Here is a 56,795-nt window from a genome sequence, read left to right on the forward strand (position 1 = left end):
TCTCGATGGAAAAATCCCCGCCTAACGGGTCACTTCTCGGCGGAAATCAACACCCCACTTTCAGTGGATGTCGGTATCGGTGGTTGCTGGCCCCCGCAACCAATATTACCAAAAACCCGTCGCGCGAGCGGCGGGGTTTTGCGTTCCAGACCCCCCAAAGCCGCTCCCCGGCAACCCCGCCAAAATCGCGCAGAGCCAAACAACGAGCTGGCGGCGAGGTTCGCCGCCACCTTTGGAAAGACGCCGCTACACGAGGGTGATGGCGTCGTATCCCAGTGCGTCATTGATGTCCTCGATCGATGTGAACGTGCCTCCACCGGAAACACCGTCGATCTGGATCGAGCCGAAACCGAAGTCCAGAACGACGCTGGGCCCGGAATCATCGACGGACACCGCAACTGTTGCCGGGTCGACGACATCGATCTCAATGGTGTCCTCGTCCGCCGCATTGAGGTCGGCGGTCTCGTCATCGCCGAACGGATTGTCCGCGCCATCTCCGAAATGGAAAGCGTCGGTGCCCGCGCCGCCCGTCAACAGATCGTCGCCAGCGTCGCCGTAGAGATTGTCGGCTCCGTTCCCGCCGTCGATCTCGTCGTTGTCCTCGCCGCCGTGGAGTTCGTCGCTGCCGGCGCCCCCGCTGATCTGATCGTCGCCGGCATCGCCCGAGAGGTTGTCGTTCCCGGCCCCGCCAGCGAGGACGTCGTTGCCTTCACCACCGCTGCCGGTGTCGTTTCCGGCTCCTCCAGCCAGCTCATCGTCGCCGCCCTCGCCATTCAGCGTGTCCGCTCCGGCGCCACCGCTCAGCGTATCGTCGCCATCGCCGCCGCTGAGGGTATCCACCCCGTTCCCGCCGTCGAGAGTATCGGCACCGGCGCCGCCCCTCATGATATCGCCGCCGTCGCCGCCGTTCATCACGTCGTCACCGGCGTCGCCATCCATGGTGTCATTGCCGGCATCGCCGTTCATGGTGTCGTTGCCGGCATTGCCGTGCATGGCGTCGTTGCCGTCACCACCATTCAGCGTGTCGTTGCCGATGCCGCCGTTCATGACATCGTCACCGGCGTTGCCATTCAAGGTGTCGTTGCCGGCGCCGCCGTCCATCGTGTCGGCCCCGGCGCCGCCATTCAGCGTGTCGCTGCCTGCCGCGCCGCTCAGCACATCGTCGCCATCGCCGCCATTGACGGTGTCGTCGCCGGCGCCGCCATTCATGGTGTCGTTGCCCGCATCGCCGGAAAGCGTGTCGTTGCCGGCATTGCCGTTGATGACATCGTCGCCGTCGCCGCCGCCGACCGTGTCGTTGCCGGCGCCGCCGGACAAGTCATCGTTGCCGGCTCCGCCGAGGATGTTGTCGTCGCCCGCGCCGCCATCGACGGTGTCGTTGCCGGCATCACCGGCCAGGGTATCGTTGCCGGCGTTGCCGTTGATGACGTCGTCGCCATCGCCTCCACCGATGGTGTCGTTGCCCGCATTCCCATCCAGCGTGTCGGTGCCGTCACCGCCGAGAATATTGTCGTCGCCTGCTCCGCCACTGACCACATCGTTGCCGCCATCGGCATCGATCGTGTCATTGCCGGCGAAGCCGTTGATGATGTCGTCACCGCTGGTATCGGGCGGGGGGATGATATCGTCGCCGGGTGTACCATTGATGATTGCCATGGCCATTCTCCCTGCTGCAGATGCCTTCGCATGGCGCACGCCCGTCCATGCGCAGCACTGCGCAGGGTATCGATCGCTGCGGCTCAAGAAGTTTGCGAAGGTGGCGGAAGCTAGGGAGATGTGGAGGGGTAACGCAATCCCCATTTGGAGACAAAAGCCGTCGACGCCAATGCTATTCATGCGTTGCCCGAGGCGTTCATCTTGCTTCAAGCTCAACGATCAAAGCATTACCCGCTATATTCTTTACGAATATCAAGGCCGAGGCACCTGTGAGGCGAGCCCGACTATATCCGGTTCCGCCATCGCGAAGACTTGCGGGAGGGCACCGCGCCAAGCCGTTTCTGTCACCAAATGGGGATTATGCCGGAGGGCAAGCTTCCCTAGCGTCCTTTCTTTGGCTTTCGGGCTGTGACCCGTAGCGGCGAAACGAGGCCGGTCAAAGCCGGTGCTGGCGGCAATCCAAGAAGGGGCGTGCTGGATCAAGGGAGGCGAGATCATGGCTGCGGTGACGCGGGCGCTTAAGCATTTCCCGTTGACGACACGGCTGGGCAACAGGGGTTCTCCGCCCTGGGCCGGAGGCCGGGGGGCTCGGGTGAAATCGCGACATGGCGCGATCTGAGGCCTGCTCCCGCTCCACTGCGCCGGAGCATGATCCGCCCGTCAATCGGCCTGGCCGAACCGGCACCATCCTCCCGCACGACCGCGCCACGCTTCTTTCCGCCCGAGGACACATGTCCGACGCGCCTGCTAGCCGCACGACTTCCGGGTTCCGAACCAGGGTCACCGCCGACACCGCCATCCTGAGAGGCAGCAGGCTTCTGATGGCGATCCCGGGTTGGCGCGCCATGCTATGGGTCGTCGTCTTCAGCGTCGCGATCAATCTCCTCCTGCTGATCCTGCCGTTCTACTCGATCCAGGTCTTCGACCGGGTGCTGACGAGCGGCAGCATCGAAACGCTCATCGGGCTGACGGGCCTTGCCGTCATGGCGCTGGGCTTCAGCGCATGCTTCGATATCCTGCGCGACCGCCTGCTCGGCCGCTTTGCCATCAGCTTCGAGCGATTGCTCGCGCCCCTCGTGCTCAAGGCTTCGATCGCGGACGCGGCGAGGCGGAACGAGGCCGGGACGCACGACATGGTCCGGGTCCGCGAACTCAGGAACATCCTGTCGAGCGGGACGGCCTCGACCTTGATCGACGCGCCCTTCCTGCCGATCTTCGTCGTCGTGCTCTACCTGATTCATCCCTGGTACGGCACGATCGCGCTGCTCGGCTCGCTGCTCCTGCTTGCCCTTGCCTTCATCAGCGGGCGCGTGGCACGCGCCGAGCTGGCGCAGGCCACGGGCACCGCCTTGCGGGCGCAGCACGCGCTCGACGGCATCGTCGGTCACGCCAGCCTCGTCCGGGCGATGGGATGGACGCATGGCGCGATCCGCGAGTTCCTTCGGCTCAACGATGCGGCGCTGGTCCCTGTCGTCAAGGCAAACGAACGCGTCGCGCTGGTCGCCTCCATCGCCCGCGCGATCCGGATCGTGCTTCAGGTCGCGGCGATCGGAACCGGCGCATGGCTCGTCCTGCAGAACGAGGTTCTGAGCGGCAGCATGATGGCGAGTTCCATCCTCATCAGCCGCACGTTGGCGCCCATGGAGCAACTCGTCGCCGGATTGCGTACGCTGACCTCTGGGCGCGATGCCTGGGGCCATGTCCGCCGCGCCGCCGCTTCCGCCTTGATCAGCCAGGGCCGAACGCTCCTGCCGCCTCCCCTGGGCGCGCTCGATATCAGTGCCGTTGGCTTTCGCAACCCGAAGGCGCGGCGGGCGGTCCTGGCCGGCATCAACTTCCGCTGCGCGCCGGCGAGCGTCATCGTCGTCATCGGGCCGACCGGTGCGGGCAAGTCGACGCTCCTGCGGATGATCGCGGCGCTGGAAAGGCCGACCACGGGCACGATCCGCCTGGACGGCGCCTCGCTCGAGCACTGGGATCCGGACCAGCTCGGACATTATATCGGCTACCTGCCCCAGGATGTCGAATTGCTTGGCGGCACGGTCGCGGAGGCCATCGCCGGCTTCGACGAAACGGCAACCGACGCGGATGTGATCGACGCCGCCAAGCAGGCCAACGCCCACCAGATGATCCTGGCCTTGCCGGACGGCTACGAGACCGAGATCGGCCGCGACGGCAACAAGCTCTCGGGCGGGCAGCGCCAGCGCATCGGGCTGGCCCGCGCGCTCTTCGGCAAGCGCAGGCTGATCCTGCTGGACGAGCCCAACTCCAATCTCGACCCGGATGGCGAGGAAGCCTTGTGCGCCGCGATCCGGGAAGCGAAGGCGCGGGGTGCGACGCTTGTCATCGTCACGCATCGCCCACGGCTCTTCACCGTAGCCGACCTGATCCTGTTCCTGCGGGACGGCGTCCAGGTCGCGTTCGGACCTCCTTGCGACGTGCTCCCGCAAACCATGGCCGGCGCCACGCCGATGCGGCCCTCACGTCCCGCCCCGGGCGAGAGGACCAGATCCGACATCATTGACGGGAGGCGCTGATGTCCGTCGTCGATCTTCCTTCCGCGCCGGCCCGGCGAAGCGTCGTCCAGGATGTCAGGCCGGCCCAGCTCATTCGGGCCATGGCCACCGATCTGCAGGAGGTGCCGGAGCGTCCCCGGTCGGATACGGCCAGGCTCGTCCGCTGGGGCGCCGTGCTGGCCATCGTGCTCTTCGGCATCTGCGGCCTCTGGGCCGCCACGGTGCCGCTGGCGAGCGCAGTGATCGCGCCCGGCGTAGTCAAGGTTCTGTCGCAACATCGGGCGGTGCAGCATCTCGAGGGAGGAATCGTCAAAGCGATTCTCGTCCACGAGGGCGAGCAGGCGGAGCGCGGCCAGCTCTTGGCTCGGCTTGACACGACGCAGATCGAAGCCAATCTTGGCGTCCTCGAGACCAAGCTTTTCGCCGATCTTGCGACGGTGGCGCGCTTGGAGGCCGAGCAGGCCGGCGCTGCCGAGATTGCCTTCCCCGACGAGCTCAAGAACAACACGACAAGCAGGGAGGCGCGGTCTGCCATGGCGACCCAGCTTGCCGAATTCGCGGCGAGAGCCACGTCGCTCCAGGGCGAGCGCAAGCTCATCGATCAGCAGATCTTGCAGCTCGAGGATGCGATCCGCGGGCTTCAGAGCAGTTCGAGCGGCCTGGCGCGGCAGCTCTCCTATCTCCAGGAGGAGATCAAGGATTCGGAGTACCTGCTGGCAAAGGGGTTGGCGCGGAAGCCGAAGGTTCTTGCTCTCAAGCGCGCGGAGGCGGATGTCGAAGCCCAGATCGCGACGAATGCGGCCTCGCTGGCTCAGTCGAAAGGCAAGATCGCCGAGCTGGAGGACAGGCGCCGGCAAACCACCTATGCCTGGCTGGAGGATATCGCCAAGCAGAGCCACGCGGCCCGGGAGCGGATCGCCGATGCCCGGCACCGGATCGTGGCATCGCAGGACATGCTCCGCCGGAGCGAGATCCGGGCCCCCGAGGCGGGGATGGTCGTAGGCCTCAACACGCGCAGCCTGAACGCGGTCCTCAATCCGCGCGAAACCCTGCTCGACATCGTTCCGATGCAGGACCGCCTGATCGTCGAAGGCGAGGTGAAGCCGAGCGACCGCAATGAGGTCAGGCTCGGGCAACCGGCTCGCGTGAGGGTTCTCGCCTTCAACTCCCGGCGGACGCCCATGTTCACCGGAGCCGTCACGATGGTCACGGCCGATGCGCTCATAGACCAGCGCTCCGGCAAGCCGTTCTACAAGGCCGAAGTCGACCTGCGGCAAACGCCGGAGCTCGCCCCCTATTTCGCATCGCTGCAGCCGGGGATGCCGGTCGAGATTTTCGTGGAAACCGGCCGGAGGACCTTCGCGGAATATCTGCTGGAACCGTTGTTGCTGCGTGTGCAGCGCGCCTTCAAGGAGAGTTGAACGACACGGGGGGATCAATGCGACAGGGGAGCTCTCGATGTTGCGAGACGATTCCATTGCGCCGGCGCAGCCGGGCAGAGCGGCGATACTTCTCGCTCTCGAAGCCTTCGGACGCGCCATGCTCGGGTTGCTCGAATGCCGACGATGCCTTGTCCTGGCCTTGTCGCGGCCGAGCGGATTCACAGCCGCCGCCGTCCGTGTCGGTTTCGACGACGATGTGCAGCCATCCGCGGATGTGATCACGCGCCTGGTGCAAAGGCCGGATTGGGAAGGCCGCGGTCTTTTTCTCGCCGATGCATCCGACGCGCTTATCCCGAAATTGCTCGGGCGCAAGTCGGGCGAGGCTGTGCATGCTCTGGTGGGGCGTCTGCCCGCCGGCAATGGGAGCGACCTGGTTTTCGTCGCGGGTTGGCGGGCAGGCGAGCTTTCGGCCACGGAGAGGGTCTGCGTCTCCCGCGCGGCGAGCGTGATCTGGGCAACGACCCAGGGTTTCACGCAGCGTCGGCGCGAGAACCTCAGCCTGGACACTCTCCTGCAGGAACTGGCCTTCCCGGCATTTGCCGTCGACCATCAACTGCGCGTCCTCGAAACCAACGATGCCGGCCGGCAGATGTTGCTGGCGAAGAGCCCCGTTCGCCTCGACCATGGCGCGCTCGCTGGCCCGAATTTGCTCGTCAACAACCTGCTGCGCCATGCGCTGCGCGACACGATGGCCTCCCGTTCCGGTCGGGGCTGGACGAACACGATCATCCCGCTATCGACCGACCACCGCGCGTTCGCCTTCGCATGGATCGGCGCCGCGCCGGTTGAGCGGGATATGGATCGGCTGCTTGTCGTCATCCCGCAGATCGATCCGGCGGCGGGAGCCAAGCGGATTGCGACGGCCTTCGGCCTGCCCTGGGCGGAGGAGAGGATCGTGATGCGCATCCTGGGGGGCGAGCCGCCGTGGAAGATTGGCCAGACCCTCGATCTGACGGAGGCGACCGTCAGGACCTATATCAAGCGCATCATGCTCAAGCTGGGGATCAACCGTCAGATCGAGTTCTTCCTGCTCTATATCCTGACATTGTCGCCTTTCGCGGAGGGCGCGCGCGACCCGATTTTCCCTGGCGAGATCCATTCTGCCGCTTCATCCGCGAAACCGGATCGATGTCTGCATGGGGAAGCCTCATTGCCTCGTCGATCCCCATGAGGAGGGCGCGCTTGCCGCGCTGGCCACGGCTCATTGGAATCGCGTCTTCGCCGTCAACGTCACGGCGCAGATGCTGATGGCGCAGGCGGCCTTGCCGCTGATGCCGGCCGGGGCCAGCATCGTCAATCTCGCCTCGGTCGCGGCGTAGCTCGGCTTCGCCGCGTGCGCCGCCTATTGCGCCTCGAAATCGGCCGTGCTCGGGCTGACGCGCGCGCTCGCGATCGAGCTGGCGGGCAGGGTGCGGGTCAACTGCCTTTGCCCCGGCACCATCGACGCCCCGGATAGTCCGCCTCGCCGGGGACGGTGCTGATCGCGACGAGCGCATGGCTGCGGTGGCCGGGCGCCAGGCGACGGGCCGGCTCGGCACGCCCGACGAGATCGCTGCAGCGGTCGCCTTCCTGGCTTCCGAGGATGCAAGCTTCATCACCGGTGCGATCCTCACCGCCGATGGCGGCATGACGATTGCCCCGCGGTGATGCGATCGAGAGCCTCCAACAAAACCCGCGAGGGGTCTCTGTCGCGGTTACGGTCTCCGTTCCTGCGCGGCGAGGCATGCACTCGCTTGCAGCGCCATGATGCGTTCTTCGTTCGCCTTGATCACGAGGACTTCGAAGGTTCCGAGAAAACGCAGGCGCGCGACGATCGCATCGCGCACCGGCGCCGCGTGCTCGCCGATGCCGCCGGTAAAGACGAGCGCATCGATTCCCCCGATGGCAGCGGCCATGGATGCGGCGAGCTGCGCGGCCTTGAGCGCGAAATAGTCGAGGGCGAAACGCGCACGCGGGTCGTCGCTTTTCAGCAGGGTCTCGACATCGTTTGAGAGGCCCGACAGTCCGAGCAGACCCGAGCGCTCATAGAGCGCATCCGAGACCTCCTGCGCGGTCATGCCCAGGCTCTGGAACATGTAGAGCACGGCCCCGGCATCGAGCGCGCCGCAACGCGTCCCCATCGGCAGGCCATCGAGCGCTGTCATTCCCATCGTCGTGTCGACGCTGCGTCCGCCCCGGATGGCGCAGAGGCTCGCACCATTGCCGAGATGGGCCGCGACGACGCGGCCGGCATGGAGGTGCGGATGCTGCTCGGCGAGCACCATCTCCAGCCACTGATAGGACAGGCCGTGGAAGCCATAGCGGCGGATGCCCTTGTCGCGCAGTCCCTGTTCGAGCGCGAAGTTGTGGGTGAGCGCGTCGTGCCCGGCGTGGAAAGCCGTATCGAAGCAGGCGATGTTCGGCACGTCGCCCATCAGGCGTCGGGCAGCGGTCACCGCGGCCAGGTTATGGGGCTGGTGCAGCGGCGCCAGCGGCGAAAGTGCCTCCAGTGCCGCAAAGACTTCGGGGGTCACCACGACCGGAGCGACGAAGCGCTCACCGCCATGGACGATGCGATGGACGACGGCCCTCATCCGCCAGGCGTCGTCATGGCGATCGACGAAGGCGAGGACGGCTGCGAGCGCGGTGTCGTGATCGCAGGCAGGCGGCAGCGCGATACGCTCCCGGGTGCCGTCCGCGAGGCTCGCGTCCATGGCGGGTTCCGGCTCGCCGAGGCGCACGGCCTTGCCGCGCGCCAGGACGGAGAGATCGCCGAGGCGAAAGACCTGGAACTTGAGGCTGGACGAGCCGGCGTTGAGGACGAGGACAGTATCGATCACTTGATCCGCCCCGTGCGGCGCGCTTCCGCCAGAAGGACGGCCAGCGCACAGGAGAGCAGGCGCGCGCGCAGATTGTCGGCGCGGCTCGTCAGGATGATCGGCACGCGCGCGCCGAGCACGATTCCGGCGGCATCGGCGCCGCCCAGGAAGGTGAGCTGCTTCGCCAGCATGTTGCCGGCCTCGATATCGGGTACGAGCAGGATGTCGGCATGGCCGGCAACGGCCGAGACGATGCCCTTCTCTTTCGCCGCTGCGGCGCTGATCGCATTGTCGAAGGCAAGCGGCCCGTCGACGATGGCGCCGGTGATCTGGCTGCGGTCGGCCATCTTCGACAGCGCGGCGGCATCGAGCGTTGCCGCCATATGCGGATTGACGGTTTCGACGGCGGCCAGCACCGCGACCTTCGGCATCTCGTCGATGCCATTCAACGCGACATGCCAGAGATTGACGGCGTTCTGGACGATATCGGCCTTCGTCATGAGATCGGGCGCGATGTTGACCGCGGCGTCGGTGATGATGAAGGGCTTGGGGTAGCTCTCGATATGCATCACGAAGGCGTGCGAGATGCGCCGCTCGGTTCGCAATCCGGAATCGGCCCGGACGACCTCGCCCAGAAGCTCGTCGCTATGAAGCGAGCCCTTCATCAGCGCGTCGAGTTCGCCGGCGGCCGCCAGCGAGACGGCTTTCGCCGCCGCTTCGTGGCTGTGCTCGGTATCGACGATCTCCCAGGGCGAGATGTCGATCCCGGCCTCCCGCGCGGCGGCGCGAATGCGCGGGGCCGGGCCAATCAGCACAGGCGCGATCAGCTGCTCGCCGACGGCATCGGCCACCGCCTCGATCACATTGGCCTTGACGGGATGCACCACCCCGGTCCGCACCGCCGGAAGAGCCTCGCAACGGCCGAGCGCGAGCCGAAAATATTCGGAGGAGGTCAAGGTCGTCATGGCGCCTCTCTAGCTTTGCGCGGCGAGCCAGCGGGCGATGCCGGGCCAGGTCTCGGTGAGGGTCTTCCGGCCCATGAACAGGCCGATATGGCCGCCAGGCACCAGTTTCCTCTCGATCAGCTTCTTCGGCGTGCCGACGAGGTCCTCTGCCGCGAAGACCTGTTCGCTGGTGGTGATGTCGTCCGCCGCGCCGGCCAGCAGATAGAGCGGGCAGGTCACGTCCTTCAGGCTGAGGCGCCGGCCGAGACCGACGAATTCGCCCTTGGCGAAGCGGTTCTCCTTGAAGATCTGCTCGATGGCCTGGAGATAGTAGACGCCGGGAAGATCGAGCGGATTCTCGTACCAGGCGGCAAAGGTCTCGGTCCGGTCGAGATAATTCTGGTCGGCCAGGTTCTGGTAGAGCCGCACGAACTTGTCGACGTAGTGCTCTTCGGGATGCATGTTCTTCCAACCGGCCAGCATGAAGCGCCCCGGCATCAGGCCGCGCCCGAGCCGGACCATGTCGCGATAGCTCTTCAGCGGCATGGTCTTCGCCATGTGCTTGATCGGGCCGTCGCCGGCATCGGCGTCGATCGGCGAGCCGGCCAGGACCAGCGACCTGACCTTGTGTGGGAAGCGCGAGGCCAGCATCGCGCTCAGCCAGCCGCCCTGGCAGAGGCCGACGAGATGTACCTTGCCGCCGAGGTCGTCGATCGCGGCGTTGAGCTCCGCCAGATAGGTGTCGATGCTGAAATAGCGCATCTCCCGCGTGGCCGGCTTCCAGTCCGTGACGAGGGCATGCGCGATGCCGTTCGCCAGCAGCGTTTCGACGAGGCTCTGCCCCTTGTCGTAATCGGCGATGGTGGCGCCGTGCCCGGCATAGGGTGCGTCGACCAGGACGGGGATGCTGTCGGCGCCGGCCTTGCCGAACTCGCGCAGGCGCATGGTCGGCAGGTCGAGCCGCACCGTATTGGGCGTCGCCCAGCCTGGCGGCGGCGGGCGGGTGATCTTCACGGCCTCGGAGAGGAAATCGAGATTGCGCTCGGTCAGGCGCAGCGCGGCATCGACGGGCCAGAACCAGGGCAGGCTGAGTGCGACGGGGCGGTCAGCATCGGCCTTTGGGGTGGGGTTTGTCTTCTTGCGGGCGGTCATGTCGAGCGGAGCCTCCTCCCGTCAGGTCGGAACACTAGGAAGCCGACAGGGCGATGACAATCGACCGGGCCGCTTCCGCTCCCGCGGCAAAACCGCCCTCACGCGAAGATCACTTTCCGGAAGCGGGCCAGCGCGAAGGCGAAATAGGCCGCGCCGATCGCGATGATCTTGACGATCTCGGGCCAGACCACGTCGAGCCCCGCGCCGCGATAAAGCACGCCTTGCGAGAAGGCGACGAAATGCGGCGTCGGGCTGAAGACCCGCATGATCCATTGCAACCAGAGCGGCATGCTCTCCATCGGGGTCGTCGCGCCGGAGAGAAGCTGCGTCACCACGAAGACCGGGATCGCGAGCAGGCCGAACTGCCCCATCGTCGTCGCCAGCGTGCCGAGCAGGATGCCGAGCGCCGCGACGGAAAAGGCATAGATCGCCGTGCCGAACACGAAGAGCAGGAGCGAGCCGGCGATCGGCACGCCCAATGCCCATTCGACGATCAGGACGAGCGAGGCCACCGCCGCCACCAGGATCACCAGCGCGTTCGCCACCATCTTCGCCAGCATGATCTCGACCGGCGTGACCGGCATCACCAGGAGATGCTCGACCGTGCCCTGCTCGCGCTCGCGGATCAGGGCGGCGCCGGTCAGGATGATGGTCAGGAGCGTGACGTTGTTGAGCACCTGCATCACCGAGCTGAACCAGCCGGAATCGAGATTGGGGTTGAAGCGCGCCCGCACCACGAGATTGATTGGCAGCGTGGTCGTCGTCTCGCGCCCGGCCTGCCGGTTCGCAATCTCCTGCGCGATGATCTGCTGGATATAGACCGCACCGTTGCCGGCCTGGGTCATCGCGGTGGCGTCGATGTTGAGCTGCAACGTCGTGGGGCGCCCGGCCTGGAGGTCGGCCTGGAACTTGGGCGGGATCTCCAGCACGAAGACGAGGCGGCCGGCATTCATCTCGGCGTCGATCTCGTTGGCGGCGATGCGCTTCGAGACCTTGAACAAGGGCGGCCCGAAGGAGCCGAGCAAGGTGCGCGACAGTTCCGACTGATCCTCGTCGACGATGCCGATGGTGAGGTCGCGCGCCTCCAGCTTCACGCCGGTTGCAACCGTATAGACGGCGATGCTGAAGGTGTAGATGACGAGCACCAGCATGATCGGGTCGGCGCGAAGGCTGCGCAACTCCTTCACCACGAGGTGCAGGATGTTCTGGAGATGGATGATGAGAGCCGCCATCTCACGCTTCCTGCTTGCGCAGCGCCAGTTGCGCGACGACGAGGAAGAGCAGGAAGAAGAAGGCGAGCATCACGAGATTGGGCCAGAGCTCGGCCGCTCCCAAGCCTTTGGTGAAGACGCCGACGCTGACCGGCTGATACCAGGCCGGCGGCAGGCTCATGCCGATGAGGCGCCCGCCGCCCGAGAGCGAGGCGACCGGCACCATCAGGCCGGAGAAATTCACGGCCGGGATGATCGAGAGGATCGCGGTGGCGAATACGGCCGCGACCTGTGTGCGCGTGAAGCTGGAGATGAGCTGGCCGAAGCCTGTCGTCGCCGAGACATAGAGCAGCGTCGCCAGCACCAGCACCCAGGCCGAGCCCTTGATCGGGACCTGGAAGATGAACAGGGCGATCAGTGCCAGCATCGCGAAGCTGCCCATTGCGATGGCGATGTAAGGCAATTGCTTGCCGAACAGGAATTCGAAGCGGCTGATCGGCGTCGAGCGGAAATTGGCGATCGAGCCGGTCTCCTTCTCGCGGACCACGCCGATCGCCGACATGATCGCCGGGATCAGGATCAGCATCAGCATGATCACGCTCGGCACCATCGCATTGGCGCTCTTGAAGTCCTGATTGTAGCGGAAGCGCGTTTCGATCGTGAAAGGCGACGGCGCGTGGCTTGAGGCGGCCTGGGAGGCCATGAAACTCTGGGCATACTGGGTCGCAAGCCCGGTGACATAGCCGCGCGTCGTCTCGGCCCGAAACGGCATGGCGCCGTCGAGCCAGACCGAAAGCTCGGGTGTCCGGGCCGCCATCAGGTCGCGGCCGAATGAGGGCGGGATTTCGATGACGAGCTGTAGCTCGCCGCTTCTCAAGCGTTGATCCAGCTCCGCCGCGGAGCGGATCGGGGCCTGTTCGGAGAAATAGCGCGAGCTGGAGAAGGCCTCGACCAGTTGCCGGCTCTCCATCGAGTTGTCCTGGTCGTAAGCCGCGAATTTAAGGTTCTCGACGTCGAAGGAGATGCCGAAGCCGAAGGCCAGCATCAGCAGCACGGGTCCGAGGAAGGCGAAGCTCAAACGGATCGGGTCGCGCAGGAGCTCCATCGTCTCGCGGCGGGTGCAGGCCCAGAGCCGGCGCGGATCGAAACGGCGAGCCGGCGGCGCCGGTCGGGCCGCAGCAGCGGGCACCGCATCGGTCTCCACGGATGCGTCCTCGATGCCGGCAGCTTCCTTGAGATAGGCGATGAAGGCCTCTTCCAGCGTATCGACGCCGCGCTTCTCGGCCAGTTCCTGTGGCGTGCCGACCGCCAGCACCTTGCCGGCATGCATGAAGGAGATGCGGTCGCAGCGCTCCGCCTCGTTCATGAAATGGGTCGAGAGGAAGATGGTGACGCCGTCGTCGCGCGAGAGGTCGATCAGCGTGCGCCAGAAGGCGTCGCGGGCGATCGGATCGACGCCCGAGGTCGGTTCGTCGAGGATCAGCATGGCCGGCCGGTGCAGCACGGCAACGGCGAGCTGTAGGCGCTGGCGGAGGCCGAGCGGCAGGCTCTCGGGCCGCTCGTCGGCGACGTCCGCGAGGTCGAAGCGGGTCAGAAGTTCGGCGATCCGGCCGGGAATCTCGGCCGGGGGCAGATGATAGAGCTCAGCGTGCAGCAGAAGGTTCTGGCGGACCGTCAGCTCGCTGTAGAGCGAGAAGGCCTGCGACATGTAGCCGACATGGCGCCGCGTCTCCATGTCGTCGGCAGCGAGCGGCTGGCCGAAGAGTTTGGCGGTGCCTTCGCTCGCCGGCAGCAGGCCGGTCAGCATCTTCATCGTCGTCGACTTGCCGCAGCCGTTCGAGCCGAGGAAACCGAAGATCTCGCCGCGGCCGATGCGGAAGCTGACATGGTCGACGGCGATGAAATCGCCGAAACGCCGCGTCAGCCCCTCGGCCTCGATCGCGGGCGTGGCGTCGTCGCTCACGACGCGGGGCCTGAGCTCGACTTGCCTGTGCTGCGCGCGCTTGGCTTCCGGCAGCAGCGCCACGAAGGCGTCCTCCAGCGTCGATTGGCCCGCCTTTTCGCGCAGCTCGGCCGGCGTGCCGGTCGCGATCGCCTTGCCGTCATCCATCGCGACCAGCCAGTCGAAGCGCTCGGCCTCCTCCATATAGGCGGTGGCGACGATGACGCTCATGCCCGGTCGGCGGGCGCGGATCGTGTCGATCAGGTCCCAGAACTGGCCGCGCGAGAGCGGGTCGACGCCGGTGGTCGGCTCGTCGAGGATCAACAGGTCGGGGTCGTGGATCAGCGCGCAGCAGAGCGAGAGCTTCTGCTTCATGCCGCCGGAGAGCTTCGCCGCCGGCCGTCCCTCGAAGGGGTCGAGCCCCGTCGCCTTGAGAAGCTCGTCGATGCGGCTGCGGCGCTCGGCGGCATCCTGCCCGAACAGTCTTGCGTGGAAGTCGATGTTCTCGAAGACCGAGAGCGTCGGGTAGAGGTTCCGCCCCAGCCCTTGCGGCATATAGGCAATGCGCCCGCGCCGGGCCTCGCGTTCGGCCTTGATGCCGAGGTCGCCGCCGAGCGCTTGGACGCTGCCCTGCTGGATCATCCGCACGCCGGCGATCAGCGCGAGCAGCGTCGATTTGCCGACACCGTCCGGCCCGATCACCCCGATCATGCGGCCGGAGGGGATAGCGAGCGTCAGCGCGTCGAGGGCGGTCACCTTGCCGTAGCGATGCGTGACGCCTGCGAGACTGGCGGCAGGCCCGGCCTCCGTCATGGCAGTTTCACGGCAAGCGAGTCGGGCCATTTCGCGGAGGACGAGGTGCGGACGAAGCCGAGCCCGCGCACGCCGGTCTTCACCTGCCGATGGTATTTGGCGAGCAGATTCTGATCGACCTGGAGCTTGGCGCGAAAGACCAGCTTCTCGCGCTCCTCGGCGGTCTCGACGGCCTTGGGCGTGAACTGCGCATCGGCGGCGACGAAGCTCACCGTCGCAGGGATGACGTATTGCGGCACGGGGTCGAGGATGATGCGCGCCTCGTCGCCCAGCGCGAGCTGTCCTGCCTGCGCCGCCGGCAGGTAGATCGTCATGTAGACATCCGACAGGTCGAGGATCGTGACGACGCGGGTTCCGGCCGCGACCACCTCGCCGGTTCGCGCAAGCTGGTACTGGACCCGCCCGCTGCGCGGCGCGAGCAGAACGAGATCGACCAGGATCGCCTTGATCTGTTCGGCATCGGCCTCGGAGGCGTGGATCGCGAACTGGGCCTGGTCGCGCTGCGCCTGTGCGGCCCGCAACGCGGCATCGGCAGCATCGGCCTTGGCCGAGCGCTGGTCGTCGACCTGCTTGCTGAGATAGCCCTTCGCGACCAGTTCCTTGCCGCGCTCGGCATCTGTCCTGGCAAGAATCTGGTCGCTCTTGCGCTGAGCGATCAGGGCCTCAGCCTCGGCGAGCGCCTGGCGGGCTCGGAGAACTTGCGCCTGTGCGGACCGCAGTTGCGCTTCGTATTCGGGCGAGGAGATGCGGGCGACCACCTGCCCGGCGGTGACCTCGTCGCCTTCCTTGACGGAGACCTCGGCGAGGCGCCCGGCGTATTTCGAGGAGACATCGACCTGCGTGGCCTCGATGCGGCCATTGGTCTTGACGATACCGTCCGGCATCGTGTCGCCCCGCAGCCTTTCGATCAGGGCCTTGATCCGCGACTGCCCCTGTGCGGCTGGCGTCGACAGGAGAAGGGCAGCGAGAAGGGCTGCTGCAGCCGCACAAAAGGAACGCATCTCAGATCTCCGAAGAAGGCAGGCGATACACGATCGACCGTCCAACGTGCCGGACCGTCGTATGTCCGACGGAACGCGGCAACGGTGACCTATCTCTTTGTTATCGCATAAAAATTTTTCGAAAAGTAGATTCGACCTTTCGATCCGATGCCATAGCATGCGATGAACCGACGGCGAGGCCAAGCGGCCGCCTCGGCGCTGATGGTCGCACCCGGCGATATCGGGCACGACGCGGCCTTGAAGTGACGGTCTCGACGGCGCGGCTGGAGGACACCAACGACATCTTCGCCGGGTCGTCTTGATCGTTCTCGTCGCGAATTCGGTCTTTACTGCCGTTTCGCTCGACCCAAGCGAGCTGCGGCTGAAACTCCCAAAAGAGGCTGCGCAGTTGTTGCCGGGCATAAACCGGCATGACGCTATGTCCCGGCTAAAAGCTGCGCTCGAGGAAGATCTGTGCAGAGGTCTGCTGGCCTGTGAAAGCGATCGCCGCCGTACGGCCCGACAGGTTGGCGCGCTGGCTGGCGATGGAGAGCTCTGCCCCCAGCCTCAGGCCTTCGAGCGGCTTCCAGACCAGGTTGGCTGTCGCGCGATCGATGCCAACGGATGCGGACAGCCCGGATCCAGGCAGGGAGAGGCGATACCGGCTGACATAGATGTTGCTGCTCCAGTCGGATACCCAGTCCCAGCCGATGGATATGACGGCGGACCAGCCGCGTGTTGGTTCATCCGGCAGCAGACCGGGCAGTACCGTGCGGCGATCGAGCTGCGAGCCGATATAGACGGGTGCATCGATGGCTCCCGCGATCTGGCCGGATATCCGGATCTCGTGTTCCTGTATCTTGGGCGTCCAGGTCAGGCCGAGGAGACCGGCGCGGCCAAGGCGCGTGGAAGCCCCGGAAGCGCTTGGCATCTCGCGCAAGGCGGCCGCCGCTTGCACAGCAAGGGCATCGGTCTCGTACAGCAGCCGCACGACACCGTCGGGAAAACGCCGACTTGCCACCGGCAAGGAGCTTTGGCCCATGCGGGTATCCTCCAGCGAAACGCTCACCGTCGTCTCGTCTGAAAGGGCACCGGTGAAAGCCAGCATCCCGACGCTGCGGCTGGGTATCCGTCCGAGGAAGGCGAAATCATCGCCGGTCCAGTAATCGAAGCGTGAAGAGACGTATCCGAACTGCCAGGAGCCGAGCGTGATGCTGGCTTCGCTCAGCGTCGTCTCCTGGCTGCCATCGGCGGCGGCATCCGTCTGGAGCTCGAAGGCCGTCAACAGACTCGTGCCGTCGGCGAGTTGCTGGCTGCTCTCGATGCGGAAACTGGCGGAGAGCGGGAAGCTGGTCGCGGATGATGGAGCCAGGCGCGTTGCTTTTGTGGTCAGGCCCGTTCGATACCAGTCACGCTGCAGCCCGGCATTGACGGTGCCCGACACCCGCACACAGGTGGCGAGGCCGGGGAGGTTGAAGCCACCCGAAACGGCACCGTCGTCGGGCGCATCTGCCGAAGCATCGTCGTCGCCCTCGTCTTTCTCCTGCCCCGCCCGCGGAGATGGCGGCAGAAGGCGCGCCGGCTCGGCCTCAGGTAATCGGCAGGCACGCAAGAATTGCGGAGGCCGTGCCGCCGCATGCGCAAGATCGACCATGCCGGACAGGGTCAGCCCCGCAAGCAATGACACCAGGACGCCCGGGCGCTGTCCCGACCTTGATCTCCCGGCGCGGATGGCGGCTGCGGCGCGGCGATCCGATGCGGAGAAGGGCAGGACAGCCAGCCGATGGCTGGCCGTCTTCGGCACCCTCCACTTGCGATCGACGCTTTGCCCGTCCTGAACCATGTTTCGAACCTGATGCCGATTCCCAGGACACGGCAAGTAGCAGCTTGGACGGCTCCGTGTTGTGCTCCGCAAACGTACAGATTTCGAAGAAAATGCACGGAAACCGCGAGGGCCGCCATCCCGACATTTCGAGAAAGCGTGTGGAGGCTTCAAAAACACCGAGCCGGAAAATCGAATTCGCCTTTCGAGCGATCCGAATTTCGGAAAGGCTTCGGATCGATCCGAGAGGCCGATTCCACCTCCGGTTCGACGCGTCAGCGGGGCGCGGGAAACAGGAACGCGGCTCCCTTGATCGAGACGAAGACGCGATCGCCGATCTGTGGGGCTTCCAGGCTCGAAATCTGTGCGGTGAAGCGGATTTCCGTCTCCTCGTGTCCGGCCCGCAAGGCCACACCGCATTGCGCGCCTCGGAAGGTGACATCATCGACCCATGCTTCCAGTCCCGGTCCGGTGGCGGACAGGTGGAATTGCTCCGGCCGGAGCATGATCGTGCCGCCCCCGCGGCGGCCACCCGTTTCGGCCGCAAGCCGGCCCAGAGCGCAGGAGACGCCCACCGCCTCGATCTTGGCATCGAACAGGGCGGCATTGCCGAGGAACAACGCTGTCTCGGTGTCGGCTGGCCGCCAGTAGAGTTCATAGGGACGGCCCGCCTGCGCCAGCCGGCCCTCGCGCATCACTGCGAGCTGGTCGGCGAAGGACAAGGCCTCGCTCTGGTCATGGGTGACCAGGATCGTCGTGATGCCGGCCTTGGCGAGGACGCGAGCAACGGCTTGCCGAACGCTCTCGCGCAACCCGGTATCGAGTGCCGAGAACGGCTCGTCGAGCAGCATCAGGGCGGGCTTGCGGGCGAGCGCGCGGGCGAGCGCGACGCGCTGCTGCTGGCCGCCGGAGAGCTCATGCGGCCTGCGGCTCAGCATCGCGGCATCGAGCTCCACGAGCTCCATCAGCGCGCACAGGCGGGCCGCCCGGTCCGGCTCGTCGCGCGGGATGCCGAAGCCGAGATTGTCGGCGACGTCGAGATGCGGGAACAGCGCCCCGTCCTGCGTGACATAGCCGATCCGGCGTCGATGGGCGGCGGCGATGGCCGGGCCGTTGGCCAGGACCTGCCCGTCGAGCGTCACCGTTCCGGCATCGGGCGCCTCGAAGCCGGCGATGATGCGAAGGAGCGTGGTCTTGCCCGAACCGGATGGCCCGACGATGGCGACGCGGCTGCCTGCCTCCACCGACAGCGATACGCGATCCAGCGCCAGCGTCGCGCCGTAACGTTTCGAGACGTCCGAGATGACGAGCTGGGTCATGCGTTGAGGGATTTGCCTGCCTGGGCGTGCAACAGCGCGGTCATCGGCAGCGAGAGGAGGATCATGAGCACGGCATAAGGCGCCGCCTTCGCATAGTCGAGTTCGCTGGTCAGCGCCCAGAACTCGGTTGCCAGCGTGCGGGTGCCGTTGGGCGCAAGCAGCAGCGTCGCGGTCAGCTCGGTCGCCACGCCCATCGCGACCAGGGCCATTGCGGCAGCGACGCCGGGGGCCGCGAGCGGTAGCGTGACGGCGAGCAAGGTCCGGGCCGGGTTGCGGCCGAGCGAGGCGGCGGCGCGCTCCAGTTCGACGGGAACCTGTGCGATGCCGGCCCGCAGGCCGACCAGCGCGCGCGGCAGGAACATCAGGACATAGGCCAGAACCACCGTCGCCACGGTCTGGTAGAGCGGCATGGCGATCCGCACGGTCACCGTGACCAACGCCAGCGCCACCACGACGCCGGGCAGGGCGCCGGGATATGTGTGGCAGCTTTCCAGGAAACGCGTCGCGCGGTTGGGCGCACGCACCGAGAGCCAGGCCATCGGCAGCGCCGCTGCGACGGCGGCGAAGGCGCCGGCCGCAGCATAGCCGAGCGTCGTCGCCAGGGACGCCGCCAGCGCGCCCTGGCGCCAGATGGAAACTCCGTCGGCCATGAGCCAGCGCGACAGCATCAGCGCTGGCACGCCGAGGCCGAGCAGGGCAAGGACGATCGGCAGCGCCAGAGCTGGCCACCGCCAGAGGCCGAGCTGCCGGCGCGAAGCCGGACGCGGGGAGCCGGAGCCGATCCGGGCGTAGCGCGCACTGCCGCGCAGCAGCCATTCAAGGCCGATCAGCCCGACGCAGCTCAGCACCAGCACGCCGGCCAGCATGTTCGCTGCCGGGCCGTTATAGCTCGACTGGAACTGGTCGATGATCGCGGTGGTGAAGGTGTCGAAGCGGATCATGGCGTAGAGCCCGTATTCCGCGAGCAGGTGCAGGCCGACCAGCAGGCTGCCGCCGCAGATCGCGAGCCGCAATTGCGGCAGCACGACACGCAGGAATATCCGCGTCGGAGACTGCCCGAGCGAGGCGGCGGTGTGCTCGAGCTCAGGGTCGAGCCGGCGCATCTGGGCCGCGACGGGCAGGTAGAGGAATGGAAGGTAGGCGAGGACCGAGACCAGCGCTGCCGCCGGCAGCCCATGGAAGCGCGGGAAGAGGCTGCCCCAGGCATAGGACTGGACGAAGGCCGGCACGGCCAAGGGGGCGACCGCGAGCCAGGACAGGAATCTCGCAGCGGCCATGTCGCTGCGCTCGGTCAGCCAGGCGAGCGCGATCGCCAGCAGGATCGCCGGCGGCAGCGTGCAGAGCTCGAGCAGCAGCGTATTGACAAGCAATTCGCCGACGCGCGGCCTCCAGATCAGCGCGAGCGCCGTCTGCCAACCGGTCTCGACCGCGATCCAGAGGATGAAGCCGAGCGGCAGCAGGGCGCAGAGCGCGACGCTTCCCGCAAGCAACAGCATCGCCCGGCCGGCGAGGTTGCGACGCCGCCTGAGAGGCAAGGCCGGCAGGACCGGCATGTCGAGGGAAAGCGGTACGGTCATGGGGGCAGATGCGCGCGAGGGCATCTCGCACGCATGTCAGGTTGGTGCAACCGGATCAGAGCAGGCCGGCGGCCGTCATCAGCTCGGTGACCTTCTTGCTGCCGAGCTGCGAGGGCTCGACCTTCGGCGCGTCGAGCTTGGCGATCGGCTCCAGCTTCGGGTTCGAGGCTTCGCCATTGCCGATGGCGTATTCGAAGGAATCGCCCTCGCGCAGCACGGCCTGACCGTGCTTGCCGCTCATCCACTTCACGAAGGCTTCCGCCTCCTTCTTGTGCTTGCTCGATTCCAGCACGCCGGCGCCGGAGGTGCTGAGGAAGGCGCCGGGGTCCTGGCCGCGGAAATAGTGCAGCCCGACATTGCCGCTGTTCTCTCCGGTCTTCGCCTGGTCACCGAAATAGTAATAGTGATAGATCACCGCGCCTTCGACCTCGCCGGCATTGACCGCCTTCATGGCGACGCTGTTGCCGCGATAGGCGCTGGAATTCGCCTTCATCGCCTTGAGCCAGTCGGCCGTGGCGGGCTCGCCCTTCAGGACCAGCAGCGCGCCGACGATCGCCTGGAAATCGGCGCCCGAGGGCGAGGCCGCCCAGCGGCCCTTCCACTTGGCGTCGGCGAGATCGAGCATCGATTTCGGCAGGTCGGCGTCCTTCAGCTTGCGCTTGTCGTAGACGAAGACGGTGCTGCGCGCAGCGACGCCGGTCCAGCGCCCGCTGGCGGGGCGGAACTGGGCCGGCACCTGGTCGAGCACATCCTTGGGTAGCGTCTCGAACAGCCCGGCCTTCTCGACCAGCACCATGGCCGGCGAGTTCTCGGTGACGAAGACGTCGGCGGGGGAAGAGGCGCCTTCCTGGACGATCTGGTTGGCGAGCTCGGTATCCGACCCCTTGCGGATCGTCACCTTGATGCCGGTCTCCTTGGTGAAGCCGTCGGCCCAGGCCTGGGTCAGGCTGGCATGCTGGGCGTTATATACGGTGATGCCGTCCTGGGCCCGAACCGCGCCTGCCATGGCGAGCGTGACGGCGAGCACGCCGATCCGCAGTGCAAGGGACGAGTATGACGTCATGCGACCTTCTCCTGCCAATGCAGTTCAAAAGATGAGGCCGCGGTTAGATTCCCATGCGTCAAAGCTGTCAATTATTATCGTGTAGTTTATAATCATTTGAAACAATGCGGGGTGCGGGTCTCCGACTGCAAATCGCAGGATCTCTGTTCGGCATTACGGGCTTGATGATCTGACGCGTTGGAAGCGCGGTATCCGCTCAGGCCTCGCGGCGGGGAGGATCGCGCCGCAGTGCCAGGGCGACGCCGCTGATGGTCAGTGCGATCGCGAACACCTCCCGGAGTCCGAGCGTTTCGCCGAGCAGAGGCACGGCGGTCAGCGTCCCCACCACTGGGACGATCAGCATGCTGGTTGCAGCGACGGCGGTCGGCAGCCGCCTGAGCGCGCCGAACCAGGTGAGATAGCAAAGCGCCATCGGGCCGATGGCCATGTAGGCCAGTCCCAAAGCGCCCTGCGCCGACAGCGCGGCGATACGCGGCTGTTCAAGCGCGAGCCCCAAGATCACCATCGGCAGGCAGCCGAGGCCGACCTGCCAGGCCGCGACGGCCGGGCCCGGCATGGCGAGGGGCTTCCTCGCCTTGACCGTACCGAGCGCAAACAGCACGGCCGCCGCGAAGGCGAAGAGCACGCCGGGAAGCTTGGCCGCTGAGAAGTCGGGCCCGCCCATCAGGACGGCCATGCCGGTGAGGCTGAGGCCCAGGGCCACCAGGCTGCGCCGGGTTGGACGCGCGCCGAGCAGGGGCCAAGCCATTATCATGGCCCAGATCGGCATCGAATAGGCGATCAGGGCGCCTTCCGAGACTTTGAGCCAGTTCAACGCGAGCGCTGTGAAGCCCATCCAGGCGAAGACGTTGATCGCGGCCGCCACGATGAGAGGCACGCGGGCTTCCCGTGGTACGGCAAGGCTATTGCCGCGAGCTGCTGCCAGCAAGGCGAGGCAGAGCGTACCGAGCAGGCCGGCCGTCCCTCGCGCGAAGAGCGGCGGCCAGTCATGCAGGACGAATTTCAGCACCGTCCAGTTGAGGCCCCAGCCGAAGGCTGTGACCAGCAGCAGGGCCTTGCCGACCGTCTGACTGGCCGGCATGGAGGCGGAGCCTGTCACGGTCATGGCATGGCGCCTTAAACGCGATGCCCGGCCTTCAGGGCCTGGTCGAGATCGGCATAGAGGTCTTCGATATCCTCGATGCCGGTCGAGAGGCGTAGCAGGTCGGTCGGGCAGGGCGAGCCCGCGCCCTCGATCGAGGCGCGATGCTCGATCAGGCTCTCGACGCCGCCGAGCGAGGTGGCGCGCTTGTAGAGTTCGACATGAGCCGCTGTCGCGATCGCTGCGCCTTCGCCGCCGGTGACCTGCACCGAGAGCATGAAACCGAAACCATTCTCCATCTGCCGCGCCGCGATGTCGTGGCCGGGATGCTGCGGCAGGCCGGGATAGAGCACGCGGGCCACAAGCGGATGGGCCGAGAGCCGCTGCGCCAGTGCCATCGCGGAGGCCGCCTGCCGCTCCTGTCGCACGTGCAGCGTGCGCATGCCGCGCATCAGCAGATAGGCCTCGAACGGCCCGAGAATGCCGCCCTGGCCCTTGCGGACCGTCTTGACCCGGTTCCAGAATTCATCGTCCTCGCGGGCGCAGAGCGCGCCGGCGACGACATCGGAATGGCCGTTCAGCACCTTCGTCGCCGCATGCATGACGATATCGGCGCCGAGCGTCAGCGGGCGCGTATGGACAGGCGAGGCGCAGGTCGAGTCGACCGCGAGCTTGGCGCCGGCCTTGTGCGCGATCTCGGCTGCCGCGGCGATGTCGGTGATGGTCCAGAGCGGGTTTGAAGGCGTCTCGATCCAGACGAGCTTGGTCGCGCCCGGCTTTACGGCGGCCTTGAGCGCGGCGAGATCGTCGGTCTCGACGAAATCGACCTTGATGCCCCAGCGCGTCGCCTCGTTGAGCAGCCAGGCGCGCAGCGCCCAGTACATCACCTTGGAGGCGACGACATGGTCGCCGGGCGAGAGCGCCTGGAACACGGCGGTCGCCGCCGCCATGCCCGAGCCGAACAGCAGCGCGCTGGCCTTGGCTTCCTCCAGCATGGCGAGCACGGCCTGTGCCTCGTGCACGGTCTCGTTGTCCGGCCGGCCATAGATGAAGCCGGTCGAGTAGCCGTTATCCTCGTCGCGGATATAGGTCGTCGAGACATGGATCGGCGGCACGACGCCCCTGGTGGTCGGGTCGATCTTGCCCATGGCCTGCGCGGCAAGGCTTCTCTTGGTCCACTTCGTCGCAGTCATGACCCGTTTTCCAGTTTCGTCAGCGCCGACGGGGTCGGCTCCTGGATCAGATCATGCCGACAAGAGCTTGGCGATTGTCGCCCAATTTTGCTATCAGGTGACGAATTTAGTCGATCGTAGGGTATCAAGTGGCCAAAGCGGTCGATCTCGACAAGTTCGATTACGCCCTGCTGCGCGAGGTGCAGGCCGATAACCAGACGCCGGCGCGCGTGCTGGCCGAGCGCGTGGGCCTGTCCCAGAGTGCGGTATTGCGGCGGCTCAGGCGCTTGCGGGCGGAAAAGGTCATTACTGCCGATGTCTCGATCGTCAGTCCGGAAGTCATGGGTGTGCCCGTGACGGTGCATGTCACCGTCTCGATCATCCAGGGCTCGCGGACCTATGGCGATTTCGCCCGCAAGCTTCAGGCCCGGCCCGAGGTCAAACACGCCTCCTACGTTACCGGCGACGCGGATTTCGTGCTGCATCTGCAGGTCGAGAGCATGGCCGCCTATGCCGCCTTCACGCGCGAGGTCTTCCATGACGATCCCAATGTCGCGGAATACCATAGTTATATCGCCATGCGGGAAGTCGTCGGACCGGGGGCCGTGTAGCGCTCTGCGTGGAGGTCATGTGGACGCAGGCCTTCGCTGGAGCTATCGGCTCAGGTCTGTCGTGAAGCGGCGGGTGATGAAGAGCTTGGCCCTCGTTCCCTCCTTCCTCGTTGAGGATATCGTTCGATGAAAAGTGAAGAGGCCCCGAAGGTCGCTGCTGGCTTGCCCTCGAAAGCCTGGCTCAGGGAAACCCTCCTCCCGTCCTGGATCGGCCGCGCTGTCCGGCCCGGCCATGCCGGCTTCGTCGAGCTTTTCGATCCGGCCGATCCGGATCGCGAACCCGGTCCAGCGAGAACGACGCTGGTCACCGCCCGGCTGATCTATGTTTTCAGCCATGCCCATCTGCTCGGCCCGCAAGGGGATGCGCTCGCCGCAGCCCGCCACGGCTTCGCCTTCCTGCGCGATGTATGCCGGGAAGGCGGACAGGGGCGCTTCCTGCATTCCGTTCGCGAGGATGGCACGCCGGTCGATGCCCGCACCGATCTCTACGATCTCGCCTTCGTTCTCTTCGCCATGGCCTGGTATTACCGTGCAACGCAGGACGAGGCGGCGCTCGCGATCGCGAACGAGGTGATCGGCTTCATCGAAGGCGAGATGGCGCATCCGCAGGGCGGCTTTGCCGAGGACACGCTGGGCACGCTGCCGAGGCGGCAGAACCCGCATATGCACCTGCTCGAGGCATTCCATGCCCTGGCCGAAGCGACCGGCGAGCAACGCTGGCTCGACCATGCCGATGCGATTGTCGGGCTCGCGCGCGAGCATTTGGTCGATGCCGAAACCGGGACGCTCGGCGAGTATTTCAGTGATGACTGGCAACCGGCTCCCGGCGCGGCCGGCCAGGTTTGTGAGCCCGGCCATCATTTCGAATGGACCTGGCTGCTGCTGCATCACTGGCGCCTGACCGGTGACACTGAAGCGCGCGATCTGGCGGAAAGGCTCTACGGCTTCGCGGTCCGCCATGGCATCGACGATGGTTCGGCAGGCCCGCTCGCGGCCTTTGACATGGTCGACCGCTCCGGCAATGTCACGGCGCCGACCAAGCTGCTCTGGCCCCAGACCGAGGCGATCAAGGCCTTCCTCGCCCGGATCGAATTCCTGGATGACGCCAATGCGGCCGCGCGCCTCGACAGGCATCTTGCCAGCCTGTTCCGCTGGTTCGTCGCGCCCGAGACGGGACTCTGGTTCAACCAGCTCGCGAAGGACGGGACGCCCAGGCAGGCCGTCATCCCGGTGCGGGTGCTCTACCACCTCCTGCTCGCCCTCGCGGAATGGGAGCGCGTTCGCGGCTAGATCGGTTTTCGCTCGGACTGAACCAGCATCCGTCATTGCGAGCCCTCGGGTCTTGCCTTCGGCAAGCCCAAGGACAGGCTCCGCGAAGCAATCCAGGGGGGACGTAGAGCTATGCCGCCCCTGGATTGCTTCGTCGCTTCGCTCCTCGCAATGACGGTTCAGCCCGGTCGGAAACGGATCTAACCGGCCGCTTGCCGTCCGACATGGACGCAGGCCGCTTCGGTGCCGGTTTCGCCGGCCGCGAGCGGGAAGCGGTCATTGGCGCAGACCGCGATGCGCTCCGGGCAGCGCGTCACGAAGGGGCAGCCGACCGGCGGCGACAGCGGGCTCGGCAGATCGCCGCTCAGGATGATCTTTTCGCGATGGCGCTGCGCGCGCGGGTCGGGCAGCGGGATCGCGGACAGCAGCGCCTTCGTATAGGGGTGCTGCGGCCGCTCGAAGATCGCATCGACCGGACCCTGCTCGGCGACCGTGCCGAGATAGAGAACCATCGCCTCGTCGGCGATATGCCGGACGACCGAGAGATCATGCGAGATGAAGAGATAGGACAGGCCGAGATCGCGCTGCAATTCGAGCAGCAGGTTGAGCACCTGCGAGCGGATCGAGACGTCGAGCGCCGAGACCGGCTCGTCGAGCACGAGCAGGCGCGGTGACAGGGCGAGCGCCCGCGCGATGACGACGCGCTGGCGCTGCCCGCCCGAGAGCGCGCTCGGCAGGCGTTCGGCGAGCGCCGCGGGCAGGCCGACGCGATCCAGCAATTCGGCGACGCGCGCCTTGCGGTCGGCACGGCTGTGACCGGCGATGGCGAGCGGCTCAGCGATGCTGTCGGCGATGCTCATCTTGGGGTCGAGCGCCGAGGACGGGTCCTGGAAGACGATCTGGATATCCTGCGCCAGCGCGGCGCGCTCGCGCCCCTTGAGCACGGTGATGTCGCGCCCGTCGAAGCGGATCGTCCCGGATGTCGCCCGCTCCAGCCCGACCACGGCATAGGCCGTCGTCGACTTGCCGCAGCCGGATTCGCCGACCAGCGCCAGCGTCCGCCCGGCCCGGAGGTCGAGCGAGATGCCGTCGACCGCCTTGACGCCGCCGCCCGGCGTGCCGATGCCGCCGCGCAGCGGAAAATGCACCTTGAGGTCACGGACCTGCAGCAAAGGCTCGCTCATGCCATCGCCTCCAGCCGGTCGACATGCCAGCAGGCGGCGCTATGGGAAGCGCTGACTGCGACGGCGAGCGGAACCTGCTTGCAAGCCTCGTCGGCGAGTGGGCAGCGCGTCCGGAAGCGGCAGCCCTCCGGCCAGGCGCCGGCCGACGGCACCATGCCCTCGATCGTGCGCAACACCGTCTTTCTGGTGCCGTCGAGCTTCGGGATCGTGCCCAGCAGCAGGCGGGTATAGGGATGGCTCGGCGCGGCGAAGATCGCATCGACCGGGCCGCTCTCGACGATCCGGCCGCCATACATCACGCAGACATCGTCGGCGAGATCGGCGACCACGCCCATGTCGTGGGTGATCAGCACCACGGCGCTGCCGACCTCGTCGCGCAAACGGCGCATCAGGTCGAGGATCTGCGCCTGGATGGTGACGTCGAGCGCCGTCGTCGGCTCGTCGGCGATCAGGAGCGAGGGCCGGCAGATCAGCGCCGAGGCGATCATGATGCGCTGGCACATGCCGCCGGAAAGCTCGAACGGATATTGCCGGGCGCGCCTTGCCGGATCGGGAATGCCGACGCGTGCCATGATCGCGATGGCCTCCTTCCGGGCGGCGGCGCGCGACAGTCCCCGATGCAGCAGCAAGGCTTCTTCAACCTGCTCGCCGACCCGCATCAGCGGATTCAGCGAAGCCACCGGCTCCTGGAAGATGATCGCGGCATCGTTGCCGCGCACCTCCGACAGCTCCGCCTCGGAAAGCCCTGTCAGCTCGCGCCCGCCGAGCCGGATCGAGCCGCCGGAGATCCGCGCCGCGCCCGGCAGCAGGCCGAGCACGGAGAGCGCCGTCAGGCTCTTGCCGCAGCCGGATTCGCCAACGATCGCGAGGATGCGGCCCGTCTCGACGCCGAGTGAGACGCCGTCGACGATGCGGTTGCTCTCGATCTCGATGGCGAGGCCTTCGATCGCCAGCATCGGGTTGGTGCGCTCGCTCATACAGATGCCGCCGCGACCGCGGCCCAGGGGCTGGTCGGATGCGCCATGCCGAGGAAGCAGCCATCCGCCGCCCGCATCACGGCCGAAGGCACGGAGAAATTCACGGGGTAGAGCGTGTCCTCGACGATCTCGACCGGGAAGGCGCTTGCGATCCGTGCGGCGACATCCGGCTCGGCCCGCGCGTCGACCTTGATGCGCGGGGTCGAGGCCTCGATTCGGGGACGGTGGAAGACATCTTCGAGTGAGAGCCCGAAATCGGCGATGCCGGAGATCATCTGCAAGAGCGTCGGGAAGATCGTGCGGCCACCGGCGGCGCCGATCGCAAGCCATGGCTTGCCGTCGCGGCTCAGCACCAGCGGGCACATGTTCGCCAGTGGCTTCACGCCGGGAGCCATGCTGTTGGGCTGGCCGGGGCGCGGATCGAACCACATCATGCCGTTGTTCATGATGATGCCGGCCCGCGGCAGCGCCACGCGGGCGCCGAAGCGCGAGAGCAGCGTATTGGTCAGCGAGACCATGTTGCCGTCACGGTCGACGACGCTGACATGCGAGGTGCAGCCGGCCTGCGGCGTCGCGGCATGGCCCATGCTGTTGAGCCTCACCGCATAGGCCTCGCGGATCGCCGTGGCATAGGTCAGCGCCGCATCGGCCTGCGAACTGCTTTCGCCGAGGCCGCGCGCTTCGACGCGCCGTGCGGCATCGAAGAAGGTCGGGCCGCCGCTGAGCCCGGGGATAGCGGCGATGTCGAGATCGCGGTAGCGCCCGGTCAGGGCCGGCGACCACACCGCCTGATAGCCAGCGAGGTCGTCAGCGCGAATGGCCGAGCCGCCGGCTTCGAGATCACCGGCGATCAGGCGTGCGGCCTCGCCTTCGTAGAAATCGCGTGCGCCGGCTTTCGCCAGCCGCTTCAGCAGCGCGGCCTTCGCCGTCATCGGCTTGAAGCGGCGGGTATCGGCGCCGGCCTTGGGCGGCTGGCCGTTGTCCAGAAGGATTGCGGAAATCGCCGGATCGCGCGACAGCCCGGCGACCTCGACCGCGATGCAGAGCGCCGCATACCAGTCGATCTCCAGCCCGCGCTCGGCATGCTCGATCGCCGGCTGCAAGGCCTCATCCCAGGAGATCGTGCCATAGCGTTCCAGCGCCGCGGCGAAACCGGCGATGGCGCCGGGCACGCAGATCGCGCTGTAGCCCGCGATATTGCGCTCCCCGACCACGGCGGGCCAGGCGAACCAGTTGCCAGAACCGGCCTCGGTCAGCGGATAAACCGCGGGGTCGAGCCCGCGTGGCGAGCGCACATTGAAGTCGAGCGTGTCGAGCGCGCCGGTCTGGCCGTCGGCATGGATCAGGAAGCCGCCGCCGCCCACGCCCGAAAGCCAAGGCTCGACGATGCTCAGCACCAGCGCGGTGACGATGGCCGCATCCATCACGTTACCGCCCCGCGCGAGCACGGCAGCGCCGGCCTCCGCGGCATGGCGGTTCTGCGCAGCCACGAGGCCGTGCTGGGAACGGACGGCCGGGCGACGGATGCTGAAGGTCTGCATCAGGCTTTGGTCCTGAAACGTAATGGCGCGCTCGGCTGTGGCAGGCGCATCGGTACGCTGAAACGCTGCGCATTGGCGCTCGCGGCGTGGTGGGCAGCGAGTTCGCCGACGGTCGCGATCCAGACGCCGGGCGAGGCGGTCACCACGTCGAGCAGCTTCTCCAGCATGCGGACGCGCCCGGCCCGGCCGGAGATCCAGTCATGGACGGTCAGCATCATCATCCGCCCTTCGCGATGCAGCACCTCCCATTCGTCGAGCCAGGCATCGAGGATGCCGTTCTGGGCCGAGGGCGGGGCACGGTCCTGCGCGCTGCCGGTGAAGCGGAAATAGACGGCATCGTCGACGGCCCAGAGCACCGGGACCTGCGTCACGCCGTCGATCGTATAGGGATGGTCGAGGCCCATCAGCGAGGAATCGTAGAGCCCGCGCCGCTTCACCTCCTCCAGCATGAAGGGCGTCATCTCCCAGGCCGGCGAGCGGAAGCCCTTCGGCACGATTCCGGCCTGGCTCTTGAACAGCGCGAGAGACTCGTCCATCGCCCGGGCGAATTCCTCTGGCCCGGCCTCGGTTGCGAGTTCATGGAAATAGCCGTGCAGGCCGATCTCATGGCCGCGCTCGACGAAGGCTGGCAGCAGCTCCGGGTGGTTCTTGGCGATCAGCCCCGGCACGAACAGCGTCGCCTTGATGCCGTAGCGGTCGAGCAGGTCGAGCAGCCGCCAGATGCCGACGCGCGGGCCGAACAGCCGCTGTTCGATCTGTCCGAGCGCGACCGGCGCGCCTTCCGGCAGGCTCCACTGGTAGGGGCTTTCCGCATCGACATCGATGGTGAAGCAGAAGGCGCTCGACTTGCCCTGCGGCCATTCATAGGCGGGGCGGGAGGCGTTTGGGGCGGTCATGGGCTCAGCCTCCTCAGAGCGCCTGTTTTTTGTCCTGGTGGACGGCGAGCGAGCCGATCGAATTGCCGCCGTCGACCGTCAAGGTCGCGCCGGTGACATAGGCGGAGGCGTCGCTGGCGAGATAGAGCAGGGCGTTGCCGACATCGGCGCGCGAGGACGCCCGGCCAAGCGGGATCTGCGCGACGGTGTTCTGGATATGCGCGTCGGTCAGGGCGCTGACCGTGCTGCCGGTGGCGAAGCCCGGCTCCAGCGCGTTGGAGCGGATGCCGTATTCGGCGAGCTCGACGCCGAACCCCTTGGTCAGCCGGTCGAGCGCGGTCTTCGACATCGAGTAGACGCAGGCCGTGCGCCGCATCTTGCGCGAAGCGCCCGAGGAGATGTTGATGATCGAGCCCTTCACGCCCTTGCGCACCATCTGGGTCGCAAGCTCGCGGGTCAGGATGAAGGGCGCTCGTAGGTTGATCGCGAGGATGCGATCAAACTCGGCGGTCGGCGTGTCCAGCAGGAAAGCGCTCGGATAGATGCCGGCATTGTTGACGAGGATGTCGGCGGCGCCCCAGCGCTTGCCGATCTCGCTGGCGAGCGCCACGATCGAGGCCTCGTCGGTCAGGTCGGCGGGCATGACGAAGCTCTCGCCGGAAAGGCCCATCGCCTTGGCCTGGGCCTCCAGATCCCCGGCCCGTGCATCGGTCAGGCAGAGCGTGGCGCCGGCCTCGTGCAGCACTTCGGCGATCCAGCGGCCGATCACCCCGCAGGCGCCGGTGACGACGGCGCGCTTCCCCTTGATGTCCTCGAACATGGGCTTCTTCCTTCAGCGATGGCGGGGATCGAGGCGGTCGCGCACGGCGTCGCCGGTGAGATTAACGGCGAGCACCAGCACGAACAGGCAGATGCCGGGGAGGGTGGCGACCCACCAGGCGGTCGCGACATAGTTCCGGCCGGTCGAGAGCATCGCGCCCCAGCTCGCGGTCGGCGGCTGGACGCCGAGCCCAAGGAAGGACAGGCCAGCCTCGAACAGGATCATCAGCCCGAATTCGAGCGTCGCGACGACGCTGACGGCACCCACGATATTGGGCAGGACATGGCGGAAGAGGACGCGCGGCGCGCTCGCCCCCATCAGCGCCGAGAGCCGGACATAGGGCATGTTGGCGACGGAGAGCGTCTGGCTGTAGGCGATGCGGGCGTAGCGCGGCCAGCGCGTCAGCGCGAGCACCATGATGACATTGACGATGCCGGGGCCGAGCACCGCGACGGTGATGATCGCGAGCAGGATCGCCGGGATCGACAGGAAGACGTCGACGACGCGCATCACCGTGATCTCGACCCAGCCGCGTCGGTAACCGGCGATCATGCCGAGCGTCGTGCCGACAACGCCGGAGAGGATGACCGAGGCGAAGGCGACGATCAGCGAGATGCGCGCGCCATGTATCACGCGGCTGAGCAGGTCGCGGCCGAGCTCGTCGCTGCCGAGCCAGTAATGGAAGCTGCGCGAGACTGTGCCGGGCGGCTTCAACCGGCCGAGCAGGTTCTGCTGGTTCGGATCATAGGGCGCCAGCCAGGGCGCGAAGACCGCGACCAGCACAACGAACGCGATGATGCCGACCGGCCACCAGCGCCACAGCGCGCGGCGCTTGCTGCGCGGGATCGGGCTTGCCGTGGCGACGCTCACCGCGCGCCCTCCAGCACGATGCGCGGGTCAACCAGGCTGTAGAGCAGGTCCGACATGAGGTTGAGCAGCACAGTCACGAAGGCGCCGAGCAGCACCACGCCCTGCACGATCATGAAGTCGCGTGCCAGGATCGCCTGCACCGTCACTTGTCCCAGGCCGGGCCATGCGAAGACCGTCTCGACGATGACGGCGCCGGCCAACAGGTTCGAGATTTCGAGCGCGGCGACGGTGATGACCGGGATCGAGGCGTTGCGCGCGAGATGGTGGATGAGCAGCCGGCCGCTGCGGACGCCGCGCGAGCGGGCAGTGCGGACATAGTCCTTCGAGAGTTCGTCGAGCAGGGCCGAGCGGGTGATGCGTGCGAAGGTCGCCATGCTCAGCAGGCCGAGCGCGAAGGACGGCATGACGAGATGCCAGAGATCGCCGGTGGAGGAGGGCGGCAGCCAGCCGAGCAGCACCGAGAACACCAGGATCATCAGGATGCCGCTCCAGAAGGTCGGCATGCTCTGGGCGGCGAGGACGAAACCGGCGGCCGCCTTCGCCGCAGGCGAGTTGCGGAAGATCGCCAGCAGGATACCGATCGGCACGCCGATGCCGCAGGCGACGAGGAGCGCGCCGGCCGCCAGCATCAACGTATAGGGCAGGCGCGAAGCGATGATCGTGGTCACCGGCACGCGCTGCACCACCGACTGACCGAGATCGAAACGCGCGAGCTCGCCGAGGAAGTCGAGATACTGCACCGGGAGCGGCCGATCGAAGCCGAGCTGGTGGCGCAAGGCCGCGATATCGGCCTGCGTCGCCGTCTCCGGCACGAGCAGGTAGGTCGGGTCTCCCGTCAGGCGCTGGACGAAGAAGATCAGCGTCACCACCCCGAGGATGGTGACGAGCGCCTGGCCCAGCCGGCGGAGCAGGAAACCCGGCACCGCGGCTCAGTCCTTCCAGCTCATCCGGTTGATGAACATGCTTTCGTTCGGCGTCGGCTGGAAGGTCAGGTTCTTCGCCGCGCCATAGATCACCACGGCCTGGTAGAGCGGCACGACCGGCACGTCGCTGGCGACGATCTCATGCACTTGCTTGTAGGCGGCGAGACGCTTGTTCGTGTCGAGCGTCGCGCGCGCCTCCTCCAACAAGCTATCCATCTTCGGGTTGCGATAGGCCGACCAGCCGCTGCTCTTGTGCAACAGCGGGAAGAGCACGCCATCGGCATCCTGGCAGGCGCAGGACCAGCGGCCGAAGCTGAGCAGCGAGGTCGTCTCCGGCCCGGCCTGGGCGCGCTTCAGATAGGTTGCCATGTCCGACATCGCGATCTTCACGTTGAAGCCGGCTTCGGTCAGCATCTGCTGGATCGCCTGGACGATGCGCTGGTCGAAGACCGGCGCGGTCGAGAGATCGATCTCCGCCTTCGCGGCCGGGCCTGCCTCGGCGATCAGCGCCTTGGCTTTGGCGAGGTCGTGTTCCGGCGCCTTGATGCCGTCGACCCAACCGAAAATCGCCGGCGTCAGCAGTTCCGGCACCTGCTTGTCATAGCCGCCAAGCAGGCCGTCGATCATCGCCTGCTTGTCGAGCGCGTAGGCGGCCGCGAGCCGGAGCTTGGGATTGTCGAAGGGCGGCTTGGTCGTGTTGAGCCGGACATAGGCGACACGCTCGGTCAGGCCGATCAGCGCATGGGCCTTGGGCGAGGATTTGAGCTGACCGGCCTGGTCGGCATCGAGTGTAACCACAAGATCGCTCGCGCCTGCCTGCAGATTGGCGAGCCGCGTCGCTGCATCCGGGACGGCGCGGAAGGTCACCGCTGGGAATGGCGCCTTGGCGCCCCAATAGGCGTCGTTGCGCGCGAGCTGCACGTTCACGCCGCGCTGCCAGGACTCGAACTTATAGGGGCCGCTGCCGACGGGCTTGAGGTTGAAGGCATCTTTGCCGACCGCCTCGACCACGGCCTTGGGCACGATCGAGAGCTTGACGAGCTGGGCCAGCAGCGCCGGATAGGCCCCGGCGGTGACGAGCTTCACCTTGGTCGACGAGAGCGCGATCGCCTCCGTGATCTTGTCGAACTGGCCGAGCTGGGGGCTGGCGAATTTCGGGTCGGTGATGCGCTTGACGCTGTAGACGACGTCGTCGGCCGTCAGCTTCGAGCCATCATGGAAGGTGATATCGCTGCGCAGGTCGAATTCGATCTCGGTATCCGAGACCTGCTTCCAGGCGGTTGCGACCTGCGGGACGATCGCGCCCTTGTCGTCGCGGGTGACGAGATTGTCGAAGATGTTGCGGTAGACATAGTAGCTGTCGGGATTCCACTGCACCTGCGGATCGAGCGAGGACGGCTCGTTGACGAGGTCGACGACGAAACGATCCTTGGCGGCCAGCGCCGGCCCGGCCGCGAGGCCGAGCGCGGTGGCGACGAGGAAGGCGGCTGCGGCTTTCGAAACACGGCTCATCGCGATTTCTCCTCGGATACGGTGTGGGACGGCTTGCGGTCGTTCGTACTCTGGCGGCGTCGGCGGCTGCGTACGGAAACAGGTTCGTTCTGCGGAAGCAGGTGTGCGGTGGCGAGAAAGCCGTGCGCCACGGCATCGGTGAAGCGCGCTTGTTCCTGTTGAAGTGCGAGCCGTGCAGCCTCTCGGTCGTTGCGCAGGAGCGCATCGAGCAATGGACGCGGATCGGCTGCGGGCGGCGTCGCGCCGGCGAGTTCAAGCGAGCGCGTCAGGCGCTCGGTATGATCCCAGAGATCGCGCAGCCAGACCGCGATGAAACCACCGACCCGCAGGGCCAGGAGATCGAGCGCCTGCCGGCACAATTGCTGCGCCATGGTGCGTGCGGAAGGATCGTCGCGGTCGATGACGGCGTCAATCGCCCCCCGCAGGCTGCCGAGCAGCGCAGCGCTGTGTTCATCCAGCGGCCTCTCGACCAGAGCCGGCTCGATCCGTAGCCGCGCCTCGACGATCGCGCTGGCAAGCGCGCCGTCGACCGCGGCGACGCGCCAGCCTTGCCGTGCGTGCCGGGCGACGAAGCCCGCTGTCGCGAGTTCCGTCAGCGCGACGCGAACAGCGGCGCGCCCGAGGCCGAAGCGCTGCGCGAGATCACCCTCATGCGCGTAGGTGCCGGGAACGAGCTCGCAGCGGACAAGCGCCTGCCGCAGGCGCCGGCTCGCAAAGGCGATGTCGCTCTCTGCCGCTGGCGGTTTGGGTAGGGAGAAGGGTGACTGGTCGAGCATGAAGCCATGCTGGCTCAGTTTCTGACATCTGACAATCAATTTGTGAGATGTTAGAAATGCATGATCCGGCGCGCTTAAGCCCCGCCATGCATGGCGGGGCTATGGCTTTGATCCTGTTCGAATGATCGGCTGCCAGGTTGCGCTGCCGAAAGCCTATTGTTCGGCTGGAACGGTGCTCGCGGTGGGCGCGGTCTGCGCCAGGAAGAAGAAGGCCAGCGACGCACACCAGACGATCAGGCCGAACACCGTGGCGCCGGCCAGCACCAGCCCGAAACCGCCTTGCGCATGCAGCACGGCCAGCATCGGCACGACAAAGCCGCTGACGGTGAAGCCGAGAAAATAGCGCACGCTGAACGCCTTGGCGCGATGCTGCGCCGGTACGTAGCGGGCGACCATCGCATCGTTGACGACGACCTGCCCATAGATCGCGGCCATGGTCAGGACGAGGCCGAGCAGCAACGGCACGCCCGAGGTCGTCGCGGCGAGCGCGAGGCCCAGCGGCTGCAGGAGCGCGAGGCCGACGAACAGGGCGGGCAGCGTGTAGCGGTCGACCAGCCGGCCCATCAGCCATTGCGTCGCTGCCCCGAACACGAAGACGAGCGTTGCCAGCGAACCGGTGAGCGCCAGCGGCAGGTCGAGGCCGAGCCGCTCATCGATGATCTTCGGCAGCGCGATCGTGGTGATGTTGAAGGTCATGCCGCCGGCGATGATTGCCACGGCGAAGACGGCGAGCAGCACCATCGGCCGGCTGACCGGGATGAGCTCGGCCTTGCCGGAACGGTTCGCGGACGGGTTCCCGTCGCCGGGCACGAGCGCGAGGAAGGCGGCGCCGAGCACGAGGCAGACGAGGCCTGGCAGGATGAAGGCGGCGCGCCAGCCGAAATTCGCGGCGATGAGCGCGGTGACGCCGGCTGCGGAGGCTGCGCCGAGATTGCCCCAGACGGCGTTGACGCCGAGATCGCGGCCGAGCTGGCGGGCATGGCTGACCAGCATGGTCGAGCCGACCGGGTGATAGATCGCCGAGGCGACGCCGAGCACGAGCAGCCAGCCCGCGAAGGCGGCGGGCCGGTCCGCGCTGGCGACGCCGAGGCAGGACAACCCGTAGCCGATGAAAAACACGGCGAGCATGTTGCGCCGGCCGAACCGGTCGGAAAGCCAGCCCATCGGCAGGGAGCACAGCCCGAAAGCGACGAAGGCACCGGTGGCGAGGCCGATGAGCTCGGCATAGCTGAGATTGGTCTGCGCCGCGATCGCGATCACCGCCGTCGGATAGATCAGCAGCACGAAATGATCGAGCGCATGGGCCGCGTTGACGAAAAGAAGGGTGCGCTTGGACAGGGTCTCGGGGCTCATGGGCGATCTCGCAGAAGGGATGCCTCACTTTAGCTTGACCCGTTAAGCCTGTCGGGTCGTTATCTGACATGATCGGGCCAAAGGAGCGCGAGGATGCGCGGCGAGAGCGAAGCCTACCAGACGGTGCCGCGCGCCGTCGCCGTGATGCCGAGGAGCTATGAGGCCGGCGCGAGCACGGGCTGGCACAGTCATCCACGCGCGCAATTGCTTTATGCTACCGCCGGGCTGACGCTGGTGCGGGCGGAGGACGGCACCTGGGTTCTGCCGGCAAGGCATGCGCTCTGGATTCCGCCGCGTCTCTCCCATGAGGTCAGGATGCATGGCGCGGTCTCGATGTGCTCGGCCTATATCGCACCGGAGGCGGTCGGCGTCCTGCCTGTGGGATGTCGCGTGCTGGAGGTCTCAAGTCTGCTGGCTTCGGCGCTGGAGGCGCTGTCGGCCGAGCCGATGCTCTATGACGAGGCCGGGCGCGGCGGGCATCTCGCGGCGCTGATCCTCGACGAGATCGCACGGGCGCCCGAGACGGCGCTGACCCTGCCCTTGCCGCGCGACCCGCGCCTGCGGCGGATCTGCGATGCGCTGCTGAAGGACCCCGCGCTCGACATCGATCTCGACGGCTGGGCCGAGCGCGTCGGCGCGAGCCGGCGCACCCTGACGCGCGGCTTCCGGGCGGAGACCGGCTTGAGCTTCGGCGACTGGCGCTCGCGCCTGCGCGTGCTTCGCGCCCTGACGATGGCGAGCGATGGCGTTCCGCTGCAGCAGATCGCGAGGGCAGTCGGCTATCTCGACCAGCGTCCGCTGCGGATAGCCGCGCGGCGGCTGCTCGACCGGACGATTGCCGCCCCCTTCGATAGGGCGGCGGGGAAGCCTGCCGTAACGAGACGGTGACCCGCGGCTGTTTTGGCGCCGATGACAAGCCGGCGCGTGATCGTCGCCTCGGCCCGAGGTCAGGCCACGTTGTCGTCGCGGCGGGCGATCGTCTCGACGATCGCCACGGCGAGAGCCCGATCGCGCTGCGAACGAATCCGCCCGAATGCCGCATCGAGCTTGCCGGACTGGGGAGGTCTCTCGATTGTCGTCCCGTATTCCGCGCCAGCCTCGGCAAAGCCCGCATCCGGCGCGCTCAGGCCCTCGAAGAAGGCGGCCGGGCTCGTTCCGAGAAAGCGCGCGAGCATGAAAAGGGCCCCCGCGCTCAGGCGGTCCTTGCCCTTCTCGTAATTGCCCATCTGCTGGAACGAGACATCGAGAACGGCGCCAAGATCGGCCTGGCTCAGGCCGTGCTTCTTGCGGAGAACGCGCAGCCGGTCTCCGATATGGCGGTTGATCGCCTCAGCTTCCGTACGCATTCGCGCCTCCAGTCGCGTCGAACCGGAAAGCCAGTTTGCCTCCGCAGCCGTGAGCCCGTCCAGTTTATCCCGAAAATTATCCGAGAATGGCCCGGGTTGCATTGCGATAGAACAATGGATCTCGCCGGAATCGTCGCGCGTCCGCTGTCGCAGGAAATGAATCCGACGATAGCGGCGCGTGGCGCAAGCCGAGCCGGACAGGCCGCGGCGTTGGCCTGTCCGCTGGATGCCTTGCGTCGGGATTACGCAGCCTTGGCGAGAAAATCCTCGGCGTAGTGGCAGGCGACCTTGCGGCCGTCGATCTCGCGCTTTTCCGGGCGCTCGACACGGCAGCGGTCGGTCACGAAGGGGCAGCGCGTCGAGAAAACGCAGCCCTTCGGCGGGTTGAGCGGGGAGGGCAGCTCGCCGCGCAGGATGATGCGCTCGCGCTTGCCGGCATCGACGCGCGGCGTCGAGGCGAGCAGCGCCTGCGTATAGGGATGCAGCGGCCGCGCGTAGATGCGCTCCTTCGGGCCATGCTCGATGGCATTGCCGAGATACATCACCATCACGTCATGGGCGATGTGACGGACGACGCTGAGATCATGCGAGATGAAGAGATAGGCAAGCTTCAGCTCGTCCTGCAGATCGGCCAGCAGGTTGAGCACTTGCGCCTGGATCGAGATGTCGAGCGCCGAGACCGGCTCGTCCGCCACCACGACCTTGGGCGAGAGGATCAACGCGCGCGCGATCGCGATGCGCTGGCGCTGGCCGCCCGAGAACATGTGCGGGTAGCGCGCATAATGCTCGGGCCGCAGGCCGACCTTGGCCATCATCGCGCGCGCCTTCTCGGTGCGCTCGGCGGGGGAAAGGTCGGTGTTGATCTTGAGCGGCTCCTCCAGGATCGTCCCGATCTTCTTGCGCGGATTGAGCGAGCCATAGGGGTTCTGGAACACGAACTGCACCGTGCGGCGCAAGCGCCGGCGCTCGCTTGCCGGCGGCGAGACGGCATCGAGCCCGTCCAGCGTCAGCGCGCCCGAGGTCGGCGTCTCGATCAGCGTCGCCATGCGCGCCAAGGTCGACTTTCCGCAGCCGGACTCGCCGACGACGGCAAGCGTGCGCCCGGCTTCGACGGCAAAGGAGACCTTGTTCACCGCCTGCAATTGCGCCGGGGCGCGGAAGAAGCCCTGCTTGACCGGATAGATCTGCGTCAGCTCGCGCGCTTCGATCACGGGATTGTTCATCGCGCGGCCTCCTGTGCCTGGGCGGCTTCGTCGCGGGCGCGCTCGGCGTCGCGGTTCGCATCGCCGAGCGGATAGTGGCAGCGCACGCGCCCATCTGCCCAGTTCCGGAGCTCCGGCTGGACATTGCGGGAATGCTCGGTCGCATAGGCGCAGCGCGGGCTGAACAGGCAGCCCTTCGGCCGGTCGTTCAGGCCCGGCACCATGCCGGGGATGGTGGCAAGCCGCGTCGCATCCTCGCTACGCTCCGGCAGGGCGGCGAGCAGGGCGGCGGAATAGGGGTGCTGCGGGTTGGCGAAGAGCGCGTCGACCTTGCGCTCCTCCATGATCTGCCCGGCATACATCACCATGATGCGCTGCGCCGTCTCGGCAACCACGCCCATGTTGTGGGTGATCAGCACGAGCGCCATGTTGCGCTCGCGCTGCAACGTCATCAGCAGTTCGAGGATCTGCGCCTGGATGGTGACGTCGAGCGCCGTCGTCGGCTCGTCGGCGATCAGCAGGCGTGGATTGCAGGCAATCGCCATCGCGATCATCACGCGCTGGTTCATGCCGCCGGACATCTGATGCGGGAAGGCCTTGAGGCGGCTCTCCGGTGCCGGGATGCCGACCTGCTCCAGCAACTCGATCGAGCGGCGCTTTGCGGCCTTGCCGTCCATGCCCTCGTGCTTCCTGAGCGTCTCGGCGAGCTGGAAGCCGATGGTGAAGCATGGGTTCAGGCTGGTGCTCGGCTCCTGGAAGATCATCGCCACGTCCTTGCCGGTGAGCTGGCGGCGCTCGCGGGCGGACATGGTGAGGAGATCGCGGCCGTCGAAGCGCAGCTTGTCGGCGCGGACGCGGCCGGGATAGCCGACGAGGCCCATCAGCGCGAGCATGGTCACGCTCTTGCCGGAGCCGGATTCACCGACCACGCCGAGCACCTCGCCCTCGTCGAGGGTGAGGTCGATGCGGTCGACGGCGCGGAGCGTTCCCTGGGAGGTCGGGAATTCGACGCTGAGGTTTTCGATTTCGAGAAGGGGCATGGGATCAGCGCTTCAGCTTGGGGTCGAGCGCATCGCGCAGGCCGTCACCGAGAAGGTTGAAGGCGAGCACGGTGATGAGGATGGCGAGGCCGGGGAAGGTGACGACCCACCAGGCGCGCAGCACGAATTCGCGCGCGTCGGCGAGCATCGTGCCCCATTCCGGTGTCGGCGGCTGGGCGCCTAAGCCCAGGAAGCCCAGCGCGGCGGCATCGAGGATCGCCGTGGAGACGCCGAGCGTCGCCTGCACGATCAAGGGCGCTGCGCAGTTCGGCAGGATCTCGGAGAACATCAGCCGCACCGTCTGGGCGCCGCTGACCTGCGCGGCGACGACATAGTCCTTGCTCGCCTCGGCGATGACGGCGGCGCGGGTGATGCGGACATAGTGTGGCAGCACGACGATGGCGACCGCCAGCATCGCGTTCATCAGGCCGGGGCCGAGGATCGCGACGATGACGATGGCGAGCAGCAGGCTCGGCATCGTCATCAGGATGTCCATCAGGCGCATGATCGCGATATCGGCGAGGCCCTTGAAATAGCCGGCGATGAGGCCCAGCACGATCCCGACGACGATGGCGAGCGCGACGACAGCGATGCCGATGACGAGCGAGAGCCGCGCGCCATGGAGCAGGCGGGAGAGGATGTCGCGGCCGATCGCATCGGTGCCGAGCGGATAGGAGAGCGAGCCGCCTTCCTGCCAGAACGGCGGCTTCAGGAAGACTGCGTTGTTGGTCAGGTTCGGATCATGCGGCGCGATCCACGGCGCGAACAGCGCGCAGAGCAGCACCAGAACGATGACGACGAGGCCGGCGACGGCGCCGCGATTGGCGCTGAAATAGGTCCAGAATTCGCGCAGCGGATGCGGCGGCGCGACGCTGGGCGCGGCAGCCGGGATTTTGAGGGTTTCGGTGCTCATGCGGTCAGGCTCCGATGGGAGCGAAAGGGGAATGGCGGTTCATCGGGCGTGCCTGATGCGCGGGTTGATCAGGCCGTAGAGGAGGTCGACGAAGAGGTTGACGCTCATCACCACGACGCCGAGCAGCAGCGTCCCCCCTTGGAGCACGGGATAGTCGCGCCGGCTGATCGCCTCGATCAGCCATTTGCCGACGCCGGGCCAGGAGAAGATCGTCTCGGTCAGGATCGCGCCGGTGAAGAGCGCGCCGACCTGCAGGCCGATGACGGTGACGATCGGGATCAGAGCGTTGCGCAGCGCGTGCAAGGCGACGACCCGGATCGGCGCCATGCCCTTGGCGCGGGCCGTGCGGATATAGTCCTCGCCGAGCACCTCGAGCATCGCCGAGCGGGTCATGCGGGCGATGACCGCGAGCGGCACCGTGCCGAGCACGATCGCCGGCAGGACGAGATGCGCCAGCGCCGACCAGAAGGCGTCGATATCGCCGGCGAGCAGGCTGTCGACAGTCAGGAAGCCGGTCACCGGTTCGATGAAATATTGCACAGCGATGCGGCCCGAGACCGGCGTGATGCCGAGCTGGACCGAGAACAGCAGGATCAGCAGCAGGCCCCACCAGAAGATCGGCATCGAATAGCCGGTCAGCGATATCCCCATCACGCCATGGTCGAAGATCGAGTTTCGCTTCACGGCGGCGATGATGCCGGCGGGCAGGCCGACGAACAGCGCGATCAGGATGGCGCAGAGCGCGAGCTCGATCGTGGCCGGAAAGAGCTGGCCGAACTCGGTCAGCACGTTCTCGCGGGTGACGATCGATTTGCCGAGATCGCCCTGGACGACGCGCTCGATATATTTGCCGTACTGGACGAGCAGCGGCCGGTCGAGCCCGTATTCGGTCAGGAGCTGGGCGTGGCGGGCGGCGTCGATGCCGCGTTCGCCGGCCATGGTCTCGATCGGGTCGCCGGGAACGAGGCGGACGAGGAAGAAGGCCAGCAGCGTGATGCCGATGAAGGTCGGGACGACCAGGCTCAGCCGTGTGAAGATGAAGCGCAGCATGGTTCTGCCATTCTTATCGGCCGGAGCAGGGCGTTCCCGCGGCCTGTTATGTCATTTTAGTCGAGTTCGAATTCCGGCGCAGCGGAAACACCAGAATCCGCGAAAGATCAAGAACGCGGCGACAAAATCGGTGGAACAGAGCGATCAGGCGGGGTTCAGCCGTCTTGCCGGGCGAAAGACTTGGAAAACGCGGCAGATTTCGACGCAACAATCTGAATGCGGGAGGCGGCGGCAGGGTAATGAATCCCCGCCGGCGCTTTTTGTTGATCGGAGCGTCGCCGTTACTTGGCGATGGAGACGCCGTAGAAGGGCTGTCCGCCGAAGAAGTGGATCTTGTAGTCCTTCACTTCCTTGCGCACCGGCGTGAAGGCCTGCGCATTGGCGAAGAGCAGGCCCGCGACATCCTCGTGGAACAGTTCCTGGAAGCGCTTGTAGAGCTTGGAGCGCTCGCCCTGGTCGGTAATCGTGCTGGCCTTGGCCAGCGCGTCGGATGCTTCCTGGTTGCACCAGCGGGCGCGGTTGGCGCCGGTCTTCACGCCTTCGCAGGTCCAGCCCGAAAGCAGGATCTGGCTCGGGTCGGGATAGTCCCAGGTATAGCCGAACATCCCGACTTCATGATCACCGGCCCGGCCGCGCTTGAGATACTCGCCCCACTCGAAGGTCTGGATCGTCGCCTTGACGCCGATCTTGGCCCAGTCGGCCTGGATCAGCTCGGCTGCGCGCCGGCCGTTCGGCATATAGGCGCGGACGACGGGAATGGCCCAGAGCGTCGTCTCGAAGCCCTCCGCGAGGCCGGCCTCCTTCAAGAGCGCCTTGGCCTTCTCGGGGTCGTAGGGGCGCGGCTTCAGGTCCGCGTTATGCGACCAGAGCGAGGGCGGTACCGCCGCGGCGGCCGCCTTGCCGGTGCCCTGGTAGACCGCGTCGATGATCGCCGGGATGTTGGTCGCATAGGCCAGGGCCTCGCGCACCCGCTTGTCGCCGAAGGGCTTCTTCTGCTGGTTGAAGGCGAGGAAACTCTGGTCGGCGATGCTGCCTTGCAGGAGATTGATCGTCGGTTCCGTCTTCATCGCCGGCAGGTCGCCGGGATTGGGATAGCGCGCGATCTGGCATTCGCCGGAGCGCACCTTGGCGAAGCGCACCGCGGCATCCGGCGTGATCACGAAGATCAGGTCGTTGACCAGCGCCATGCGGTCGCGATTGCCGACGGCCTTGGTCCAGTGGTCCGGCACCGCCTTGAAGCGGATCACGGCGTCCTTCTGGTAGGAGACGAGCGAGAACGGCCCGGTGCCGATCGGCGCGAAATCGAGCTGCTCGGGGGTTCCGGCCTTCAGCATCGCGGCGCCGTATTCGGCCGAGAGGATCGACATCGGCTCCACCGAGAGCGCCGAGAGCAGTGGCGAGTTCGGCTTGGTCAGGGTCAGCTTGACCGTGTAATCGTCGAGCTTCTCGATCGCCTTCAGGCTCGGCTTCACGATTTCGGCGAAGAACTGGTAGTTGCCGCTGCCGACCTTGTTGAAGGGATGGGCGGGGTCGAGCATGCGCTGGAACGAGAAGATCACGTCGTCGGCGTTAAAGTCCCGTGTCGGCGTGAAGGTCTTGCTGGCGTGCCATTTCACGCCCTTGCGCAGCTTGAAGGTGTAGGTCAGCGCATCGTCGGAGATCGTCCAGGACTCGGCCAGGCTCGGGATGATCTGCGATCCCCCACGCTCCGTCGCCGTCAGCCGTTCGTAGATCTGCGCGGCCACGTCATAGGCGGTGTTCTGGCTGCTGAACTGGGGGTTCAGGAAGTCGGGGCTGGCCTCGGAGCAGACCACGAGCGCCTGGGCACTGGCGATGGCGGGCAGCAACAGGGCACTGAGCCCCAGCGTCAGGGCAAGTGAACGGGCGCGAACGGGCATGGGCGGTTCTCTCGGGACAGGCAGGGGAGATGGATCGGGCGCGGGGCATCGTGCCCCATCGTCTCCACCTCCTGGAGCGCGGCCCCGGTGGGGCCGCGTCGTTTGGCATGCATCAGCCGCGCCAGCTCGCGATGCGGCCGGAGCATCGGGCGGAAACATGTCCGATGCCGTGTGACAGCGAGCCCGATCGCCGCTTTGCGTCCGGTGGGACGTGCGGCGATCGAGCGCCGCGGCTCACTTGCCGATATCGACGCCGTAGAAGGTGTGGCGGCCGAACGGCGAGAGCTTGAAGTCCTTCACTTCCTTGCGGACGGGCTTCAGCTGCACCGCATGCGCAATGGTGAACCAGGGCGACTGCTCCTTGAAGATTACCTGCGCCTGCCGGTAGAGCTTGTCGCGCTCGGCCTGGTTGGTGACGGTCTTCGCCTTCGCCACCAGCTCCTCGAAGGGTTGGTAGCAGAACTTGGCGACGTTCGAGCCGTTGGTCTTGGCCGAGTCGCAACCCAGCAGCGTGTGCAGAAAGTTGTCCGGGTCGCCGTTGTCGCCGGTCCAGCCGAGCATGCCCGTCTGGTGCTCGCCCGCCTGCATGCGCTTGCGGTACTCGCCCCACTCGAAGCTCTTGATCTCGGCCTTGACGCCGACCTTGGCCAGGTCCGCCTGCATCAGCTCGGCGATGCGCTTGGCGTTCGGGTTGTAGGGGCGCTGCACCGGCATGGCCCAGAGATCGATCTCGAGGCCGTTCGGATAGCCGGCCGCGGCCAGCTCCTTCTTGGCCGCCTCCGGATCATAGGGGTCGTCCTTGATGGTCTCGTTATAGGACCACATCGACGGCGGGATCGGATTGGTCGCCGCGACGCCGCTCGACAGGTAGACCGCGTCGATGATCGCCTTCTTGTTGATCGCCTTGTTGATGGCGCGGCGGACCTTGACGTCATCGAAGGGCTTCTTGGTGGTGTTGTAGGCGAGATAGCCGATGTTCAGGCCGGGCTGCTCCAGGATCTGGACATTGGCGTCCTTCTTGATCGCTTCGAGATCGGCCGGGTTCGGATAGGGCATGACATGGCATTCGCCCTTCTGGAGCTTGGCCCAGCGCACCGAGGCGTCCGGCGTGATCGCGAAGATCAGGTCGTCGATCTTGGCCTTGCCAGCCCAGTAGTCGGGGTTGGCCTTGTAGCGGATGATCGCGTCCTTCTGGTACTGCACCAGAGAGAACGGACCGGTGCCGATCGGGTCCTGGTCGAGCTTCTCGGGCGTGCCCGCCTTCAGCATCGCATCGGCATATTCCTTCGACTGCACGCTGGCATATTGCATGGCGAGGTCGGCGAGGAACGGCGCTTCCGGCTGGTTGAGCGTGATCTTGACCGTGTAGTCATCGACCTTCTGGACCGACTTCAGCAGCTTGGGCATGCCCATGTCGTTGAAATAGGAGTGGTTCGAGCTGGTCACCTTGAAGAACGGATGATCTTCCTTCCACTGCCGCTCGATCATGAAGATGATGTCGTCGGCATTGAAGTTGCGCGTCGGTTTGAAGTTCTTGTTCGACTGCCACTTGACGTTCTTGCGCAGGTGGAAGGTGTAGGTCAGGCCATCCGGCGAGATGTCCCACTTCTCCGCAAGCGCCGGCTCGACCTTGGTGCCGCCGCGCTCGAACTGCACGATTGTGTCGTAGATCTGGGTGTTCGCATCGAAGGACGTGCCGGTGGTGTTGACGCTCGGCGCGAAGTTCTCGGGGCTGCCCTCCGAGCAATACACCAGCGTCTTCGCCATCAGCGGCTGCGCCGCCATCAGCGCGGAGGCCGACAGCGTCGCCAACAGAATTTTCTTCATGGATGTCTCCTTGAACGCCTCTCCGCCCTCGTGAGGGCGATGAACGGCCCCGTTGTATCGGAAGCTTCGTGGGCGGAATTCCCCGAGCTGCCTTGTCTACAGCTTATTGAAAGAACGGGGGCGCGGATAGTCGTCTCCGCAGGTTCCAGGGCGACCTGCAGAGGGAGGGTAAATGACGATGTGGGCGGTGTCGGCGCCGCTCAGAGAACGTCGCGCACCCGGATCAGCGTGGTGTCCATATGGCGGCCGATCGCCTCGGACAGGGCGTCCGCATCGCGTTTCAGCAGGGCGGCCATCATGTCCTCGTGCTCGGCCACGGCGCCGGCCCATTTTTCCGGGCCTTCATTGCCGATGAAGCGCAGCCGTTTGATCCGGGCCTGCAGGTTGGTGTGCATCTCCGACAGCACGGCGTTGCCGGAAGCGGCGACAATGGCGCTGTGGATCGCCTGGTTCAGCTTGAAATAGTCGAGCCGATCGCGCGTTGCGTACAGCGCCAGCATGTCCCGGTGCAGCTTATGGATCGCCTCGATCGTCGCGTCGCTGGCCGCGGTGCAGGCGATGCGGCCGCCGAGCTGTTCCAGGCTCTTGATGACTTCGAGGATGTCGGCAAGGTCGCGCGCCGAGAACTTGCGGACGATCGCGCCCTTGGCCGGAAGGATCTCGACCAGTCCTTCGCTCGCCAGCGTCTTGATCGCCTCGCGCAGCGGCGTCCGCGAGACGCCGAGCTGGGCGCCGACCTGGCCCTCGTTGATGCGCTGGCCAGGAGCGAGCCGCCCCTCGATGATCATGTCGCGCAAGCGCTCCAGCACCTCGTCATGGAGGGTCCGTCGCATGATCGGGGGATAATCGGCCGCCGTCTCGCTCATCGTTGCTCCACTGTTTCCGGCCACTCCGTTACGGCATGCGGCTTCCGCGCTGTCAAACGGCCGGGCTGTTTCCGGCTGCGAAGAGCGCATCCTGCCGCCGGCGCATTGCCTGCAGCCCGGAATCCTCGGGGATCGCGACATCGCCGAGGCGGATCGCCTCGCCGGCCTTGACCGCATTGACGAGTTGCCGGTCGGCGACGAGGTAGAACGGAGCAGGGCGGTCGTTCGCGAGTGCCGCAGCGGGCCTCACTTCGGCGCCGACGCCATCGATGCTGTGATGATGCCCGCCCATCTTGAGGACCGTGCCGGCGGCGAGATCATGTTGCGCCACGGCGACGAGGTCCTGCCGTGGCCGGTAATCGTCGCCATAGCCGGAGCGACTGAGGCCGGCGGCATCGAGGATCGAGGTGGCGACTTCCACACCCAACAGGTGGCGCGGCAGGTAGAGCGCGGCCGTCCTGCCACTGCGGCTGACGACATGGCCCTTGCCGGCAAGCATCTCCCAGGTCTCGGCATTGTCTGAGCGTACGACGATGAAGACGCCGCCGGCGAAGCTCGCCTCCTCCGCCAGCCGCAGGTGGTGGAACACGTCGATCCGGCGCGTGCCGCCCATCAAGCCGCCCTCGCTGCGTTCGGCGAAGAGATCGGCCAGTTCCGGTACCCGAGCCGGCGGCGCATGGAAGCCGGCGGCATCGGCGGAAAAGCCGAGAGTATTGGCGACCAGCGTCATTTCGCAGAGATCGGGCACGGCCCTTAAGGGGAAGGCCTCGCCAAGGATGCGCGCGCGCTCGGCGGCATTGGCGGTGATGGAGCGCGAGCCCGGCAGCCAATATTCGCGCAGCGCCGGCAGCGAACGGGTCAGGCCATTGCAGGTAACGTTGCCGGTCGCGGCATCCAGCACGAAATCGTATTCGCTCGATTTGCCGGCGGCGATGATCTCGAGGCCGATCACCTCGGCCCAGCTCGCCAGCGCGATCAGCAGGCTCGGCTGGTCGCCATCGACCGGCGTCACCACGACGTTCTTGTCGCGGGCGAGGCGCGCCAGTCCCGGCCCGACGACGCTGTCGGCCTCCTTCGAGACCAGCGCGACATGGCGCTTCGCATCGATCGCGGCGAGGCTGTGCCGCGTCGCGGCTTCCGGGCTCCCGGTCGCCTCGACGAGAAGCGTGAAGGGTAGTTCCATGACGATATCGAGGCTCGCCGAGGCGACGCACTTTCCGGCACTCCAGGCGGCTTTCGCCTCGGGCCCGGTCCGACACAGCGCAATCTCGTGAGGCTCGAAACCGGCGGCGGCGAAAGCCTTGCCGGCCGCTTCGGTCGTGACGTCCACCGCGATGCGCGCATTGACCAGACGCGTCCGGCGCGATTGCGCGAGATAGCTGCGCCCGAAGCTGCCGCTGCCGACGAGGCAGGTTTCGACCGGTTCGCTGATCCCGGCGTAATGCGCATGAAAATTCATCGGCCCTCCTCCGGCGCGGCCCGATCCGCAGCCCGCGCTTGCCGCATGAGTACATCGATTTTGATATGCTGCATACAGCATACTTGAGCGAGCCGACCGCCTGTGTTAGCCAACGGAGCTAGAGGAACGGACAGGCAGCGGAGTTGCGGTCATGAATGAGCGGACGAATGACGCCTTGCCGGTGATTGCCGTCGCGATGGGCGACCCCTCCGGCATCAGTCCCGAGCTGACGGCGCGCATTCTGTCGGAGGCCGATCTGCGTGGCGCGGCCCGCTATGTCGTGTTCGGCGACAAGCGCCTGCTCGATCTCGGCATCAAGGATGGCGGCGCCGATCCGCAGGTCCAGGTCGTGAAGGACGGCGATGGGCTTCCGCTTGGCGACAAGCTCGTCTTCGTCGATCTCGCCAATCACGACCCCGCCGATCTCAAGCGCGGCACGGCGACGCTGGCCGGCGGCAAGGCGGCGACCGAGAATTTCCGCCGTGCGCTGCAATTCGCCGCCTCGGGCAAGGCCGATGCGGTGTTCTTCACGCCCTTCAACAAGGCGGCGATGCGCTTCGCCTATCCCGGTTACGACGACGAGATCCGCTTCGTGCGCGACGCCATCGGCTTCGAGGGCGCGGCGAGCGAGTTCAACATCCTCGACAAGCTCTGGAATGCCCGCGTCACCTCGCATATCCCGCTGTCCGAGGTCGCGCAGAACATCACGCAGGAGCGCATCCTGCGGGCGCTGACGCTGGCCGATGCCAATCTGCGCGCCGCCGGCTTCAACCCGCCGCGCATCGCGGTCGCCGGCATCAATCCCCATGCCGGCGACGGCGGCAATTTCGGCCGCGACGAGATCGAGACGATCGAGCCGGCGGTGAAGGCGGCCAAGGCCAAGGGCTTCACGGTCGAGGGGCCGTTTCCCTCGGACACCGTCTTCCTGCGCGCCAGGAACGGCGATTTCGATGCCGTGCTGACGATGTATCACGACCAGGGCCAGATCGCGATGAAGCTGATCGGCTTCGACCGTGGCGTCACCCTGATCGGCGGCTTCCCCTTCCCGATCTGCACGCCGGCCCATGGCACGGCCTATGAGATCGCCGGGAAGGGCATCGCCAATCTCGGCGCAACGCGGGCCGCGCTCGCACTCGCCATCAAGATGGCCCAGGACGGAAAGGGCAAGGCCCGCGCCGCCGCCTGACATCCGGGCATCGGGCCGAAAAGTGGAATGCACTTTTCGGGACAACCCGATGCCGACCTAAAGTTTTCGACAAAGCCGCCGGCAAGAGCGGCCTCGCAAGATCAAACCCCAGGGAGAGAAACCATGAAGACCATCGCCATTTCGGCTGCGCTCACTGGCGTGCTCACGCTTGGCGGCATCGGTGCCGCGCAGGCCTGGGAGCCGACCAAGCCGATCGAGTTCGTCGTCACTTCGGGCGCCGGCGGCGGCACCGATAATTTCGCCCGCATCATCCAGTCGATCATCACCAAGCACAAGTTCACCGAGCAGCCGATCGTGGTGGTGAACAAGGGCGGTGGCTCCGGCGCCGAAGGCTATGTCTACGGCAAGGGCGCCAAGGGCGATCCGAACCGCGTCATCTTCGGTACCAACAATGCCTACCTGCTGCCTTACGTCGCCAAGCTCGGCTACAAGGTCTCGGACCTGACGCCGGTCGCAGCGCTGGCGCTCGACGAGTTCCTGCTCTGGGTCAAGGGCGATGCCCCCTATGCCGATGCCAAGAGCTATATCGATGCGGTCAAGGCCAAGCCGATGGGCTTCAAGATGGGCGGCAGCCAGTCGAAGGACACCGACCAGACCCTGACCTCGATGATCCAGGACGCCACCGGCGTGAAATGGATCTATGTGCCCTTCCAGGGCGGCAGCGCCGCGGCCGTGCAGCTCGCCGGCGGCCATATCGACTCCAACACCAACAACCCCAACGAGAATATCGGCCAGTGGAAGGCCGGACAGGTGAAGCCGCTCTGCGTCTTCTCGCCGGTGCGTCTCGCCAAGGGCGAGCCGATCTTCGAAGGCAAGGGCTGGGGCGACATCCCGACCTGCAAGGAAGCGGGCCTGCCGCTGGAGACCTTCCAGATGCCGCGCACCGTCTGGCTGCCGGCCGACGTTCCGGCCGATGCCGTGACTTATTATGCCGGCCTGCTGGAGAAGGTCTCCAAGACCCCGGAATGGCAGGAATTCGTGACGCGCACCGCCCAGACCGGCAAGTTCATGAAGGGCAAGGAACTCGCCGATTTCGTCGCCAAGGACGAGGCTGCCAACAAGAAAGTCTTCGAGAACGAAGGCTGGGTCGCGAAGTAAGGTGGGATCGTCATTCCCGGGCGGCGCAGCGCGCCGACCCGGGAATCTCATGACGAGAAGGCTGGTTTCCGAGATGGCCGGGTCAAGCCCGGCCATGACGCGCAAGCCCTGAAAGGGAGAACTCACCGCATGATCACCCGCTTCTGGGCAGAGATCGGGACGGCCGTCCTGACGCTGGTCTTCGGGCTCGTCATCGTGAAGGGCTCGCTGGAGTTCGGCATCGGCTGGGATACGTCCGGCCCGCAGCCCGGCGCCTTTCCCTTCTACGCGGGGGCGCTGATCGCGCTGGCGAGCCTGGGCACGCTTGCCGTCACCATCGGCCAGCGTGTCGCCGGCAAGGCCGCACTTGCCGAGGCCTTCCTCGACGCCGAGCGCGGCAAGCGCGTGCTCGCCTTCCTCTTGCCGCTCGTCGCCTTCGTCGTGCTGAGCGCGACCCTCGGCATGTATGTCGCGACGATCGTCTACCTCGTCTTCGCGATGCGCTTCCAAGGCGGCTATGGCTGGCTGCAGAGCCTCGGCACCGCCTTCGTGACGGCGGCTTTCTTCTATTTCGCGCTCGAGAAATTCTTCCAGATCGGCCTGCTCAAGGGCCCGATCGAGCCGCTCATCGGCCTCTGAGACGGCGGGGATATCAGCATGGACAACATCGCCAACCTGATGCACGGCTTCTCGGTCGCGCTCACCACGCACCATGTCCTGCTGATGATGGCGGGCGTCCTCCTCGGGGTACTCGTCGGCGTCTTGCCGGGGTTGGGCGCGCCCAACGGCGTCTCGCTGCTGCTGCCGCTGACCTTCTCGATGGACCCGGTCTCGGCGATCATCCTGCTGACCTCGCTTTACTGGGGCGCGCTCTTCGGCGGCTCGACCACTTCGATCCTGTTCAACATCCCCGGCGAGCCCTCATCGGTCGCGACGACCTTCGACGGCCATCCCATGGCCAAGCAGGGCAAGGCGACCGAGGCGCTGTCCTTCGCCTTCCTCTCGGCCGGTTTTGGCGCGCTGGCCGGCGTCATCCTGATCACGCTGCTCTCCGGCTGGGTCGCGAAATTCGCGCTGCGCTTCTCCTCGCCCGAATATTTCGCCGTCTATTTCATGACCTTCGCGAGCTTCATCGGGCTCGGCGGCGCCTCACCCTTCAAGACGGTGGTCTCGATGGCGATCGGTTTCGCGCTCGCCACCATCGGCATGGACTCGGTCTCCGGCAATGTCCGCCTGACCTTCGAGTTCGACGTGCTGCTGGCGGGCGTCAGCTTCCTGATCGCGGTGATCGGGCTGTTCGGCATCGGCGAGTTGCTGCTGACGATGGAAGAAGGGCTGAAATTCGAGGGCGTCGCCGCGAAGGTCCGCGTCGGGGATGTTTTGCGGACTGCCATGAAACTGCCGCCCTACTGGCTCGCCCTGCTGCGCTCCTCGTTGATCGGCATCTGGATGGGCATCACGCCAGGCGGGCCGACGGCCGCCTCCTTCATGAGCTACGCCATGGCCAAGCGCTCCTCGCGCCACCCCGCCAAATTCGGCAAGGGCGAGCCCGAGGGCGTGATCGCGCCGGAGACCGCCGACCATGCCGCCGGCTCCGCCGCCATGCTGCCGATGCTGGCGCTCGGCATTCCCGGCTCGGCGACGGCCGCCGTGATGATGGGCGGCCTGATGATCTGGGGCCTCAATCCCGGCCCGACGCTGTTCACCGACCGGCCGGACTTCGTCTGGGGCCTGATCGCCTCGATGTATCTCGGCAATGTCGTTGCGGTCGTGGTCGTGCTGGCGACGGTGCCGCTCTTCGCCTCGATCCTGCGCATCCCCTTCTCGATCATCGGGCCGATCATCGTGGTGATCTGCTTCATCGGCGCCTTCACCGCCGCGAGCAAGGAATTCGACATCTGGCTCGCGCTGGTCTTCGGCCTGGTCGGCTATGTCTTCAAGAAGCTCGACTACCCGATCGCGCCGCTCGTGCTGGCCATGGTCATCGGCGACAAGGCCGAGGACGCCTTCCGCCAGTCGATGATCTTCAGCCAGGGCTCGCTCTCGATCTTCTGGTCGAACCCGCTGGTCTCGACGCTGATGGCGATCGGTCTCGCGCTGCTGGTCATGCCGGTCCTCGGCTCGATCGCGCGCCGCTTGCGCGGCACCAAGGCCGCCAGCACCGCCTGATCCTTTCCTGTCCGCCACCGACGAGATGACGCCATGACCGAACCCTACAAGGGCATCCTGCCGATCGCGCCGACCATCTTCCACGACAATGGCGACCTCGATATCGAGGGCAACAAGCGCGTCATGGACCTGATGGTCGACCAGGGCGTCGACGGCATCTGCATCCTCGCCAATTTCTCGGAGCAGTTCCTGCTCACCGATGAGGAGCGCGAGCAGGTGATGCGGCTCTCGCTGGAGCAGGTCGCCGGCCGCGTGCCAGTCATCGTCACCACCTCGCATTTCGCGACGCGCATCGCTGCCGCCCGCGCCAAGGCCGCAGCGGACGCCGGCGCGAAGATGCTGATGATGATGCCGCCCTATCACGGCGCGCTGCTCAAGGCCGACGAGCAGGGCATGATCGAGCATTTCAAGGCGGTGGCCGATGCCTGCGGCATTCCGATCATCCTGCAGGACGCGCCGCTCTCGGGCGTGACCATGACCGTGCCCTTCATGATCCGGCTGGCGAAGGAGGTTCCGCTCGTCCGCTATTTCAAGATCGAGGTGCCCGGCACCGCCAACAAGCTGCGCGCATTGATCGAGGCCGGCGGCGACGCCGTGGTCGGCCCCTTCGACGGCGAGGAGGCGATCACGCTGATGGCCGATCTCGATGCCGGCGCGACCGGCACGATGACCTCGGCGATGATCCCGGATCTGATCAAGCCGATCCTCGCAGCGCATGCGACGGGTGACCGCAAGCAGGCGGCGGCGCTCTATGCCCGCGTGCTGCCGATCATCAATTACGAGAACCGCCAATGCGGCCTGCGCTCGGCCAAGGCGGTGATGAAGGAGGGCGGCGTCATCAGGTCGGAAGCCGTGCGTCATCCGTTGACGCCGCTGCATCCGAAGACCCGCGAGGGACTTATCGAGCTGGCGCGCGAGCTCGATCCGCTGGCACTGCGCTGGGGCAAGTAGGCGAGATTCCGGCAGGCGTGAGCGGGGTTGCGTTTTTCGCTGATCGCTCCGCCTTTACAAAGCGGGTCGGATCGCGGGAACTTCTCCGCCGCCTGCCGCCCGGCGGGAAGCCTCGGACGTCGGAAGGTGAGCGCATGCCCAGTCTCAAGCCGGTAACCCGCGAGAAGCTGCGCACGGTTTCCGTCGCCACGCTCTGCACCGCCCTGTTCAAGCGTGGCCTGCGCAACCAGTTCATCCAGGATGTTCGCCCGCTCAATCCCGGTGCCGGAACCATGGTCGGCGAGGCCTTCACCTTACGCTACATCCCGGCGCGCGAGGATCTGAACCAACTCTCCGTCTTCCAGGACCGCGCTCATCCGCAACGCAAGGCGGTCGAGGATTGCCCGCCCGGCGCCGTCATGGTGATCGACAGCCGCAAGGACCCGCGTGCCGCCTCGGCCGGCGGCATCCTCGTCTCGCGCTTGATGAAGCGCGGCGTTGCCGGCGTCGTCACCGATGGCGGCTTCCGCGACTCCTACGAGATCGCGCGGCTACCGTTCCCGACCTATCACAACCGCCCCTCCTCCCCGACCAACCTGACCCTGCACCAGGCCATCGACATCAACGTGCCGATCGGCTGCGGCGATGTCGCGGTCTTCCCGGGCGATGTCGTGGTCGGCGATGCCGAAGGCGTCATCGTCATCCCCGCCCATCTCGCCGACGAGGTCGCGGCCGAGGCGGTCGAGATGACCGCCTTCGAGGATTTCGTCACCGAAGAGGTGCTGAAGGGCCGCTCGATCCTCGGCCTCTATCCGGCGACGGAGGAGCAGACCAAAGTCGATTTCGCGGCGTGGCGGAAAGCCAACGGCCGCTGATCGGGGCGGCCTCTTGGTTTGAGGCAGGTCAATTCGCCGCGGTCGGCGCCAGCCGCGCCCGGCCGAGCACCATCATCCGGTCGACCTGGAAGCCCGAGCGCTGGAAGGCGTCATGGTCCTGCGGCCAGGCGGCCGAGCGCTCCAGCGAGATCGCGATCCGGGGCAGGTCGAGCTCGATCGCGAGCTGGTTGGCGAAGCGCAGCAACGCATCGACCAGATGGGTGCCCGGCAGGCGCAGCATCGCGAGCTCCGAGATTTCCAGCGCCGTGCCACCCGCGATCGTCTGGGCGACGCGGAAGGTGAACACGGCATGCGGCATGGCGCGCGCGTCGCGGAGCGCGAAGACGCCGCGCGGCCGCGCGCCGTCCTGCGAATTGTCACGCACGAAGGCGGCCCATCCATCCGGCGTCACCTCCGGATGCAGCATGGCGACGAGGCTGAAGACCGTGTCGGCGCTGGCCGGCGCGATACGCGCGACCTCGAAGATTTCATCGCCCGTCACGTGCGGCTTCTCCCGAATTCAGGGACGCACGGTGGTTGCGGGGAGCATGGTGTTGCATTGACCTGGATCAATTTCGCCGGCTGCGACGGAGAGCGCACTTTGTGACCTTGCCCGCCTCGGTTATGGTCTCGTCGATAAGCGGGAAGATGCGATCGTGAACTGTCACCCTTCGGCCTGTAGCGCTACGCACCGTGGGGAAGGCAATTGCCGCAACTGCATGGTGCGTCTGGTCAGCGTCTGCGCCTCCCTTTCAGACGATGAGCTGGCGCTGCTGGAATCCCTGGCGCACCCGACGCATTTCGCCTCGGGCGAGACGCTGTTCACGCAGGGGCGCGAGGCGCATTCGGTCTACAACGTCACGGCCGGTGTCGTGCGCCTTTACAAGCTCCTGTCCGACGGTCGCCGTCAGGTCGTCGGCTTCGCCCTGCCGGGCGATTTCCTCGGGCTCGCGATGCGCGATGCCTATGGCTTCTCGGCTGATGCGATCGGCGAGGTCGCCGCCTGCGCCTTCTCGCGGGGCGCCTATACCGCGCTGGTCGATGCCAAGCCGCATCTGCTGAAGCGTCTGCACGAGTTCGCGACGCATGAGCTTACGCTCGCCCATGAGCAGATGATGCTGCTCGGCCGCCGCACCGCCGAGGAGAAGCTGATCTGCTTCCTGCTCGGCATGCAGCAGCGCTGGGCGCGGCTCGGCAAGCCCTCGGTCACGGTGCCCTTGCCGATGACGCGGCAGGACATCGCCGACTTCCTCGGCCTCACCATCGAGACGGTGAGCCGCACTTTCACCCGCCTCGCCAAGGACAAGACGATCCTGATCGTCCCCGGCGGTGTGCGCGTGATGAACCCCGAGCGCATGAGCGCCGTCGCGGCCTGAGAACGAGGTCGGAGTTCGAGCCCTCATCCTGAGGAGCCGCGGAACGTGGCGTCTCGAAGGATGTTCCAGATGGTTCGGGAGCCTCCTGAAACATCCTTCGAGACGCCATTCCCAAGAGAATGGCTCCTCAGGATGAGGGCTCTCCAAAACAGGCTCGAAGCCTGCGCTACCGCGCCGCACCCCGCGCGGCACCCCCGTTGACCTGAATCAACGCCCCGCCTTCTCCCGCCCGTTAAGCCTGCCGCGATGGGCGCGCTCATGCGCCGGAGACGAAGCGGGGTTAGAAGGTGACGGCAACGGCAAGCCCTGTCAGGCAGGCGACTGTCGGCGAATTGATCGGGATGCTGATCGCGGCGGCCTGCGTGCTGCCTCTGATCGTGATCGCGGCGCTGACCGAGAATTCCGGCTACGCCTTCCACGCCATGCTCGGCGTCCTGGCATCGGCGGCGGCCGTCATCCTGATTGCCAATCGCTGCTTCGACGGTAGCGTTCCGGTCGAGCCACAGGAAATCGACGGCAAGCCCAACTACAATATGGGGCCGGTCAAGTTCGCGACCGTCGCCGCCATGGTCTGGGGTATCGCCGGCTTCACGGTCGGCCTGCTCATCGCCTCGCAGCTCGCCTTCCCGGTTCTGAACTTCGATCTGCCCTGGATCAATTTCGGCCGGATGCGGCCCTTGCACACCTCGGCCGTGATCTTCGCCTTCGGCGGCAACGTGCTGATCGGCACGTCCTTCTATGTCGTGCAGCGCACCTGCCGCGCGCGGCTGGCGGGCATCCTGTCGCCCTGGTTCGTCGTGCTCGGCTACAACTTCTTCATCGTCATCGCGGGCACGGGCTACCTGCTGGGCATTACCCAGGGCAAGGAATACGCCGAGCCGGAATGGTATGCCGATCTCTGGCTGACCGTCGTCTGGGTCGTCTACCTCCTGGTCTTCCTGGGCACGGTGATGAAGCGCCGGGAGCCGCATATCTATGTGGCGAACTGGTTCTATCTCGGCTTCATCCTGACCATCGCGGTCCTGCATATCGGCAACAACGTCGCCGTGCCGGTCTCGCTCCTGTCGCCGCGCTCCTACGGCCTCTGGTCGGGCGTGCAGGATGCGATGTTCCAGTGGTGGTACGGCCATAACGCGGTCGGCTTCTTCCTCACCGCCGGCTTCCTCGCGATCATGTACTACTTCGTGCCCAAGCGCGCGGAGCGGCCGATCTACAGCTACCGGCTCTCGATCATCCACTTCTGGGCTCTGATCTTCATCTATATCTGGGCCGGTCCGCACCATCTCCATTACACCGCGCTGCCCGACTGGGCGCAGACGCTGGGCATGACCTTCTCGATCATGCTGTGGATGCCCTCCTGG

General features: G+C 66.4%; 48 protein-coding genes and 1 pseudogene (1 of these 49 running past the window's edge). 16 read left to right on the top strand and 33 right to left on the bottom strand.

Annotated features, from left to right (window positions below; genetic code table 11):
• Positions 1-246: 246 nt before the first annotated feature.
• On the bottom strand, positions 247-1,656 hold the full coding sequence (locus Q0Q02_RS11625; RefSeq protein WP_293809538.1) for a calcium-binding protein: 1,410 nt from the start codon (positions 1,654-1,656) through the stop codon (positions 247-249).
• An 821-nt stretch (positions 1,657-2,477) separates the two neighbouring features.
• On the opposite strand from Q0Q02_RS11625, the gene Q0Q02_RS11630 reads away from it, so the two are divergent.
• From Q0Q02_RS11630 to Q0Q02_RS11650, 5 genes and pseudogenes are all read left to right on the top strand, one after another.
• On the top strand, positions 2,478-4,193 hold the full coding sequence (locus Q0Q02_RS11630; protein ID WP_293809540.1) for a type I secretion system permease/ATPase: 1,716 nt from the start codon (positions 2,478-2,480) through the stop codon (positions 4,191-4,193).
• Between the two features lie 80 nt (positions 4,194-4,273).
• Positions 4,274-5,593, top strand: a complete 1,320-nt coding sequence (locus Q0Q02_RS11635) for an HlyD family type I secretion periplasmic adaptor subunit (protein WP_293809665.1) — start codon at positions 4,274-4,276, stop codon at positions 5,591-5,593.
• 37 nt (positions 5,594-5,630) lie between these two features.
• Entirely contained in the window at positions 5,631-6,785 is a 1,155-nt protein-coding gene (locus Q0Q02_RS11640; RefSeq protein WP_293809542.1) for a helix-turn-helix transcriptional regulator, read from the top strand.
• A pseudogene (locus tag Q0Q02_RS11645) lies at positions 6,751-7,095 on the top strand (SDR family NAD(P)-dependent oxidoreductase). Before Q0Q02_RS11640 ends, Q0Q02_RS11645 begins: the two are co-directional and overlap by 35 nt.
• On the top strand, positions 7,067-7,261 hold the full coding sequence (locus Q0Q02_RS11650; RefSeq protein WP_293809667.1) for an SDR family oxidoreductase: 195 nt from the start codon (positions 7,067-7,069) through the stop codon (positions 7,259-7,261). Before Q0Q02_RS11645 ends, Q0Q02_RS11650 begins: the two are co-directional and overlap by 29 nt.
• A 47-nt stretch (positions 7,262-7,308) precedes the next feature.
• Here Q0Q02_RS11650 and Q0Q02_RS11655 read toward each other — a convergent pair whose 3' ends face one another.
• The 12 genes from Q0Q02_RS11655 to Q0Q02_RS11710 all read right to left on the bottom strand — a co-directional run bounded on the left by Q0Q02_RS11655 (position 7,309) and on the right by Q0Q02_RS11710 (position 23,509).
• Positions 7,309-8,433, bottom strand: coding sequence for an acetate/propionate family kinase (locus tag Q0Q02_RS11655; RefSeq protein WP_293809543.1), 1,125 nt, complete (start codon positions 8,431-8,433; stop codon positions 7,309-7,311).
• Entirely contained in the window at positions 8,430-9,377 is a 948-nt protein-coding gene (locus tag Q0Q02_RS11660) for a bifunctional enoyl-CoA hydratase/phosphate acetyltransferase (protein ID WP_293809544.1), read from the bottom strand. Before Q0Q02_RS11660 ends, Q0Q02_RS11655 begins: the two co-directional genes overlap by 4 nt.
• A gap of 9 nt (positions 9,378-9,386) precedes the next feature.
• Positions 9,387-10,508: an alpha/beta fold hydrolase gene (locus tag Q0Q02_RS11665; RefSeq protein WP_293809545.1), complete on the bottom strand. Its 1,122-nt coding sequence runs from the start codon at positions 10,506-10,508 to the stop codon at positions 9,387-9,389.
• Positions 10,509-10,606: 98 nt separating this feature from the next.
• The gene (locus Q0Q02_RS11670; protein ID WP_293809554.1) at positions 10,607-11,740 is read right to left on the bottom strand and encodes an ABC transporter permease; all 1,134 of its coding nucleotides are present in this window, start codon (positions 11,738-11,740) and stop codon (positions 10,607-10,609) included.
• 1 nt (position 11,741) lies between these two features.
• Complete coding sequence (rbbA, locus tag Q0Q02_RS11675) at positions 11,742-14,474, bottom strand: ribosome-associated ATPase/putative transporter RbbA (protein ID WP_293809556.1); 2,733 nt, start codon at positions 14,472-14,474, stop codon at positions 11,742-11,744.
• On the bottom strand, positions 14,471-15,475 hold the full coding sequence (locus Q0Q02_RS11680) for an HlyD family efflux transporter periplasmic adaptor subunit (RefSeq protein ID WP_293809558.1): 1,005 nt from the start codon (positions 15,473-15,475) through the stop codon (positions 14,471-14,473). Before Q0Q02_RS11680 ends, rbbA begins: the two co-directional genes overlap by 4 nt.
• Before the next feature lie 427 nt (positions 15,476-15,902).
• The gene (locus tag Q0Q02_RS11685) at positions 15,903-17,297 is read right to left on the bottom strand and encodes a porin (RefSeq protein ID WP_293809560.1); all 1,395 of its coding nucleotides are present in this window, start codon (positions 17,295-17,297) and stop codon (positions 15,903-15,905) included.
• A 254-nt stretch (positions 17,298-17,551) separates the two neighbouring features.
• Positions 17,552-18,595, bottom strand: coding sequence for an ABC transporter ATP-binding protein (locus tag Q0Q02_RS11690; protein ID WP_293809562.1), 1,044 nt, complete (start codon positions 18,593-18,595; stop codon positions 17,552-17,554).
• Entirely contained in the window at positions 18,592-20,091 is a 1,500-nt protein-coding gene (locus Q0Q02_RS11695) for an iron ABC transporter permease (RefSeq protein ID WP_293809669.1), read from the bottom strand. The genes Q0Q02_RS11690 and Q0Q02_RS11695 overlap by 4 nt, the downstream gene beginning before the upstream one ends.
• Positions 20,092-20,227: 136 nt before the next feature.
• Positions 20,228-21,235 (bottom strand): iron ABC transporter substrate-binding protein, encoded by a 1,008-nt coding sequence (locus Q0Q02_RS11700; protein WP_293809564.1) that lies wholly within the window; start codon positions 21,233-21,235, stop codon positions 20,228-20,230.
• Between the two features lie 196 nt (positions 21,236-21,431).
• The gene (locus tag Q0Q02_RS11705; RefSeq protein ID WP_293809566.1) at positions 21,432-22,340 is read right to left on the bottom strand and encodes a DMT family transporter; all 909 of its coding nucleotides are present in this window, start codon (positions 22,338-22,340) and stop codon (positions 21,432-21,434) included.
• An 11-nt stretch (positions 22,341-22,351) separates the two neighbouring features.
• The gene (locus Q0Q02_RS11710; RefSeq protein WP_293809568.1) at positions 22,352-23,509 is read right to left on the bottom strand and encodes a PLP-dependent aspartate aminotransferase family protein; all 1,158 of its coding nucleotides are present in this window, start codon (positions 23,507-23,509) and stop codon (positions 22,352-22,354) included.
• A 128-nt stretch (positions 23,510-23,637) separates the two neighbouring features.
• Here Q0Q02_RS11710 and Q0Q02_RS11715 point away from each other — a divergent pair, with 128 nt between their 5' ends.
• Complete coding sequence (locus Q0Q02_RS11715; protein ID WP_293809570.1) at positions 23,638-24,099, top strand: Lrp/AsnC family transcriptional regulator; 462 nt, start codon at positions 23,638-23,640, stop codon at positions 24,097-24,099.
• 126 nt (positions 24,100-24,225) lie between these two features.
• Positions 24,226-25,389, top strand: a complete 1,164-nt coding sequence (locus tag Q0Q02_RS11720) for an AGE family epimerase/isomerase (protein ID WP_293809572.1) — start codon at positions 24,226-24,228, stop codon at positions 25,387-25,389.
• A 179-nt stretch (positions 25,390-25,568) separates the two neighbouring features.
• Here Q0Q02_RS11720 and Q0Q02_RS11725 read toward each other — a convergent pair whose 3' ends face one another.
• The 10 genes from Q0Q02_RS11725 to Q0Q02_RS11770 all read right to left on the bottom strand — a co-directional run bounded on the left by Q0Q02_RS11725 (position 25,569) and on the right by Q0Q02_RS11770 (position 36,199).
• A complete protein-coding gene (locus Q0Q02_RS11725; protein ID WP_293809573.1) occupies positions 25,569-26,552 on the bottom strand; it encodes an ABC transporter ATP-binding protein in 984 nt (327 codons plus the stop codon).
• Positions 26,549-27,529: an ABC transporter ATP-binding protein gene (locus Q0Q02_RS11730; protein ID WP_293809575.1), complete on the bottom strand. Its 981-nt coding sequence runs from the start codon at positions 27,527-27,529 to the stop codon at positions 26,549-26,551. The genes Q0Q02_RS11725 and Q0Q02_RS11730 overlap by 4 nt, the downstream gene beginning before the upstream one ends.
• Positions 27,526-29,070, bottom strand: a complete 1,545-nt coding sequence (locus Q0Q02_RS11735) for a gamma-glutamyltransferase (protein ID WP_293809577.1) — start codon at positions 29,068-29,070, stop codon at positions 27,526-27,528. The genes Q0Q02_RS11730 and Q0Q02_RS11735 overlap by 4 nt, the downstream gene beginning before the upstream one ends.
• The gene (locus Q0Q02_RS11740; protein WP_293809578.1) at positions 29,070-29,966 is read right to left on the bottom strand and encodes a polysaccharide deacetylase; all 897 of its coding nucleotides are present in this window, start codon (positions 29,964-29,966) and stop codon (positions 29,070-29,072) included. Before Q0Q02_RS11740 ends, Q0Q02_RS11735 begins: the two co-directional genes overlap by 1 nt.
• Positions 29,967-29,979: 13 nt before the next feature.
• Complete coding sequence (locus Q0Q02_RS11745) at positions 29,980-30,765, bottom strand: SDR family oxidoreductase (RefSeq protein WP_293809579.1); 786 nt, start codon at positions 30,763-30,765, stop codon at positions 29,980-29,982.
• Between the two features lie 12 nt (positions 30,766-30,777).
• Complete coding sequence (gene nikC / locus Q0Q02_RS11750) at positions 30,778-31,635, bottom strand: nickel transporter permease (RefSeq protein ID WP_293809581.1); 858 nt, start codon at positions 31,633-31,635, stop codon at positions 30,778-30,780.
• Positions 31,632-32,558 carry an ABC transporter permease gene (locus tag Q0Q02_RS11755; RefSeq protein ID WP_293809582.1) on the bottom strand — a complete coding sequence of 309 codons (927 nt, stop codon included), beginning with the start codon at positions 32,556-32,558 and terminating at the stop codon, positions 31,632-31,634. The genes nikC and Q0Q02_RS11755 overlap by 4 nt, the downstream gene beginning before the upstream one ends.
• A gap of 6 nt (positions 32,559-32,564) precedes the next feature.
• On the bottom strand, positions 32,565-34,070 hold the full coding sequence (locus Q0Q02_RS11760; RefSeq protein WP_293809584.1) for an ABC transporter substrate-binding protein: 1,506 nt from the start codon (positions 34,068-34,070) through the stop codon (positions 32,565-32,567).
• The gene (locus Q0Q02_RS11765) at positions 34,067-34,846 is read right to left on the bottom strand and encodes a GntR family transcriptional regulator (RefSeq protein WP_293809585.1); all 780 of its coding nucleotides are present in this window, start codon (positions 34,844-34,846) and stop codon (positions 34,067-34,069) included. The genes Q0Q02_RS11760 and Q0Q02_RS11765 overlap by 4 nt, the downstream gene beginning before the upstream one ends.
• 153 nt (positions 34,847-34,999) lie before the next feature.
• Positions 35,000-36,199: an MFS transporter gene (locus Q0Q02_RS11770; RefSeq protein ID WP_293809586.1), complete on the bottom strand. Its 1,200-nt coding sequence runs from the start codon at positions 36,197-36,199 to the stop codon at positions 35,000-35,002.
• A gap of 93 nt (positions 36,200-36,292) precedes the next feature.
• Between Q0Q02_RS11770 and Q0Q02_RS11775 the strand changes: the two genes are divergently transcribed.
• Positions 36,293-37,087 (top strand): helix-turn-helix transcriptional regulator, encoded by a 795-nt coding sequence (locus Q0Q02_RS11775; RefSeq protein ID WP_293809588.1) that lies wholly within the window; start codon positions 36,293-36,295, stop codon positions 37,085-37,087.
• 59 nt (positions 37,088-37,146) lie between these two features.
• On the opposite strand, the gene Q0Q02_RS11780 is transcribed toward Q0Q02_RS11775, so the two are convergent.
• The 9 genes from Q0Q02_RS11780 to Q0Q02_RS11820 form a co-directional block, all read right to left on the bottom strand.
• On the bottom strand, positions 37,147-37,545 hold the full coding sequence (locus Q0Q02_RS11780; RefSeq protein WP_293809590.1) for a helix-turn-helix domain-containing protein: 399 nt from the start codon (positions 37,543-37,545) through the stop codon (positions 37,147-37,149).
• Between the two features lie 242 nt (positions 37,546-37,787).
• A complete protein-coding gene (locus Q0Q02_RS11785) occupies positions 37,788-38,768 on the bottom strand; it encodes a peptide ABC transporter ATP-binding protein (protein WP_293809591.1) in 981 nt (326 codons plus the stop codon).
• Complete coding sequence (locus tag Q0Q02_RS11790) at positions 38,765-39,787, bottom strand: ABC transporter ATP-binding protein (protein ID WP_293809592.1); 1,023 nt, start codon at positions 39,785-39,787, stop codon at positions 38,765-38,767. Before Q0Q02_RS11790 ends, Q0Q02_RS11785 begins: the two co-directional genes overlap by 4 nt.
• A gap of 4 nt (positions 39,788-39,791) precedes the next feature.
• Entirely contained in the window at positions 39,792-40,700 is a 909-nt protein-coding gene (locus tag Q0Q02_RS11795; RefSeq protein WP_293809594.1) for an ABC transporter permease subunit, read from the bottom strand.
• A 39-nt stretch (positions 40,701-40,739) separates the two neighbouring features.
• Positions 40,740-41,750 carry an ABC transporter permease subunit gene (locus Q0Q02_RS11800; protein WP_293809596.1) on the bottom strand — a complete coding sequence of 337 codons (1,011 nt, stop codon included), beginning with the start codon at positions 41,748-41,750 and terminating at the stop codon, positions 40,740-40,742.
• A gap of 281 nt (positions 41,751-42,031) precedes the next feature.
• Positions 42,032-43,648, bottom strand: coding sequence for an ABC transporter substrate-binding protein (locus tag Q0Q02_RS11805; protein ID WP_293809598.1), 1,617 nt, complete (start codon positions 43,646-43,648; stop codon positions 42,032-42,034).
• 234 nt (positions 43,649-43,882) lie between these two features.
• Positions 43,883-45,475: an ABC transporter substrate-binding protein gene (locus Q0Q02_RS11810; RefSeq protein WP_293809600.1), complete on the bottom strand. Its 1,593-nt coding sequence runs from the start codon at positions 45,473-45,475 to the stop codon at positions 43,883-43,885.
• A 200-nt stretch (positions 45,476-45,675) separates the two neighbouring features.
• Positions 45,676-46,341, bottom strand: coding sequence for a GntR family transcriptional regulator (locus Q0Q02_RS11815; protein WP_293809602.1), 666 nt, complete (start codon positions 46,339-46,341; stop codon positions 45,676-45,678).
• Positions 46,342-46,393: 52 nt separating this feature from the next.
• A complete protein-coding gene (locus Q0Q02_RS11820) occupies positions 46,394-47,800 on the bottom strand; it encodes a flagellar biosynthesis protein FlgA (protein WP_293809603.1) in 1,407 nt (468 codons plus the stop codon).
• A 151-nt stretch (positions 47,801-47,951) separates the two neighbouring features.
• Between Q0Q02_RS11820 and Q0Q02_RS11825 the strand changes: the two genes are divergently transcribed.
• The 6 genes from Q0Q02_RS11825 (at position 47,952) to Q0Q02_RS11850 (ending at position 54,058) form a co-directional block, all read left to right on the top strand.
• The gene (locus Q0Q02_RS11825) at positions 47,952-48,986 is read left to right on the top strand and encodes a 4-hydroxythreonine-4-phosphate dehydrogenase PdxA (protein WP_293809605.1); all 1,035 of its coding nucleotides are present in this window, start codon (positions 47,952-47,954) and stop codon (positions 48,984-48,986) included.
• Positions 48,987-49,109: 123 nt separating this feature from the next.
• Positions 49,110-50,105, top strand: coding sequence for a tripartite tricarboxylate transporter substrate binding protein (locus Q0Q02_RS11830; protein WP_293809607.1), 996 nt, complete (start codon positions 49,110-49,112; stop codon positions 50,103-50,105).
• 129 nt (positions 50,106-50,234) lie between these two features.
• On the top strand, positions 50,235-50,723 hold the full coding sequence (locus Q0Q02_RS11835) for a tripartite tricarboxylate transporter TctB family protein (protein ID WP_293809609.1): 489 nt from the start codon (positions 50,235-50,237) through the stop codon (positions 50,721-50,723).
• An 18-nt stretch (positions 50,724-50,741) separates the two neighbouring features.
• Positions 50,742-52,253, top strand: coding sequence for a tripartite tricarboxylate transporter permease (locus tag Q0Q02_RS11840; protein WP_293809611.1), 1,512 nt, complete (start codon positions 50,742-50,744; stop codon positions 52,251-52,253).
• A gap of 33 nt (positions 52,254-52,286) precedes the next feature.
• Positions 52,287-53,204, top strand: coding sequence for a dihydrodipicolinate synthase family protein (locus Q0Q02_RS11845; protein WP_293809613.1), 918 nt, complete (start codon positions 52,287-52,289; stop codon positions 53,202-53,204).
• 134 nt (positions 53,205-53,338) lie between these two features.
• Positions 53,339-54,058, top strand: coding sequence for a ribonuclease activity regulator RraA (locus tag Q0Q02_RS11850; RefSeq protein WP_293809614.1), 720 nt, complete (start codon positions 53,339-53,341; stop codon positions 54,056-54,058).
• A 28-nt stretch (positions 54,059-54,086) separates the two neighbouring features.
• Here Q0Q02_RS11850 and Q0Q02_RS11855 read toward each other — a convergent pair whose 3' ends face one another.
• Positions 54,087-54,560, bottom strand: coding sequence for a hypothetical protein (locus Q0Q02_RS11855; protein ID WP_293809616.1), 474 nt, complete (start codon positions 54,558-54,560; stop codon positions 54,087-54,089).
• Positions 54,561-54,777: 217 nt separating this feature from the next.
• Between Q0Q02_RS11855 and Q0Q02_RS11860 the strand changes: the two genes are divergently transcribed.
• Together Q0Q02_RS11860 and ccoN are read left to right on the top strand one after the other, a co-directional pair.
• Positions 54,778-55,434, top strand: a complete 657-nt coding sequence (locus Q0Q02_RS11860) for a helix-turn-helix domain-containing protein (protein WP_199085775.1) — start codon at positions 54,778-54,780, stop codon at positions 55,432-55,434.
• A gap of 341 nt (positions 55,435-55,775) precedes the next feature.
• Positions 55,776-56,795, top strand: the 5' portion of a protein-coding gene (gene ccoN / locus Q0Q02_RS11865) for a cytochrome-c oxidase, cbb3-type subunit I (protein ID WP_293809671.1). 594 nt of this gene lie beyond the right edge of the window; 1,020 of the gene's 1,614 nt are visible here — the first part of the coding sequence; the start codon lies at positions 55,776-55,778; the stop codon falls past the right edge of the window.

The sequence above is a fragment of the uncultured Allobosea sp. genome (assembly GCF_945956895.1).
Taxonomy (GTDB): Bacteria; Pseudomonadota; Alphaproteobacteria; order Rhizobiales; family Beijerinckiaceae; genus Allobosea.

Excerpts from the sequence above, each read along its gene's own strand:
- Q0Q02_RS11820 (WP_293809603.1), bottom strand. The coding sequence starts at position 47,800 with ATGAATTTTCATGCGCATTACGCCGGGATCAGCGAACCGGTCGAAACC.
- Q0Q02_RS11805 (WP_293809598.1), bottom strand. The coding sequence starts at position 43,648 with ATGCCCGTTCGCGCCCGTTCACTTGCCCTGACGCTGGGGCTCAGTGCC.
- Q0Q02_RS11625 (WP_293809538.1), bottom strand. The coding sequence starts at position 1,656 with ATGGCAATCATCAATGGTACACCCGGCGACGATATCATCCCCCCGCCC.
- Q0Q02_RS11825 (WP_293809605.1), top strand. The coding sequence starts at position 47,952 with ATGAATGAGCGGACGAATGACGCCTTGCCGGTGATTGCCGTCGCGATG.
- Q0Q02_RS11680 (WP_293809558.1), bottom strand. The coding sequence starts at position 15,475 with ATGCGTTCCTTTTGTGCGGCTGCAGCAGCCCTTCTCGCTGCCCTTCTC.
- Q0Q02_RS11635 (WP_293809665.1), top strand. The coding sequence starts at position 4,274 with ATGGCCACCGATCTGCAGGAGGTGCCGGAGCGTCCCCGGTCGGATACG.
- Q0Q02_RS11785 (WP_293809591.1), bottom strand. The coding sequence starts at position 38,768 with ATGAACAATCCCGTGATCGAAGCGCGCGAGCTGACGCAGATCTATCCG.
- Q0Q02_RS11780 (WP_293809590.1), bottom strand. The coding sequence starts at position 37,545 with ATGCGTACGGAAGCTGAGGCGATCAACCGCCATATCGGAGACCGGCTG.
- Q0Q02_RS11745 (WP_293809579.1), bottom strand. The coding sequence starts at position 30,765 with ATGTTCGAGGACATCAAGGGGAAGCGCGCCGTCGTCACCGGCGCCTGC.
- Q0Q02_RS11770 (WP_293809586.1), bottom strand. The coding sequence starts at position 36,199 with ATGAGCCCCGAGACCCTGTCCAAGCGCACCCTTCTTTTCGTCAACGCG.
- Q0Q02_RS11705 (WP_293809566.1), bottom strand. The coding sequence starts at position 22,340 with ATGACCGTGACAGGCTCCGCCTCCATGCCGGCCAGTCAGACGGTCGGC.
- Q0Q02_RS11720 (WP_293809572.1), top strand. The coding sequence starts at position 24,226 with ATGAAAAGTGAAGAGGCCCCGAAGGTCGCTGCTGGCTTGCCCTCGAAA.
- Q0Q02_RS11665 (WP_293809545.1), bottom strand. The coding sequence starts at position 10,508 with ATGACCGCCCGCAAGAAGACAAACCCCACCCCAAAGGCCGATGCTGAC.
- Q0Q02_RS11815 (WP_293809602.1), bottom strand. The coding sequence starts at position 46,341 with ATGAGCGAGACGGCGGCCGATTATCCCCCGATCATGCGACGGACCCTC.
- Q0Q02_RS11640 (WP_293809542.1), top strand. The coding sequence starts at position 5,631 with ATGTTGCGAGACGATTCCATTGCGCCGGCGCAGCCGGGCAGAGCGGCG.
- Q0Q02_RS11670 (WP_293809554.1), bottom strand. The coding sequence starts at position 11,740 with ATGGCGGCTCTCATCATCCATCTCCAGAACATCCTGCACCTCGTGGTG.
- Q0Q02_RS11630 (WP_293809540.1), top strand. The coding sequence starts at position 2,478 with ATGGCGATCCCGGGTTGGCGCGCCATGCTATGGGTCGTCGTCTTCAGC.
- Q0Q02_RS11710 (WP_293809568.1), bottom strand. The coding sequence starts at position 23,509 with ATGACTGCGACGAAGTGGACCAAGAGAAGCCTTGCCGCGCAGGCCATG.
- Q0Q02_RS11695 (WP_293809669.1), bottom strand. The coding sequence starts at position 20,091 with ATGCTGTTGCTTGCGGGAAGCGTCGCGCTCTGCGCCCTGCTGCCGCTC.
- Q0Q02_RS11810 (WP_293809600.1), bottom strand. The coding sequence starts at position 45,475 with ATGAAGAAAATTCTGTTGGCGACGCTGTCGGCCTCCGCGCTGATGGCG.
- Q0Q02_RS11735 (WP_293809577.1), bottom strand. The coding sequence starts at position 29,070 with ATGCAGACCTTCAGCATCCGTCGCCCGGCCGTCCGTTCCCAGCACGGC.
- Q0Q02_RS11700 (WP_293809564.1), bottom strand. The coding sequence starts at position 21,235 with ATGACGTCATACTCGTCCCTTGCACTGCGGATCGGCGTGCTCGCCGTC.
- Q0Q02_RS11730 (WP_293809575.1), bottom strand. The coding sequence starts at position 27,529 with ATGAGCGAGCGCACCAACCCGATGCTGGCGATCGAAGGCCTCGCCATC.
- Q0Q02_RS11860 (WP_199085775.1), top strand. The coding sequence starts at position 54,778 with ATGGTGCGTCTGGTCAGCGTCTGCGCCTCCCTTTCAGACGATGAGCTG.
- Q0Q02_RS11660 (WP_293809544.1), bottom strand. The coding sequence starts at position 9,377 with ATGACGACCTTGACCTCCTCCGAATATTTTCGGCTCGCGCTCGGCCGT.
- Q0Q02_RS11800 (WP_293809596.1), bottom strand. The coding sequence starts at position 41,750 with ATGCTGCGCTTCATCTTCACACGGCTGAGCCTGGTCGTCCCGACCTTC.
- Q0Q02_RS11835 (WP_293809609.1), top strand. The coding sequence starts at position 50,235 with ATGATCACCCGCTTCTGGGCAGAGATCGGGACGGCCGTCCTGACGCTG.
- Q0Q02_RS11685 (WP_293809560.1), bottom strand. The coding sequence starts at position 17,297 with ATGGTTCAGGACGGGCAAAGCGTCGATCGCAAGTGGAGGGTGCCGAAG.
- Q0Q02_RS11760 (WP_293809584.1), bottom strand. The coding sequence starts at position 34,070 with ATGAGCCGTGTTTCGAAAGCCGCAGCCGCCTTCCTCGTCGCCACCGCG.
- Q0Q02_RS11840 (WP_293809611.1), top strand. The coding sequence starts at position 50,742 with ATGGACAACATCGCCAACCTGATGCACGGCTTCTCGGTCGCGCTCACC.
- Q0Q02_RS11850 (WP_293809614.1), top strand. The coding sequence starts at position 53,339 with ATGCCCAGTCTCAAGCCGGTAACCCGCGAGAAGCTGCGCACGGTTTCC.
- Q0Q02_RS11725 (WP_293809573.1), bottom strand. The coding sequence starts at position 26,552 with ATGAGCGAGCCTTTGCTGCAGGTCCGTGACCTCAAGGTGCATTTTCCG.
- Q0Q02_RS11790 (WP_293809592.1), bottom strand. The coding sequence starts at position 39,787 with ATGCCCCTTCTCGAAATCGAAAACCTCAGCGTCGAATTCCCGACCTCC.
- Q0Q02_RS11795 (WP_293809594.1), bottom strand. The coding sequence starts at position 40,700 with ATGAGCACCGAAACCCTCAAAATCCCGGCTGCCGCGCCCAGCGTCGCG.
- Q0Q02_RS11740 (WP_293809578.1), bottom strand. The coding sequence starts at position 29,966 with ATGACCGCCCCAAACGCCTCCCGCCCCGCCTATGAATGGCCGCAGGGC.
- rbbA (WP_293809556.1), bottom strand. The coding sequence starts at position 14,474 with ATGACGGAGGCCGGGCCTGCCGCCAGTCTCGCAGGCGTCACGCATCGC.
- Q0Q02_RS11765 (WP_293809585.1), bottom strand. The coding sequence starts at position 34,846 with ATGCTCGACCAGTCACCCTTCTCCCTACCCAAACCGCCAGCGGCAGAG.
- Q0Q02_RS11830 (WP_293809607.1), top strand. The coding sequence starts at position 49,110 with ATGAAGACCATCGCCATTTCGGCTGCGCTCACTGGCGTGCTCACGCTT.
- Q0Q02_RS11845 (WP_293809613.1), top strand. The coding sequence starts at position 52,287 with ATGACCGAACCCTACAAGGGCATCCTGCCGATCGCGCCGACCATCTTC.
- Q0Q02_RS11690 (WP_293809562.1), bottom strand. The coding sequence starts at position 18,595 with ATGACCCAGCTCGTCATCTCGGACGTCTCGAAACGTTACGGCGCGACG.
- Q0Q02_RS11775 (WP_293809588.1), top strand. The coding sequence starts at position 36,293 with ATGCGCGGCGAGAGCGAAGCCTACCAGACGGTGCCGCGCGCCGTCGCC.